This is a genomic window from Mycolicibacterium sp. CBM1 (genome assembly GCF_054073305.1).
Genome location: NZ_JBSXPP010000012.1, coordinates 1 through 56,312, shown reverse-complemented (window position 1 = coordinate 56,312; position 56,312 = coordinate 1). Strand labels below are relative to the sequence as shown.

Sequence of the window (56,312 nt, the reverse complement as noted above, 5' to 3'; positions counted from 1 at the left end):
ATCGCCGAGCAGTGGGGCTTCAGCCGCACCCAGCTCGACGAGTTCTCCCTGCGCTCGCACGAAAAGGCTGCTGCAGCACAGGATTCCGGCGCATTCAAGGATCAGATCGTCGGCATCAAGACCAAGGACGCCGACGGCAACGACACCGTGGTGCTCGAAGACGGCGGTATCCGCCGCGGTGGCACCGTCGAGTCGATGGCCAAGATCAAGCCCGCGTTCTCCGAGGACGGCGTGATCCACGCCGGCAACTCCAGCCAGATCTCGGACGGTTCGGCCGCGCTGCTGATCATGTCGGCGGAGAAGGCCAAGGACCTGGGCCTCAAGCCACTGGCCAAGGTGCACACCGCGGTGCTGGCCGGTGCCGATCCGGTCATCATGCTGACCGCGCCGATCCCGGCCACCCAGAAGGCCCTGAAGAAGTCGGGCCTGACCGTCGACGACATCGGCGCGTTCGAGGTCAACGAGGCCTTCGCTCCGGTTCCGCTGGCCTGGCTCAAGGACATCGGCGCCGACGAGAAGCGGCTCAATCCCAACGGTGGCGCGATCGCGCTCGGCCACCCGCTGGGCGGTTCGGGTGCGCGAATCCTGACAACGCTGCTGTACCACATGCGGGACAACAACATTCAGTACGGCCTGCAGACGATGTGTGAGGGCGGCGGCCAGGCCAACGCCACGATCCTCGAGCTGCTGTAGTGACCGACGTCGAGACCCCCGCCGCTCTCTACGAGCGGCGGGGCAACGTCGCCCTGATCACCATCAACCGCCCCGAGGCGCGCAACGCCATCAACGCGGCGGTCAGCCTGGCGCTCGGGGATGCGCTGCAACAAGCGCAGGACGACGCCGAGGTGTGGGCCGTCGTGGTCACCGGTGCAGGGGATAAGTCGTTCTGTGCCGGGGCCGATCTCAAGGCGATCTCCAGGCGGGAGAACATCTTTCACCCGCAACACCCCGAATGGGGTTTCGCGGGCTACGTTCGCCATTTCATCGACAAGCCCACCATCGCAGCGGTCAACGGCATCGCGCTCGGCGGCGGGACCGAACTGGCATTGGCCAGTGACCTGGTGGTCGCGCAGGAGAGCGCGAAGTTCGGGCTGCCCGAGGTCAAGCGCGGACTGGTGGCTGCGGCGGGCGGGGTGTTCCGCATCGTCGAGCAGCTGCCGCGCAAGGTGGCCATGCAGCTGCTGTTCACCGGCGAACCGATCACCGCGGACGAGGCGCTGCGGTGGGGACTGATCAACGACGTCGTGCCCGACGGCACCGTCGTCGATGCCGCACTGGCACTCGCCGAACGCATCACCGTCAACGCGCCACTGGCCGTGCAGGCGTCCAAGCGGGTCGCGGCCGGGGCCGACCCGGCTGACGGCGGTGCGATCATCAGCTCCGACGAGGCCGGCTGGACGCGCACCATGCGTGAGCTCGGACCACTGATGAAGTCCGAGGACGCCAAAGAAGGGCCGCTGGCCTTCGCCGAGAAGCGCCCGCCGGTCTGGAAGGCGCGCTAAGCGGGCTTGGGGGTCGTCGTCGGCGAGGCCGGGGGAGCCTCAGCCGGCGGCACCTCGGCCGACGTCGAGGTGGTCGGCGTCGTGCTCGTGGTCGGCGTCGTGCTCGTGGTCGTCGCCGTGTTGGGGGTCGGCGCATCATCCGGGGTGAGCACGGTGTCGATCATGTAGATGTAGGCGCCGGCGGCGGTGTAGCTGCACACCACCTTGGCGGTGTCGTTGACCTTGATGTCACCGCCCTTGCCGGTCACCGACACCAGGCTGCCCTGCTGGGTCGCCATCTTGCCGTGCAGGTCGTCGGGGCCGAGGTAGCCGAGCACCATGTGGTAGTACAGCGTCTTGGTCAGCGCGGCGGGGTCGCTCTTGAGCTGCGCCAGCGTCGCCTCGTCCAGCTTGGCGAACGCGTCGTTGGTCGGTGCGAACACCACATACGGCCCGCCGTCGAGCACGCTGACGATGTTGACCGCCGGGTCGAGCCCGCCGGAGATCGCCGCACTGAAGGTGCTCAGGTCGGGGTTGGCGGCGATGGCAGCCGACGCCACCTGGTTACCCATGGTCGTGAACGACCCGGCGCCGGTGGGGATCCGGTTCTTGTAGGCGTCGCAGCCGGGGCCTTGCGGGTCAGGGAGCTGGCTCATGCTCGGCACCGGAATCGCCGTGGTGGTGGGAGCCGCCGGGGTAGTGGTGCTCGGGGTCGGATCGGCGTAGGCCTGAACGGCCGTCGGGATCGCGACGGCGATAGCCGCCAGCGCCGCGGCCACGCCGAGGGACTTGGTACGAGTGCTCACTTCGGCTCCTTGAGTCTGCTCATGAGTCGGCACATTGCGGTCCCCGGCTACCGCCACGCCGGGGGGAATCGTATCGGCAGCAAAGCGCCGGTATCAAAACGGGCAGTGAACTGGCAGGTCAGGGCCTGTCAAGGGTCCTCAGCGGCGTCTGCCTACGATGGCGGCCATGCCCGAACCACTGATCATGTCCGTCCGCGGGCACACGCCTGAACTGCACGCCGAGTCCTGGGTCGCCCCCAACGCGGCGGTGATCGGCCGGGTGGTCCTCGGCGCACGCGCCAGTGTCTGGTACTCGGCGACTCTGCGCGCCGAGGCGGAGTCGATCGAGGTGGGCACCGGCAGCAACATCCAGGACGGCGCCACCGTACACGTCGACCCCGGATTCCCGGCCAGGATCGGCGCTGGGGTGACCGTCGGCCACAACGCCGTGTTGCACGGCTGCACCGTCGAGGACGGCTCGCTGGTCGGAATGGGGGCGATCGTGCTCAACGGCGCCGTGATCGGGGCCGGCTCGATCGTGGCAGCTGGTGCGGTGGTGCCCCAGGGCATGGTGGTGCCGGCCCGTTCGCTGGTCGCCGGTGTGCCAGCCAAGGTGCGCCGCGAACTCAGCGACGCCGAACTCGACGGGAACCGGGCCAACGCCGCGGTCTACGAGCACCTCATCGACCTGCACCGAGACCCCTCCTAAGCGGCGAGGGACCGATCTCACAGTGACGTCAGGTTTGCGTCACCCCCAGACTGCCGATATTTCCTAACGTGGAGTCGATGCGGATTCTGGTTACCGGTGCTACCGGCTACGTCGGCTCACGGCTGATCGCCGAGTTACTCGGCGACGGTCACGAGATCGTGGCCGCCACTCGCGACCCGGAAAAACTGGGTCGGTTCGGCTGGTGCGACGAGGTGAGCGCGGTGGTGTTCGACGCCGGTGACCGAACCTCGGTCGAGACGGCCTTTGCCGTGGCGGGTCCCATCGACGTCGTCTACTACCTTGTGCACGGCATCGGCGAGCACGGTTTTCGCGAGCGTGACAATGCCGCCGCCGCCATCGTGGCCGCCGCCGCGGCCGAAGCCGGAGTGCGGCGCATCGTTTACCTCGGCGGGTTCGTCCCCGAGGACGACACGTTGTCCGAGCACCTGGCCGGCCGCGCCGAGGTTGCCGGCGCTCTGAAGGTCGAGGGCGGCGCCGAGCTGGTGTGGCTGGGCGCGGCGGTCATCATCGGTGCGGGATCGACGTCCTTCGAGATGATCCGGTACGTCGGCGACCGGTTCTGGCTGATCCCGCTGCCGCCATGGTCGGAGAACGACATCGACCCGATCTCGATCCGCGACGTGCTCTACTACCTGACCGCCGCTGCCGACCCCGACCGGGTGCCGCCTGGCTCCTACGACATCGTCGGACCGACCAGGACCACCTACCGCGAACTGCTGTCGACTTACGTCGATGCCGCCGGTGAGTTCCGGGCCGGGCTGCCGGTCGACGACATCGTCCCGCGCCGCATCGTGGGCCGGGTGGCCGGCATGGCCGTGCCGGTGCCGAGTGGCCTGGCCGCCGATCTCATCGAATCGCTGGACCATCCGATGACGGCCTCCGACACTGTCTTACGTGATCATGTGCCGGACCCGCCCGACGGTCTCACCGAGATCGAGGACGCCGTCGCCGCGTCGGTGTCCAGTCCGCCGCCGCGGCCCGTCGATGAGCTTGCCGATCCGCACCACCTCGCCGACAGCGACCCGCTCTGGGCCGGCGGGGACGCTCTGCGGCTGCGCCGGCTGGCGGCGGCGGTGACCCCTGCTGTGGCGCGGCCCGCGCTGAGGCTGTTCGGCGCGGTACCCGGTCCCGTCGCGGGCGTGCTGCGGACTGGTGTCGATCTGTTCCTGGAGAAGGTCCGCGCCCTATGACGGTGCTCGCCGAGTTCCGAGCCGTCGCGGCCAAGGCTGCCGTGCCCTCCCAGGAATGGCCGTCGGTGGTGCGGCGCCGGCGCCGCGTCGTCTGCGTCGTGTCGGTCATCGGCGCAGTGCTGCTGGGCTTCTCGCTGACCCGTACGCCCGGGGACGCGACGTTCTACTGGCTGACGCTGACGCTGGCGGCGGTGTGGACAGCGGGTGCTCTGGCATCCGGTCCGGTGCACCTGGGCTGCATCCGATGGCGGGGGCGCAACCAGCGGCCGGTGGTCACCGGCCTGGCCGTCGGGCTGCTGCTCGGCGGTGTGTTCGTGGCCGGCGGTCTGGTGGCCCGCGAAATTCCGCCCGTCGCCGAGCGCATCACCCGGGTTCTGGAGTACGCCAACCACGGCAGCCTCACGCTCGTGGTGGCGATCACCCTGGTGAACGGATTCGCCGAGGAGCTGTTCTTCCGCGGCGCGCTCTACAGCGCGCTCGGCGCCTTCCACCCGGTGGTGATCTCCACGCTGCTGTACACGGCGGTGACCTCGGCCAGCGGAAACCCGATGCTGGGCTTCGCCGCGATCATCCTTGGCACGGTGTGCGCCTGGGAGCGCCGAGCCACCGGCGGCGTGTTGGCGCCGGTACTCACCCACGTGGTGTGGGGGCTGATCATGGTGCTGGGCCTGCCGCCGATGTTCGGGGTGTGGACCTAGCGCAGCGGATGGGCGAGCTCGTCGCGCGGCATGCGTGCCGCAGTGAGCGCGACCGCGGCCAGCACCACCGGCGCGATACCCGCCACGGCGAAGATGAGTTCGACCGGCACCACTTTCGACAGCGGACCGGCGGCGGCCATCGACAGCGGCATGAACGCCAGCGAGACGAAGAAGTCCAGGCTCGACACCCGGCCGAGCATGGCCGGTGGTACTCGCCGCTGCAGCAAGGTGCCCCAGATGACCATGCCCGCGCCGTCGGTGATGCCGACCACGAACAGGGCGACCAGCATCACTGGCAGCGACGATGTCGAACCGACGACGGCCAGCGGTAGCGAGCCCGCCCCCCACATCGTCATAATGACGGTCAGGTAGCGGCGGGGTAGTCGGCGCGAGGACACTGCCAGCGCGCCCAGCGCACTGCCCAGTCCGAACGCGGCCAGCATCACGCCGTACACCTGCTCGCCATGGGCGAATCGGTTGCGGGCGATGAACGGCAACAACACCTCGATCGGGCCGAGCGCCAGGAACACCCAGGTGCTGGCGAATAGCAATGTCCAGCGCAACCACGGGGTGCGCACCACGAAGCGCAGGCCGTCACGCAGATCGGTCAGCGCATGCGGTTGCTCCCGATCGACGGCCATCACGATGTGCGAGCCTTCGCCCGGGCGCATCGCGACCAGCAGGACGAGTCCGAGGGTGAACAGGGCTGCCACGGTCACGCTGCCCAGGGATGGGAAAGTCAGTCCGACCAGAACTCCCGCCGCGGCCGGCCCGATGGCCTGCTGCAGGGTGGGCCGGATCGCGCCCTCGACGCCGTTGGCGGCAAGCAGGTGGTCGGCGGGCAGGATGCGCGGCAGGTAGGCGCTGTAGGCGGGGAAGAAGAAAGCGGCGCCGACGCCGAGAACCGTTGCGGCGACGGCCATATGCCACAGCTGCAGCTCGCCGAGTAGGCCGAGGACCGCGACGGCGCCGGTCGCGGCGACGTTGGCCATCTCGACGGCGATGATGATGGCGCGTTGCGGCGCCCGGTCGGCCACGATGCCACCCACGAGGATGAAGGCCAGCATCCCGGCCCCGAGGCAGGCAGCGACCAGGGAGAGTGCCGCCGGGTCGTCGGCCAGGGCGATGACCTGAAGGGCCATCACCACGGTCCACATGCCCTCGGCGAACAGTGAGATCGACATCGCCGAGATGAGCAGCCGGAACTCGCGGTAGCGGAACGGTGCGAGTACGCGCCATCGACCGGCGGCGGTGCTCACCGGCTGGTCGCTGTCGTAGCGCACACCCATGGGCTTGATCGTCCCTGACGGATCAGGGCCGAGTCCAACGATTTTCGCCTCAGCCGAAGAGATCCTCGATTGAGGGCGCGGGGCGGCCGGCGAGTTTGTAACTGGCCCAGCGGTTCAACGAGATCCCCTGCTCGGCGGCCTCAACAGTCAGCCGTTGGTGCAGCACGGGAGCGGTGCGCACCATGAAGTTGCCGCTGTAGCGGCGGTCGGTCGATGACTCCGGTGGGTCCATGCCGAGTTCAGCCAGTTCTTCTAGTTCTCGCGTGATCAATTTCTCGACACGCTCAATGGCTTCATGTGCCGTGAGTGCCGTTGCGTAACGGCCTTTGAATTCCAGGCACAGTCCCAGGTACTGGCAGCAATTGTCCGACCACTCGGCCCGGTAGGTGTAGTTGGGCATGGGACCCATGATGGTGAGGGGTCCCGACATTTCCGAGTGCGTAGTCGAGGCCAGGTCACTGGGGGATGAGTGGCTTTTCCAGAACGCGATATCGCCGGTGATATCGCGTTCTGGAACAAAGTGGTGTCAGGGCAGAGGCCGGCTAGGAGTCGGTGAACTCCGGGGAGCGGTGCTCTTGGAAGGCCTTAGTTCCTTCGCGGAAGTCATTGGACGCCAACAACTTCAGCTGTCCCTCGCTCTCGCGCTCGATCGCGTCGTCCAGCTCGGTCAGCGTCGAGGCGTTGATGGCCAATTTGGTCCTGCCCAGCGCGAGGGCCGGCCCGGACACCAGGGTGTCGATCACCGCACCCGCAGCGGCCTCGAGCTCGTCGGCTGGGTGCACCGCGCTGACCAGACCGAACTCGTAGGCCTCGGCGGCCGAGATGCGCTCGGCCAGAAGTGCCATCCGCATTGCGCGGATCCGGCCGACCGCGGCGGCCACCAACGCCGACGCGCCGCCGTCGGGCATCAACCCGATCTTGGTGAAGGCCAGCAGGAAAAACGCCTTCTCCGAAGCCAATACGACGTCACAGCACAGGGCCAGTGACACACCGACGCCCGCGGCCGGACCCTGCACGACCGAGACCACCGGCTTGGGCAGAGCGACGATCGCGCGCACCGCACGGTTCGCCTGCTCCAGCACGTCGTCGCTGCCCGGCGCGCGGTTGGCCTGATCTTCGGCACTGATACCGGCACCGGAGCTGAACCCGCGTCCCGCCCCGCCCAGGCGCACCACCCGCACCGACGGGTCACCGGCCGCATGCTCGATCGCGTCGGCCAGTGCCCGCAGCATCGGAGCGGTCAGCGAATTCAGGCTGTCCGGGCGGTTCAACGTCACCGACAGCACCCCGCCGTCGAGCGACACAGTGAGCTCCGGAATGCCGGTGTAAGCGTCGATGGTCGTCATGGCTGCACCTTAGGCGTCGGCGGGGGCGCAGCCCGGGTCGGGGGAGCGCGGGTGTAAATAGTAGGGCGGGCGATCAATCAACTGGAGGGTAGGGAGCTATGCCGGGACCATTGCACGGTCTGCGCGTCATCGAATTGGCCGGAATCGGGCCCGGCCCGCACGCCGCGATGATCCTCGGTGACCTGGGCGCCGACGTGGTGCGCGTCGAGCGGCCGGGCAAGGTGCCGGGCATTCAAGCCCCCGCGAGCAACGACTATCTATTGCGCAACCGCCGGTCGGTGGCCGCCAACCTCAAGGATCCCGAGGACCGTGACTTGGTGCTGCGGTTGATCGCCAAGGCCGACGTGCTCATCGAGGGGTACCGCCCCGGCGTCACCGAACGTCTCGGCCTCGGTCCCGAGGACTGCGCCAAGGTCAACGAACGCCTCATCTACGGCCGGATGACCGGCTGGGGCCAGACCGGTCCGCGCAGTCAGCAGGCCGGCCACGACATCAACTACATCTCGCTCAACGGGGTGCTGCACGCCGTCGGGCGCGTCAACGAGCGCCCGGTACCGCCGCTCAACCTCGCCGGTGACTTCGGTGGTGGCTCGATGTTCCTGCTCGTCGGGATCCTGGCCGCGCTGTGGGAGCGGGAGCGCTCGGGTAAGGGCCAGGTGGTCGACGCCGCCATGGTCGACGGATCCAGCGTGCTGGCCACGATGATGTGGGCGTTTCGCCACATGGGCATGTGGAGCGACACCCGCGGGGTCAACATGCTCGACACCGGCGCGCCGTACTACGACACCTACGAATGTGCCGACGGGCGCTACGTGGCGGTTGGTTCGATCGAGCCGCAGTTCTACGCGGAGCTGCTGGACAAGCTCGGTCTGAACGCCGCGGACCTCCCCGGTCAGAACGACATGACCCGCTGGCCGGAGCTGCGTGCGATCCTCACCGAGAAGTTCGCCTCGCAGGACCGTGACCACTGGGCGAAGGTCTTCGCAGGCAGCGATGCCTGCGTCACCCCGGTGTTGTCGTTCGGCGAGGTGGAGTCCGAGGCACACAACGCCGAGCGCGGCACCTTCTACAGCGAGAACGGCTCGCTGTTCCCGGCGCCGGCGCCCCGCTTCTCCCGTACCGCGCCCGACGCGCCCATCGCGCCGGGCGTCCCCGGTGCCGACACCGATAGCGTTCTTCGGGACTGGGTATAGTCCCCAACCAACCAGTAGGTCGATCTATCGAAAGGAAAACTACACGTGGAGATCAAGGACGCCGTAGCCGTCGTCACCGGCGGCGCCTCCGGGCTCGGGCTGGCCACGACCAAGCGACTGCTCGACCGCGGCGCATCCGTCGTCGTCATCGACCTCAGGGGCGAAGAGGCCGTCGCCGAACTCGGCCCTCGGGCCCAGTTCGTTCAGGCCAACGTCACCGACCCCGAGGCCGTCGCCGCGGCGCTCGACGCCGCCGAGGAGATGGGCCCGGTGCGCATCAACGTCAACTGCGCCGGTATCGGCAACGCTATCAAGACGCTCGGCAAGGAGGGCCCCTTCCCGCTGGACGCCTTCCGCAAGGTCGTGGAGGTCAACCTGATCGGCACGTTCAACGTGCTGCGGCTGTCGGCCGAGCGGATCGCCAAGACCGAACCCATCAACGGCGAGCGCGGCGTCATCATCAACACCGCCTCGGTGGCCGCGTTCGACGGCCAGATCGGCCAAGCCGCCTACTCGGCATCCAAGGGTGGCGTTGTCGGCATGACCCTGCCGATCGCCCGCGACCTGTCCCGCGATCTGATCCGCGTCGTCACCATCGCCCCCGGCCTGTTCAAGACGCCGCTGCTGGGCTCGCTGCCGGAGGAGGCACAGGCCTCGCTTGGCAAGCAGGTTCCGCACCCGGCCCGTCTCGGTGACCCCGACGAGTACGGCGCGCTGGCCACCCACATCGTCGAGAACCCGATGCTCAACGGCGAGGTGATCCGCCTCGACGGCGCCATCCGCATGGCGCCGCGGTAGGCCCCGATGACACTCAAGACGAAGTTCACCGAGGCGTTCGGTGTCGAGCACCCCATCGCCCAGGGCGGTATGCAATGGGTCGGTCGCGCGGAACTCGTTGCGGCCGTGGCGAATGCGGGCGGTCTGGGCTTCATCACCGCGCTGACACAGCCCACGCCGGCCGATCTGGCGAACGAGATCGCCAAGACCCGCGATCTCACCGACAAGCCGTTCGGGGTCAACCTGACGATCCTGCCGTCGATCAATCCGCCACCGTACGACGAGTACCGCCAGGTGATCGTCGACTCCGGCGTCAAGATCGTCGAGACCGCGGGCTCCAACCCGGCGCCGCACCTGCCGATGTTCCACGACAACGGCATCAAGGTGCTGCACAAGTGCACCTCGGTGCGCCACGGCGTCAAGGCACAGAGCCTCGGTGTGGACGGCATCAGCATCGACGGCTTCGAATGCGCCGGCCATCCCGGTGAGGACGACGTGCCCGGCCTGGTGCTGATTCCGGCCGCCGCCAAGCAGATCGAGATCCCGATGATCGCCTCCGGCGGGTTCGCCGACGCCCGTGGCCTGGTGGCCGCGCTCGCGTTGGGTGCCGACGGCGTCAACATGGGCACCCGGTTCATGTGCACCGTCGAGTCGTGCATCCACCAGAACGTCAAGGAGGCGATCGTCGCCGGCAACGAGCTGGGCACCGAGCTGATCTTCCGCAGCCTGCACAACACCGCCCGGGTGGCCTCCAACGTGGTCTCCCGCGAGGTGGTGCAGATCCTCAAAGACGGCGGTCAGTTCGAGGATGTCAGGGATCTGGTCGCCGGGGTGCGCGGCCGCCGGGTGTTCGACGAGGGCGACCTCGACGCCGGCATCTGGACCGTCGGTACCGCGATGGGCCTGATCAACGACATCCCGACGGTCGGCGAGCTGGTCAGTCGCATGGTTTCCGAAGCCGAGGACATCATCGGCGGACGGCTGGCCGGGATGGTCACGTCGGACTAGGACAAGAAAGTGCCCGCCTGAACCCAGGCGGGCACTACCCACAGATCAACCTCGAATGGCGCCTCGCCGCACACCAGCGGCGCAGGCGCCTTTCGGCGCTGAAGTCAGCTGGCGTTGGCGAGCGGAGGGCGTTCCTCGAATTGCTCCGAAGTGTCGCCCTCGACAAGAACGTCGCCGTGATACAGCGCGTCGAAGTCGACTTTGATGACATCTGCACTGGTGTCGTCGATCCACATACCTAGGACTGTATGGGTCACCATTAAGGAATCTTTGAGTTACGTTTCGGAAAATGGTGGCAATTCTTACTCCCGAGTCAGGTCATTGTTGACGGTGGAGAAGTCACGCTTGCGTCACTGAATCCAATCGCCCCTGGCGGACGTCGGCGGGAAAAATGGCCTTGTGCTCCAGACCGTGGCTCACCTGGCGATTCGCGCGCCCAAACGGATAGTCGGCGTGGCGGTGCTGGTGATGATCGCTGCGGGGCTGTTCGGCATCCCGGTCGCCGGCACTCTGTCCGCGGGAGGGTTCGTCGACCCCACCTCGGAGTCCAGCCGCGCCTCCCGATTGCTCGACGAGAAGTTCGGCCAGAGCGACCAACAGCTGCTCATCACGGTCAGCGACCCGGCGGGAGCCACCAGCCCCGCCGCACAGGCGATCGGGACCGCGATCGTGGACCGGCTCAAGGCGTCGCCGCACGTGCTCGGCGTCAATTCGGCCTGGACCTCGCCCCCCGCCGCGGCGGGGGAGCTGCTGAGCAAGGACCGCACGATCGGTCTGATCGTCGCGATCATGGACGGCGGCGAGAACGACGCGCAGAAGTACGCCAAGGCGCTCGTCGAGGAACTGCCGCCGGAGCCGGCCGGCGTCACCGTGCGGGCCGGCGGGACCGCAATGATCTACTCGCAGATCACCGAGCAGACCCAACGCGACCTACTGAGGATGGAGTCGATCGCGGTCCCGCTCAGTTTCCTGGTCCTGGTGTGGGTGTTCGGCGGCCTGGTGGCCGCGTCGCTGCCGCTGGCGGTCGGGGTGATGGCGATCCTGGGCTCGATGGCGGTGCTGCGCCTGATCACGTTCTTCACCGATGTGTCGATCTTCGGGCTGAACCTGACGACCGCGCTGGGACTGGCGCTGGCCATCGACTACACCCTGCTCATCGTGAGCCGCTACCGCGACGAGATCACCGCCGGCGCTGATCGTGACTGCGCGCTGCGGCGCACCATGGCCACCGCCGGGCGCACGGTGCTGTTCTCGGCCACCACGGTGGCGTTGTCGATGTCGGCGATGATTCTGTTCCCGATGTACTTCCTGAAGTCGTTCGCGTACGCCGGCATCGCGACGGTGGCGTTCGCGGCGGCCGCGGCGGTGATCGTCAGTCCGGCCGCGATCGTCCTGCTGGGTGATCGGCTGGACTCCCTCGACATCCGCCGCCCGCTGCGCAGAATCTTGCACCGGCCGGAGCCGGCCGCCAAGACGCTGGATCAGTTGTTCTGGTACCGGTCGACCAAATTCGTGATGGGCCATGCTGTTCCGATCGGACTCGCGATCGTGGCGCTGTTGTTGTTGCTCGGCGCCCCGTTCCTGAGGGTGCAGTTCGGCAATCCCGACGACCGGGTGCTGCCGGCGAGCGCCTCGACGCATCAGGTGGGCGACCAGTTGCGCACCCAGTTCGCCAGTGACTTCAACACCGCTGTCGCCGTGGTGATCCCGAACGCCACCGGCATCACCCCGGTGGAATTGGAGCGCTACGCCGCCGACCTGTCCCGGGTACCCGACGTGTCGCTGGTGTCGGCGCCAGGGGCGACGTTCGCCGGCGGTCGCAACGTCGGCCCGTCGTCGGCGCCGGCCGGTGTCGACGACGGTAGCGCCTTCTTGACCGTGCGCAGCACCGCACCGTTGTTCTCGGAGGCGTCGAAGTCCCAACTGGATCGGTTGCACGCCGTGCCCACGCCCGCCGGGCGCGAGGTCCTCGTCGGCGGCGGCGCCCAGGCCAACCGCGACAGCGTGCAGGCGATCATGACGCGAATTCCGTTGGTGCTCGGGCTTATCGGTGTGATCACCTTCGCGCTGTTGTTCCTGCTGACCGGCAGTCTGGTGCTGCCACTGAAAGCGTTGGTGCTCAACGTGTTGTCGTTGTCGGCGGCGTTCGGCGCGTTGGTGTGGATCTTTCAGGAGGGTCACCTCGGCGCGTTCGGCACCACGGCGACCGGGACGATGGAAGCGAACATGCCGGTGCTGCTGTTCTGCATCGCGTTCGGGCTGTCGATGGACTACGAGGTGTTCCTGGTCGCCCGGATCCGGGAGTTCTGGCTGGCCTCCCCGCAGACCCGGGCCGACAACGACGAAAGCGTGGCGCTCGGGCTGGCGCACACCGGCCGGGTGGTCACCGCGGCCGCGCTGATCATGTCGATCGCGTTCGCCGCGCTGATCGCTGCGCAGGTGTCCTTCATGCGGCTGTTCGGAGTCGGGTTGACGCTGGCCGTGCTGGCCGACGCCACGCTGGTGCGAATGGCGTTGCTGCCGGCGTTCATGCACGTGATGGGCCGCTGGAACTGGTGGGCGCCCAAGCCGTTGGTCTGGCTGCATCAACGGATCGGATTCAGCGAAGGCCCCGCTGAACCGACCCGTGGGCGGCATCGCGCACGGTGTTGACTGCTCGGGAGTGCGGGTCGCTAAGCTGGCCTGGTAGCCCGGGAGGCCAAAACATGACGGCACAGACCTTCGATCACCCGTTCTTCGCCCGGCTCTGGACGGTGATGTCGGCCCACGAGTCGGGCGTGATGAAGAAGATGCGCACCGAGAACCTCGCCGGCCTGAGTGGGCGCGTGCTGGAGGTCGGTGCGGGCACCGGCACCAACTTCGCGTTCTATCCCGGCACCGTCACCGAAGTCGTCGCCCTCGAGCCGGAGGTGCGGCTGGCGCCACTGGCCCGCGAAGCCGCGTCGGCAGCGCCGGTACCGGTGACGGTGATCGAGTCGACCATCGAGGCGATGCCCGCCGGCGAACCATTCGACGCCGTGGTCTGCTCGTTGGTGTTGTGCTCAGTCGAAGACCCCGAGCATGTTCTGCGCCAACTCAGTTCAGTGCTCAAGCCCGGCGGGGAGCTGCGCTATTTCGAGCACGTCGCTACCGGTGGATGGCGGGGTGGCCTGCAGCGTTTGGCCGACGCCACGATCTGGCCCCGGATGGCCGGCAACTGCCACACGCATCGCGCGACGGAGCGCTCGATTGCGGCCGCCGGTTTCGAGATCGATGCGGCGCGCCGGGAGGCGACCTTCCCCGCGTGGGTGCCGCTTCCGGTTCAGGAAGTCGCCCTGGGCCGGGCCAGCAAAGCCAGCTAGTCGGCGAGTGGCCAGTTAGGACACGCAATCGAGCCCGAAACGGACATCAAGTGGCCGCTCGGCGCGGGGTGCTCAGCCACCCAGCAGCTCGGGCAACCGCTGTAGAAGTCGGGGCAGCGCTGTGCTCGCCGACTCCCGGAGCGAGATCGTCGCGGTGGCCGTCAGCGGGGTCTCCTCGGGGTTGACCTCCACCACGATGGCACCGCGAGCCCGGGCCACGTCGGGCAGTCCGGCGGCCGGATAGACGATGCCGGAGGTGCCGACGACCACCAGCACGTCGGCGGTGGCTGCCGCCTCGACGGCGGACTGCCACGGCTCGTCGGGCAGCTGCTCGCCGAACCAGACGATGCCGGGCCGGATCAGCCCTCCGCACTCGCAGGTGGGCGGCATCTTCTCGAGTTCCGGCTCGGGCATGTCGGGCAGCGGGCCGTGGTAGCGCGATCCGCATGTGTCACACCAGAATTCGGAGAGGCTGCCGTGCAGGTGGTGTACCGGCCTGCTGCCCGCGCGCTCGTGCAGGTTGTCGACGTTCTGGGTGATGACGGTGACGTCGGCGTGGTCCTGCCAGGCTGCCACGGCCAGGTGACCGTCGTTCGGTGTGGTCCGGCCGACCACGTGGTGGCGCCACAGATACCACGCCCACACTCGCTCGGGATGGCTTTGCCAGCCGTCGGTGCTGCTCAGCTCGTAAGGGTCGTACTTGGCCCACAGGCCGGTCGCGTCGTCGCGGAACGTGGGCACGCCGCTTTCGGCTGAGATCCCCGCTCCGCTGAGCACCGCGATACGCACATCCCCCAAAATAGCCGGTCTAAGAGATACTTAGCATTGTGTCGGAGTTGGGGGACTGGTTACGGGTGGACGCGGACGCGGCTCGGCCGCTGTTCGATCAGCTGAGAACGCAGATCATCGACGGGGTGCGCCAACAGCGCTTAGAGCCCGGAACACGATTGCCGACAGTGCGTGAGTTGGCTGGTCAGCTGGGATTGGCGGTGAACACCGTCGCGCGTGCGTACCGCGAGTTGGAGACGGCCGGTATCGTCGAGACGCGCGGGCGGTTCGGGACCTTCGTGGCCCGCGCCGATCCGGCGGATGCCGCGATGGCCGCGGCGGCCAACGCCTACGTCGAGGCCGCCCGGGCGCTGGGGTTGGAGAAACACGAGGCGCTGCGCTACCTCGACTCGGCGTTCGGCTAAGGCGTCAGCCGAACTCGAGGAGCGTGTAGGCGCCGCGCAGGTTCCTGGCGGGGCGGAACGCCCAGATCGCCGGAAACACCTTCTCGAAGAAGAAGCCGCGACCGCGTGGCATCGCGATGTCGTGCACGGCCTTCACGCCGGGCGTGGTGTGGACCAGCTCGGCCAGCTGATCGATGGTCAGACTGAACGGCATCGGTGGCACCCGGTATTGCCGCGAGGATCGAATTCCCTTGGGCGCGAGCTTCTTGACCAGCACCGGCGGTAGATCGAAGAACATCTGACCGCCGGGAAAACGCTTGGCGCACTGGGAAATCAGATCCATCGCCTCATGCGGCTGCAGATACATCAGCAGGCCTTCGGCGGTGATGAACACGCCGTCGGTGGCGTCCACCTGATCCATCCAGCTGTAGTCGAGCGCGGATTGGGCCAGATTGGTGATCCGCGGCGAGGAGGGCAGCAATCGCTCGCGCAGTTCGATGACCGGGGGCAGATCCACCGAGACCCAGCGGAACTGGGGGTCGGGCACGGCGTCGCTGAGCCGCCAGAAGCTGGTCTGGAACCCTTCGGCGAGTGCGACCACGGTGGCCTTCGGATGCTGGGCGAGATAGGCGCGGGCGCAGCCGTCGACAGCCAGGGAGCGCAGCGCCATCTCTTGGCCCTTGCGGCCGAACTTGTCGAAGTCGAAATCGATGGAATCACGAAGCCTGATGGCCACCGGGTCGTGCAGGATCGCACCCGGGAGTCCGGCTTGGTGGGCGCGGCCGTTGAGGGTCAACAACGCGGTTTCCGAGACGCCGCCCAGCGCGCTGGCGTCGATCTTGGGATCGGTCATTTCAGCACTTTCGTCAGGGTGCGCAGATTGCGGGTGGTGGTCGACGACTTGTAGCGCTTCTTGCCCATCGTCTTGCCGATGGTCGAGTCCAGGGTCGAGGCCTTGGGCACCTGCCAGTAGATGACGCCCTCGCCACGGGCGATCTTCTCGGTGGCCTCCGCCGCGCCCGCTAGGGCGGCCAATTCGTCGAGCACCCCGGGGTCGCTGACGAAGGTGACGTAGGAGTGGTGGCCCTCGACGTCGGCGGTGAAGGGGTAGCCGGCGGCGATCCTTGCGACGGTCTCCAGCTCGTAGACCAGTACCCAGGCGTCGTAACCGAAGGCGTCGCGCAGCGCCACCTCGGCCTCCGTGCGCACGCTGGCCGGCGATCCGGCGGCGTCGAGGACGACGTTGCCGCTGGCCAACACGGTGCGGACGTTCTCGAAGCCGGCCTCGGTCAGGGCCGCGGCCACGTCGGCCATCTTCAGGGTCACCCCACCGACGTTGACGCCGCGCAGGAAGGCGGCGTAGCGGGTCATGTTGACGATCCTAGAACCGGCCTCGGACACGTAGTCTCGGAAGCATGGCGCGTCAGGTGTTCGACGACAAACTGCTGGCGGTGATCGCGGGCAACTCGTTGGGGGTGCTGGCGACGATCAAACGCGACGGCCGTCCCCAGATGTCCAACGTGACCTACCACTTCGACCCGCGCACCGTGGTCATCCAGGTCTCGATGACTGAGCCGCGCGCTAAGACCCGCAACCTGCGCCGCGACCCCCGGGCTTCGATCCTGGTGTCCTCCGACGACGGTTGGTCGTACGCGGTCGCCGAGGGCAATGCCGTCCTGACCCCGCCCGCCGCCACGCCGCACGACGACACCGTGGAGGCATTGATCGCGCTCTACCGCAACGTCGCCGGGGAGCACCCGGACTGGGACGAGTACCGCGAGGCCATGGTCGCCGACCGCCGTGTGGTGCTGACGCTGCCCGTGTCGCACGTCTACGGGATGCCGCCGGGAATCCGCTGACCTCGGGCTGCCGAGTGCGGCGTCGTCGACGATCCGCGCAAGCTGCCGTTGCCGCTGGGCGAACAAGCTGACACATCGCCGAATACCCGGGGAACAGATGTTGGCGAGACCGCTGTGGGGTAGCTGCGAGGTGGCTGAGCCGCTTAGCGTTCGCCCCATACGCACCGCGGGTGTCGGCGGTGCTCGCTCGGGGAGGGCGTTGCCATGGGATACGGACAGTACGTCGGTCGAGTAGGCGGGCTTGCCGTCGCGCTGGGGGTGGGTGTCGCACTGGCGAACGCCTCGCCGGTGGCGCTGGCCGACGATTCGTCGTCGACCGGCTCGGCCGGCGCGCATTCCTCGGCCACCGGGCCGAGTCGGCCGCACAAACCTGCCGCAGGCAAGGCATCGTCCGCGAGGGCCAAGGGTAGCGCCCAGAAGGCCGTGACTCGCCCCGCGGCCAACTCGGCATCGCCGCGCACCAGGCAGTCGCGATCCGGTGACGAGAGTGCTGTCGGACAGACCGCGAACGGTATCGGCTCCGCGGAGACGACCCAGCGAACCGAAACCGCCAGTGGTTCCGCTGTCACACCCGTTGTCGGCGGTGCGACCGGCGCCGTCGTCGAGGAAGCTGCCACCGCGGTCACCGCAGCGATGGCCCGCTCAGTTGCACCCCGCGTCCCGATCGATTCCGCGACGCTCACCGCCGTGCTGGCGTGGGCACGCCGCGAACTCATCGGGCCCTTCTACAACCGGGCGCCCAAAGCCAATCCCCTGGAGATCGGAGAAAGCGTCGGAGGTGACGTGGTCGGTGTCGTCGGGGCCACCGATGCCGACGGAGATCCGTTGCGATACATCGTGACTGAGGGCCCGAAGTTCGGCACCGTGGTGGTCGATGCCGACGGCAGCTACACCTACACCCCCGGGGTCGCCCTGGCCCGCGACGGTGGCGGCGACACCTTCACCGTCGAGGTCCGAGACATCGGCAACCGTCTGCTGAGTCGCCCTGGCGTGATTTCAGTACCGGTGGAAGTGACCGTCGGAGGTGGCGATGCGGTCGGTCTCGGCGGCGCGCCCTACGGCGTGGCGATGAGCGTCGACGGCACGCGAGCCTATGTGACCGACACGGACAACAACCGGGTGTCGGTCATCGACATCGCGACCCGGGCTGCGGTCGGATCCATCCCGGTCGGGAAGTCCCCGTGGGGGATCGCCATCGCAGGCGACGGGCGCGGGTATGTGGTCAATTCGGCAGACGGGACGGTGTCGGTCATCGACACCACCACCAACACCGCACTGGGTGCGCTCTATGTCGGCAATTCCCCGACGAGTGTCGCGGTCACTACCGACGGCAGCCGGGTCTACGTGACCAACACAAACGACAACACGGTGGCGATCATCGACACCACCAGCTATCAACGCACTTTCGTCGATGTGGGGAACAATCCATTCGGGATTGCCGTCGCCGGCAACCGGGTGTTCGTCACCAACGAGTCCGACGACACCGTGTCCGTGATCGACACCACCACAAACACTGTGATTGCCACGATCGCCGTGGGCGATCACCCGACGGGCGTGGCTGTCGGCGGTGATCGGGTGGTGGTGGCCAACGCCGGCTCCTCATCGGTCGACGGCGACGGCACGGTGTCGGTGATCGACGCCGGCACGCTCGAGACCATCGGTGAGCAGATCGCTGTGGGTGACTTTCCGGCCAACGTGGTCGTCGATGCCGATGGCACCCGGGCCTACGTGTCGGACTTCAACCGCGGCACAGTGTCGGTGGTCGACCTGCAGAGCGGTGAGCTGACGGGCGCGCCCATCATCGTCAACAACGTCGCAGAAGGCGCGGCGGGACTTGCCATCGGGGCAGACGGCCGAATCTACGTCGCCGGGACGGTGGACGGCTCCGTCGACCCCGTCACCCTCGACGCTCCCGCTGTCGCGACGTTCGGACCGGTGACCACCGTTGCCGGATTCCCTTCGGCGGCAGCGCAGTCGGCGGCCATCGCCGCAGCCAACGCGACCCCCGCCGGCCCCAACTCCGGGGTGACGACCAAGACCTACAAGGTCTACAACCTGACCAGCAACTACGTCACTCTTGTCCGTTACGACGGTTCAGACCGACCACTCAACGGCTTCCCGCCGGCCGGGACCGTAATCCCGCCGGGCGGGTCGCTGGATGTCGTTGTGCCAGAACCAGGTTGGTTGGGGCAGAACAACATCAGGATGGTGCTGACCAACAACAAGGGAACCACCTGGACCGCGTTCCTTCGGTACGACCGGACCGTGACCACCGATTACCTGGTCAAAGGAGAGGTCAGCGGTCCCGGTGACATCACGCCGCAAGCCAAGTTTCTCGGGATCAGGCGGTACAGCGTCGGTGACCAGGTGACTCTGTTAGAGAGCCCCGGCACGAATTCCGTCATCACGTCGCCGACCAAAGACCAGACGACGTTGATGAACACCCTATGCACCAGCGGCGGAGTGTCCTGCCAGTTCACCGCCAAGGGCGAGCCCGTCCAGACGTGGACCGACTACCGGCCACCCCAGACCGCGCCGGGCGTATCGTCGGTGCTCAACAACGGCAGCAGCGTGGCACAGAAGCGGATCATCAAGTATTCGGTGACCGAGTCGACCAAGACCAGCACCGAGTTCAGTTCGAAGCTGAACATCACCTTCATCAAGGATGTGGTGGGGCTGGAACTGGCCTCGAAGTACGGCACCGAACTGACCGCGTCGAAGACCTGGGAAGACACCTACGAGCTCAATGCGGCGCCCTACAAACAGGTGTCGCTGTTGGTTAAGTCGCCGATCTGGCAGGTGACCGGTGACCTCGTCATCAGCTTCGGCAACACGACGATCACTATGAAGGACATCACCCTGAGTAACCCCGACCAGACCCGCAGCCCGGTGACTGACGTCCGGGAGGCCAACTGTTCCAACTGCACCATCCCACCTACGGTGTCGGTGCAGTCGCCGTCGGCGGTGCCGTCACCGTCGGCGGGGACCGTGCGGATCGAAGACCTCGTCTGATAATGCTCCCGGGGCCTTGGGGGGGTTACCCTGCAACCATGGCCAACGACGAGTCCGAGCCCCACGACGACGACACCAAGCGCAAGTTCCGTGAGGCACTTGAGCGCAAGAAGGCGAAGGCCGCGGGTAGCTCGACGCACCGCGACGGCAACACCAAGCAGCCGCGCGCTCACGGCCCGGTGGAGAACCGCCGGGAATTCCGCCGCAAGAGCGGCTAGGTCCACTTCGCGGGAGCCGTTGGCGCGCAACGATCCCGCGCTGCCAACGCCCGGCGGACCTCGGCGGGCGTCGGGAACGCCAGGTTCATGCAGGCGAATCTATCCCGCCTCGGCGTAGGTAGATCTACCAGATTTGGTGCGGGTTTCCTGCCACAGGATCGCCGTGAGGCACGCCAGGGCGAGCACGCCGACGGCGGTGGCGAACACCACGCCGGCGGTGCGCAGACCCCAGGCCTGGGCGGCGAATCCCTCGCCGATCACCGGGATGGAGATGGCGATGTAGGCCACCACGAAGTAGGTGGAGCTGACCTCGGCCCGGCGATCGGCCGGCGTCAGCTCGGCGACCGCGGCCAGTCCGCGGCTGAAGCTGATGCCCTGACCGACACCGGAGACCACCGCGGCCGCGACCAACCCGAACAGCGACGAATAGTGCAGTGCCAGTACCAGAATGCCCATACCCGCAGTGAGGATCGCGCAGCCTAGTGCCACCGCGCGGCGCGGATTGATCCGGGCACCGACGATCTGGGCGACGGCCGAGGCGCCGAAGATCGATCCGGCCATCAGGCCGGCCAGCGCATGGTTACCGATCCCGATGACGTTGGTCAACAACGACGGCGCCACCGAGGTGTACAAGCCGGTCACCGAGAAGCCGGCGAACGCCGCCAGCGCGGCGGGGATGAACACCGAGCGGACCTCCGGCGGCACCGAAAGGCGTTGCAGCCCCAGCCCTCCGGATCGGCTCGCGGTCTCGGGGACCAAGAGCACCGCCACGGTGGCCAACGCCACCAGCCCGATGTGCACGATGAACGTCAGCTCCAGCGGCGCGGGGGCGTATTGGGCCAGGATGCCGGCGAGTAGCGGGCCGGCACCCAGGCCGCCGATATTCGCGATCGTGGCCACCGCGGGCGCCCGGTCCCGCCAGCTCGGCGGCGCCGCCTCGATGACGGCCGCGGTGGCGGTGCCGGTGAAGAGGCCCGCCGACAGCCCGGACAGCACGCGTCCGACCAGCAGCAGCGGCACCGAGTCGGCGAACAAGAACACCACCGCGCTGGCCAATGCGCATGCGGCGCCGGCCAGCAGCACCGGCCGGCGGCCGATGACATCGGACCACCGCCCGAAGACCAGCAGCGCCACCAGCACCCCGCCGGCGTAGGTCGCATAAATGACAGTCGTCGTCAGGACGGAGAAGTGCATCCGTTCGGAGTACAGCGCGTAGAGCGGAGTGGGCAGCGTCGTGCCGACCATGATGGCGGCGAACGCGTACGCCAGCAGTGCGACGGCGAAACCTCGCCGGTTGCGGGTCATGTGGTCCGGCGGGCAGGAGCGTAGCGACGGGGGGTCATATGTGGGCTAACGTCATCAGCACGTATCCACCATTCCCGCAGCCGGCGAGATTCTCACCTCATTTAGGTGCGGCCCCTAGTGGTGGGTGGCCTTCTCGGCGCCGACGCCGGTCAGGGAGCGCACCTCCATCTCGGCATTGAGTTCCGGATCGCCGGTGTCCGAGGACGTCAGCGTTCCGATGACACCGAGGATGAAGGCCAGCGGGATCGACACGATGCCGGGGTTGGCCAGCGGGAACCAGTCGAAGTTGGCACCGGGGATCATCGCCGTCTTCGACCCGGATACCGCGGGGGAGAAGACGATGAGCACGATGCAACTGATCAGGCCGCCGTACATGCTCCACAGCGCGCCACGGGTGTTGAACCGCTTCCAGTACAGCGAGTAGACGATTGTCGGCAGATTCGCCGAGGCCGCCACCGCGAACGCCAGCGCCACCAGGAAGGCGACGTTCTGCCCGTTGGCCAGAATGCCCAACCCGATCGCCGCGATACCGAGCACCACCGCGGTGATCCGGGAGACCCGCACCTGCTCGTCCTCGGTGACCTTGTGGTTCTTGAGCACGCTGGCGTAGACGTCGTGGGCGAACGACGCCGACGCGGTGATCGTCAGGCCGGCCACCACCGCGAGGATCGTCGCGAAGGCCACCGCGGAGATGACGCCGAGCAGGATCACCCCGCCCAGTTCGAAGGCCAGCAGGGGCGCCGCGGAATTCTGCCCGCCCGGTGCCTTCAGAATTTTGTCGGGCCCGACCAGTGCCGCCGCGCCGTAGCCCAGCACCAGCGTGAACAGGTAGAAGGCGCCGATCAGTGCGATCGCCCACACCACCGAACGGCGGGCTTCCTTGGCGGTGGGAACGGTGTAGAAGCGCATCAGCACGTGCGGCAGACCCGCGGTGCCCAGCACCAGCGCCAGACCCAGCGACAGCAGGTTGATCTTCGAGGTGGTCGACGCCCCGTACTGCGCGCCGGGTGCCAGCACATCGCGGCCCGACACTCCCTTGGCGGTGGCCTGGTGCACCATGTTCTGCGCCGAGCCCAGGATTTCGGAGAAGTTCAGCCCGAACTTGGCCAGCACCATGACCGTCATGATCGCCGCCCCGGCGATCAGCAACACGGCCTTGATGATCTGCACCCAGGTGGTGCCCTTCATCCCGCCGACGAGGACGTAGACGATCATCAACACGCCGACCACGGCGATGACGAACGACTGCGCGGTGCGGCCCTGGATGTCGAGCAGCAGCGCCACCAGACCACCGGCGCCGGCCATCTGGGCCAGCAGATAGAACAGCGACACCGTCATCGTCGAGGTGGCCGCCGCCAGCCGGACCGGCCGCTGCTTGAGCCGGAAGCTCAGCACGTCGGCCATTGTGAATTTGCCGGTGTTGCGCAGCAATTCGGCCACCAGCAGCAGAGCCACCAGCCAGGCCACCAGGAAGCCGATCGAATACAGGAAGCCGTCGTAGCCGTAGACCGCGATCGCGCCCGCGATGCCCAGGAAGCTCGCCGCCGACAGGTAGTCGCCCGCGATCGCGATGCCGTTCTGCGGGCCGGAGAACGCATGGCCCGCGGTGAAGAACTCGGTGGCATTGGTGTTGGAGCGGCTGGCCCGGATCACGATGAACAACGTGATGATCACGAAGGCGACGAAGATGCTGATGTTGACGACCGGGTTGCCGATCTGGGTGCTCTCGGCCAGCAGGGTCACGTGGTTCACTGCTGGCTCCAATGCATTTCGTTGCGGATCTTCTCGGCGCGCGGGTCGAGCTCGCGGTTGGCGAAGCGGACGTAGAGGCCGGTGATGAGGAACGTCGTCAGGAACTGGCCCAGCCCGAGCAGCAGGCCGACGTTGACGTTGCCCCACACCTTGATCGCCATGAACTCGTAAGCGAAGGCGCCCAGCAGGACATAGCTGGCGTACCAGATGAGGAAGAAGACGGTCGTGGGGAACACGAAGCGGCGCAAGGTGCGGCGCAGCTCCTGGAACTCCGGACTGGCCTGCACGGCCAGATATTGCGCACCGCTGGGTTGGGTTTCCCGCGGCGGATTGTCGGTTGTGGGCACCGCCCGCTCCTAGCCTTCGGTGGATGTGAACTCCGATCGGTTCACAGCGTATTGAGAGCTGGATCACAGCCATAGGGATGCGAGGTGAAGAGTCGCAACCTGCGGTGAACGGTCGACGGAGGGCGTTGAACGGTTGCGGTTTGGCTCAGGTTGGCTCAGCCGGGCTCAGCCGCGCGGCACGCGTTCCACGCCCATGCCGAGCCGCTCGGGGACGTGCATCCGCGCGAAGATGCGGGCGATGTCGGTGGGGACGCCGGCCGGGGTCAGCCGGCTGACCACCACCATCGTCGCGAACGCCAATGGCACGGTGACGGCGGCGGGATAGCCGAGCACGGTGGACCCCCAGCCACCCAACGCGTCGTCGCCGACCCAGCCGGTCACTCCGACCAGCGTCGCCAGCCCCGATGTCAGTGCACCGGTCACCAGTCCGGCGATCGCCCCGGCGGCGGACAGCCCGCGCCACCAGATCCCGAGTACGAGCAGCGGGCACAGCGTGGATGCGGCGACGGCGAAGGCGAGTCCGACGCCGCGGGACAGCTCCAGGACGGGCGAGATCAGCGACAGCGGAATGGGGATCAGCCCAGCGACCAGTGCCACCAGCCGGAAGTCGCGAACCCGCCCGCGCAGCACGTCGGTGGACAGTGCACCGGCGATGCTGACCAGCAGCCCCGATGAGGTGGCCAGGAACGCCGCGATCGCACCCGCGGCCACGAGTGCGGCCAGCAACTGACCGGGTAGCCCGGCGATGGCTGCCGACGGCAGCAGCAGCACCGCGGCGTCGGCCTTGCCGGTGACGAGCAGTTGCGGAACGTAGAGCCGGGCGAGCACGCCCAGCACAGTGGGGAACAGGTAGAACAACGACAGCAGCGCGATCACTGCCAGGGCGGTGCGCCGCGCCGCCCGGCCGTCGGGGTTGGTGTAGAACCGCACCAGCACGTGTGGCAGCCCCATGGCGCCCAGGAACGTCGCCACCATGATCGAAAAGACTTGATACAGCGGGTGGTTACCGCCCAGCCCGCCGCCGGAGGCGATCCACGACGAACCGGCGGCCGGCGCCCCGACCACCACCGGGGTATGCGCGCCGGCGGCCAGCGTGAGGGTGCTGCCCCGGGGCAGCCGGTAGTCGCCCGGTGCGTGCAGTACACCGGGCTGTGACGGGCCGGTGATCGTCACCCCCGCGGGGTTGGTGACCGTCACGACCACGTCGGTGTCGATGTTCACCGTCGTCGTCTGGTTGACGGCGGGCGGTAGCGGTCCGCCGAAATCGGTCCGATGGGAACCGGACAGCGCCAGCAGCGCCAAGGCGGGCAGGGCGATCGCGGTCAGCTTCAGCCAGTACTGGAAGGCCTGCACGAACGTGATGGAGCGCATGCCGCCGCCGACGACGTTGACGATCACGATGGCGCCGACTGCCACAGGTCCGATCCAGACCGGCACGCCGAGAAGGGCTTTGAGCGCCAGGCCGGCCCCCTGGTACTGCGGAATCAGGTAGAAAACACAGATCGTGACGACCACCAGCATCGCCACCTGCCGCAGCCGCGGCGAACCCAGCCGGAATTCGGCGAAGTCCGGCACGGTGTAGGCGCCGGAGCGGCGCAGCGGTGCCGAGACGAACAGCAGCAGTCCCAGATAGCCGGCGGTGAAGCCCACGGGGTACCACAGTGCGTCGGCGCCGTACTTGGCGACCAGGCCGGCGACGCCGAGAAAGGAAGCGGCTGAGAGGTATTCGCCGGAGATGGCGGCCGCGTTCCACTGCGGACCGACGGTTCGGGAGGCGACCAGGAAGTCCGAGGTGGTGCGCGACATCCGGATGCCGTAAGCCCCGACCGCCACCGTGGCCACCGCCGAGACCAGCAGGCCGCCCGCCGTGAGCGCGGTGGCGGGGCTCATGGACGAGGCCCGTGCGCCGCTTGGCCGGCGACCTCGGGTGCTTCGTCGTCGACCACTCCCATGAAGTCACGCTCACCCTGTTCGGCCAGCCGGATGAACAGTCGCCCGACGCCGTACAGCACCGGGTAGATCAGCACGGCCAGGGTCAGCCAGTTCAGCCGCACCCCGAAGACGGTGGCCGCTGACAGCTCCGGGAACACCGCGTTGATCAGGGGTAGGGCCGCCATGGCGCCGGCCATCACCGCGGCCAGCCGCAACGCCAGCCCAAGCTGGGCGCGCACCAGGCCGCGCACCAGTGCATCACCGACCTCGGTCTGCTCCTGGATCTCCACGCGGGTGTGCACCGCGCGGGTGCCGCGGCGGTGGGCGAGGACGACCCGCTGGCGTTGGGGGCGTCCGGGCTTAGTCATTGCCGCCGCCCGGTTTGAAGGTGCGCATCGGATCGCGGATCAACCGGTCGCGCAGTTCGCGGGCCTGGCGGCGGCTGACCGGCAGTTCGACGGCCGGGGAGGCGCCGTTGGGGCGAAGGCGCACCATCGTCGAGGCACCGGAGGTCCGCAGTCCGGTGACCATGGTCAGCGCCACCAGATAGGACCGGTGCACGCGTTGGAAGCCGCGGCTGCGCCAGCGATCCTCCAACGTGTTCAACGGAATCCGCACCAGATGGGAACCGGAGGCGGCGTGCAGTCGCGCGTAGTCGCCCTCGGCCTCCACCCATCCAATGGTGTCGCAGCGCACCAGCTGGGTGACACCGCCGAGCTCGACGGGGATGGTGTCGGCCTGTGGTTCCTCGGCGTGGGTCACCTCGGTGGCGCGCGCGGCGACGACCCGGCGCACCGCCTCGTCGAGGCGCTCTTTGCGGATCGGCTTGAGCAGGTAGTCCAACGCGCCCACCTCGAACGCGGCCAGTGCCTTGTCGTCGTGCGCGGTGACGAACACGACCGCCGGTGGGTGTGCGAAATTGCCTAGTAGACTCGCCAATTCGAGTCCGGACAGGCCAGGCATGTTGATGTCGAGGAAGATTGCGTCGACGGTGCGCTCGTTGATGATGCGCAACGCCGAGGTCGCGTCACCGGCGCCGACCACCTCGGCGACATCGGGATGCTCGCCGAGCAGATAGGTCAACTCGTCGAGAGCGGGAGCTTCGTCGTCGACCGCCAGCACCCACAGCCGCGCCGTCATGCCACTCCCTTCCCGGACTCGTCTACGCCCGCACCCCGGTCCGGAACTTGGGTACCCGCATGATCACCTTGGTGCCCGCGTCCGGAGCGGTCTCGACCACCAGACCGTAATCGTTGCCGAACGCCGCCCGCAGTCGATGGTCGACATTGGTCAGCCCGACGTGGGCGGCCTGCTCGCCCTCGCCGAGAACGTCGCCGTGGCCGGCGCGCAGCGCCTGCGGATCCATGCCGACGCCGTCGTCCTCGACCGTGATGACACAGTCCGAACCCTCGTCGCGAGCGACGATTTCGATCGAGCCGCCCTGCCGGCCGGCCAGGCCGTGCCGCACCGCGTTCTCGACCAGCGGCTGTAGGGCGAGGAACGGCACCACCACCGTGAGCACTTCGGGGGCGATCTGCAGGGTCACCGACAGGTTGGGGCCGAACCGGGCGCGTTCGAGTGTGAGGTAGCGGTCGATGTTGCGCAGCTCGTCGGCCAGCACCGTGTAGGGGCCGGCGGAGCGAAACGAGTAGCGGGTGAAGTCGGCGAACTCCAGGATCAGGTCGCGCGCCCGGTCGGGGTCGGTGCGCACGAACGAGGCGATGGTGTTGAGCGCGTTGTAGATGAAGTGCGGGCTGATCTGGGCCCGCAGGGCGAGCACCTCGGCGCGGTCGAGACGGGCGCGCGAGGCGTCGAGTTCGGCCAGTTCCAGCTGTCCTGCCGCGTAGCGGGCGACCTCGGCGATGGCACCGAGCATGCCGGGCGACGGTTCGTCGGCGTTGACCACGACCAGCACGCCGATGACCGTGCCGTCGTCGTCGAGCAAGGGTTGGGCCACTACGGCGGGGGTCTGCTCACGGGCCAGCACCCGGCGCTGACCGGCGATGGACTCGCGTGCGGTGTCGTGGCAGATCTGCAGGGCGCCCGGTGTCCACACCGGGTCCTCGGGCGGATTCTCGGGCGGGTCGACGGCCAGCAGCATCGCCTCCCCGTCGTAGAGGGCGACGCCGTCGGAGCCGGTCAGTCGGCGCAGGTGCGGGGCGGCGCCGGCAGCCGAGCCGGCGTCGAGGCCCTTGCGCAGCGAGCGGGCGGCCTGCGCGGCGGTGTGCAGTGCGGCGTGCACGGTGCGCTCGGCCGGCGTCGTCACCCGCCGCCGGGTCGCGACGACGACGGTGCCCAGGATCAGCGCCACCGCGACGAGCGCAACCGCCAGCGCTACCGCACCCGACATGCTGTCTCCTGCTCGAGGCTCACCGGCTCATTGGACGGGGCAGGCGTACTTTCGGGCGACGTCGAAGACTCGCTCCTGCGCGCCGGGGCCGATCACCCCTTGGGCGGCCAGCTCCAGACCGATGTATCCCGGTATACCGCCGATACAGGCCTGGTGGGCGACGCGCCACGCGGTGTCCGCATTCAGGTTGTAGCCGTTGCGTTGCAGGCCCTGCATGTAGAGGTCGAACTCGGGAGTGCCCTGATCCGGTATCGCCTGCGCTGTGCCGGCCAGGGCGAGGGCGGTGAGGATCGCTGCGACAGCTGCTGCCAGCACCCGTCTCATGTCGGTCTCCTCGGGGCGTGTCCAGCGGGAATGGGCTCCACGATTCCACATCCCGGCACCCCGGAACTGACAAATCGATGGGCCCAGGTGGCCCGAGGCGCCCGGCGCGGCGTCCTAGACTGTCGGCCATGGCGCGTCTGCAGCTCACCGGTGATCCAGCGTCCGACGACTTGTTGAGTGAGGATCCGTTCGCCCTGCTGACGGGCATGCTGCTGGATCAGCAGATCCCGATGGAGACCGCGTTCGCCGGCCCGCGCAAGCTCGTCGAGCGGATCGGCGGCATCGACCCGCGGGTGATCGCCGACTACGACCCCGAGACCTTCACCGCTGAATTCGCCAAAACCCCTGCGGTGCATCGCTTCCCGGGCTCAATGGCCAAGCGGGTGCAGGATCTGGCCCGGGCGATCACCGACCAGTACGACGGCGACACTGCGCGGTTGTGGCTCGACGGCGACCCGGATGGCGCCGAGGTGCTGCGCCGGCTCAAGGCGTTGCCCGGCTTCGGTGAGCAGAAGGCCAAGATCTTCCTGGCGCTGCTGGGCAAGCAGTACGGCGTGACACCGGCCGGCTGGCGCGAAGCTGCCGGCGACTACGGCAAGCCGGGCACCCACATGTCCATCGCCGATGTGGTGGACAAGGGGTCGCTGGACGAGGTGCGGGCGTACAAGAAGAAGATGAAGGCAGCCGCGAAGGCGAAGGCCTGAGCCATAGACGGCGAAGGCGAAGGCCTGAGCCATAGACGGCGAAGGCGAACAAGTGACGGAGGCAGCATGAAGACTCACATCAATTGTCCGTGTGGCGAAGCGATCAGTGCGAAGGACGAGGACGAGCTGGTCGACCTCACCAAGGCGCACCTGGCCGAGGCGCACCCGGGCATGGACTACGGCCGCGACGAGATCCTCTTCATGGCCTACTGAGCCGGACGGCGTCCTCGAGTTCGGCCAGCGCCGCCTCGGTGAGCGGGATGAGGTCGTCGATGTCGGGGACCACGTCGGGGTCGGCCACGTAGCCGACCCCGATCCGGTCGGCGTACGAACATAGCGTCACGTTGAGCGCCATCCCGTCGTAGACCACCGACACGGGGTGGATCTCGTCGACCCGGGCGCCGTTGAAGTACATCTGCTCACTCGGGCCGGGCACGTTGGAGATCGGCAGGTTGCAACCGGGCCGCACCCATGAGGTGAACGGCAGCTGTGGCAACAGCACCGTCGGCCCGATCGCCGGCATCAACACCAGCAGCATCGCCCCCGGACCCTGCGCGGCGACCTGGTGTTTGACGTTGGCCATGGCGTGGTGGATCAGACTCAGCCGCTGCGCGGGGTCCTCGATGTGGGTGCCCAAGGGGCATAGCCCGAGCCCGAACTGGTTGCCGTGTCGGTCGGATCCGGCGGCATCGCGCTCGCGCAGTGTCACCGGGACGATGGCCACCAGTGACTGGTGTGGTAGCTCGTCCTGCTCGGCCAGCCATGCCCGCACTACCCCCGAGACCACGGCGGTGACGACATCGTTGCCGGTGACCCCGGCCGCCCGCTGGATGGCCCGAATACGGTTGTGCGCCAAGCTGGTTGCCGCCACTGCCCGGTGTGGGCCGAGCTTGGTGTTGAACCGGGTGTGTGGGGCGCCGAACGGCGGCGCGACGGCGGGGGTGGTGAGGCTGCCGACGATGTTGGCCAGCTCCCCGGCGACGACGTGGCGGGCCAGGTTCAGACCAGAGACCGCCAGACCCGCGGCGTCGCGCATCGCCGACAGTGGGTTGGGCAGCAGCCCGGAGCGGCTCGGTGCCGGCGGGACGGGCGGGGCGTCGGTGGCGTAGAACGGCCTCATCGAGCGGCGGGTGGGGTCGGTGGTCAGCGAATCGCCGATTATCTTCAACCCCGCCACGCCGTCGACGACGATGTGGTGGACCTTGATGTAGAGCGCGAACCGGCCGTCGGCGAGGCCGTCGATCAGGTACGCCATCCACAGTGGGGCCGAGCGGTCGAGTCGTTCGGCGTGCAGTTCGGAGACCAGCTGCCAGAGTTCTTCGGTGCCCGAACCCGGCGGCAGGGTGCGACGTTGGAGATGATGATCGACGTCGAGATCGTCGACATCACGCCACACCCACATCCCGGCGGTATCCACCCCGCGATAGGGACGCCGGCGCAGCCGAGGGTCGATGCTCTCGGTGGCGCTCAGCCTGTGCTCGTAGAACTCCTCGATGTATTGCCGGCTGGTCATGCCCTCCGGCGGGGTCATGGTGAGCACCACCGCGACGTGCATGGGGCTGGAGAGCAACTCTCCGGTGAGCATCAGCGCGTCGATCGGGTCCAGTGTCTCCATGTCGGACCGACCCTTCGTTGGGCGTGGGATCTTCCCAACCCTAACGGTTCTCGGGCGGACTAGGGCACGACTGTGGAACCGATCGTCGGCATGAAGGTGCACTGCTTGTCCAGCGTGGTCACCTGGCCGAAGATCGTCGACATGATGCTGCCGGACCCGGTGTCGGCGATGGCGGTCAGCGTGGTCGGACCGGCGGGGTTGATGTCGGGATTGGGCTTGAGCGTCACGCTGCCCGACCGGCCGGTGGTCAGGTTGACCCAGGTCACGTTCAGTGGCAGCTTCTGCTCGGCGGCCGGCGCTGGGGTGCCGACGGCGGTGAACACGTACGCCGTCTGGCCGGGTCCGGGGCCGGGGGTGGGGATCTTCGCCGGCCCGGCGACGGACAGGGCGGTCGCGATGACGTTGCCGCCGTCGGATGCGCAGCCGTTGCTGATCGACGGATACATGAAGTCCTGCGTCGGCGGCGTCGCCGGATCGTAGTTCGGGGCCGCTGCCGCCGCGGGCGCCGGTGCAGGGTTGGGGCTCGTCACCGAGTTGGCGACGGGAACGGCCGGGGCGGCCGGAGTCACCGGCGCGACCGGGGTCGGAACTTCGGGCAGGGCGTCGGGTGCCGGGCCCACGGCGTGCGCCGGGTCGATGCCGGTGGGCAAGTGCGCGTCGGCGCCCGGGATGGCGCCGGGAAGCACCCCGGCGGTCGGCAGATGCTCAGGCAGGGGGACGGGGCCGTTGCCGGGGCCGGGCGTCATCAACGGCGTGGTGCCGTGGGTGACACCGGACAAGCCCGCCGCGGCGGGGGGGACCGCGGCGGGAATTGCGGCCGACGGGCCGGCGGCCCCGCCCTCCTGCACGAACTTGGTGACCTGTTGAGCCAGCGCGGCCGAACCGGCCGGCGTGGTGGCGTTACCGGCCAACTGCGACGCGGCTGCCAGCAGCAGCGACTGCGCCGATGAGGGGTTCCCCGCCGCCTGCTGGATCACCGGGCTCAGGCTCTGCACGGCGTCGAGGCCGGGCAGCTGGCCCGGATCCAGCGGAATCGTCGGGTCGGCGAATGCAGTCGGGCTCAAGGCCAGGCTGCTCCCGGCCACGAGCGCGGCGGTGGTCAGCAGAAGAGCCAACTTGGCGATCTGCGGCACGGTGAACTCCCTCATCGGGTGGTGGGTGGGTGGATCAGGGCAGGGCGGACAGCGGCAGCAACTGGCCGAGGCCCGCACCGCCCGGGGTGGTCGGCGCGATCGCCGGGTTGCTGGCCGGCGGGACCCCGGCCGGCCCGGCCACCGGCGGGATCGCGCTGGGCGCCGCCGCCGGCGGGTTGCCGACGCTGAGGTTGTTACCGACCTGCACCGGGAAGGGCATGTCCGACGGGGTCAGGTTGGCCAGGTCGCCGGGCATGCCGAGCTGATTGAGCAGCGGGATGATCGGTCCGGCGAGTCCACCGCTGGCTGCGGGAGCGACGGGGGCGGTCGCCGGTGCGCCGGCAACCGGTGCGGTGGCCGGGGCGCCCGCGATCGGCGAGACGGGCATGGTGGCCGGGGCGCCCGCGAGCGACGACGCGCCGCCCAGCGCGGTTGCCGCGGTCTGCAGGAGCGCTGCGGCGCTTGCCGGGTTTGTGGCGAACTGCTGCAGCATGTTGAGCGCAGGCACGCCGGGAACGGCGGGGGCCACGAGCGGGTCGGCGGCCGCCGACGGGCTTAGGGCGAGTGCGGCCGAGCACAGCCCGGCAACCGCAATCGCGTTGGCGGCGAACAACTTTGTGATGCGTGACATGGTGATCCCAATCCCTCGAGTGCAGGTCTGAACCCGAAGGTAGTCCGTTACTAGAGTTACTCAAGTGACACGTGTGGTGGTTATTCAACCGTTACGGCAGTGATGGCCTACGGTGATGCGCCGCGCCCCGGCGCGTCACCGAACGGGGCGCGCTCACCAGCGCGAACTGCGCGAAGCCGCGCTACGTCGTGCGCGTCGCTACAGTCGCAGCGTGGACACGACGGCGCCGGCGGTGCGGCCGGCCAGGTCGGCCCGGCTGGCCCCGGTACTGCTCGTCGCCAGCATCGCCGCCCGGCTGGCCTGGACCTATCTGGTGCCCAACGGCGCCAACTTCGTCGACCTGCACGTCTACCTCGGCGGGGCCGGCGCGTTGGACCACCCCGGCACGCTGTACTCCTACGTCTACGCCGACCAGACGCCGGACTTCCCGCTGCCGTTCACCTATCCGCCGTTCGCGGCGCTGCTTTTCTACCCGCTGCACCTACTGCCGTTCGGGGTGGTGGCGTTCTGCTGGCAACTCGGCATCATCGGCGCGCTCTACGGCGTGGTCCGGATGAGCCAGCGGTTGCTCGGTGTTCCCGCCCACCGGGAGCGCCACATCGCGATGCTGTGGACCGCCGCCGCGATCTGGACCGAACCGCTGCGCAGCACCTTCGACTACGGGCAGGTCAACGTCATCCTGGTGCTCGGCGTGCTGTGCGCGGCCTACAGCAGCCGGTGGTGGGTGTCCGGTCTGCTGGTGGGGGTGGCCGGCGGGATCAAGCTCACCCCGGCCATCACCGGCTTGTACTTCCTGGGTATGCGCCGGTGGGGTGCGGCGATCTTCTCCGCGGTGGTCTTTTTCGCCACGGTGGCGCTGTCGATCGCGGTGATCGGGCAGCAGGCCCGCTACTACTTCACCGACCTACTCGGCGATGCCAGCCGGATCGGACCGATCGGCACCTCGTTCAACCAGTCCTGGCGCGGGGCGGTCTCGCGGATCCTCGGCCACGACGCCGGCTACGGCCCCGTCGTGCTGGCCGGCATTGCGGTGACGGCGCTGCTGGCGGTGCTGGCGTGGCGGGCACTGGGCGCCGGCGGCGACCGTGACCGACTCGGCGCCCTGCTGGTGGTGCAACTGTTCGGGCTGCTGGTCTCGCCGATCTCGTGGACCCATCACTGGGTCTGGTTGGTGCCCTTGATGATCTGGCTGATCCACGGGCCGTGGCGCGCCCGGCCGGGTGCGCGGTGGCTCGGCTGGGGGTGGCTGGTGCTGACCGTGATCGGCGTGCCCTGGATGCTGAGTTTCGCGCAGCCGACGATCTGGCAGATCAGCAGACCGTGGTATCTGGCATGGGCCGGGCTGGTCTACATCGTGGCCACGCTGGTGACGCTGGCCTGGATCGCGGTCAGTGGTCGCCGAGGAGCTCGTTGAGCTCTGCGGCCATCTGCACGTCCTTGTCGGTGATGCCGCCCGCGGAGTGTGTGACAAGTGTGAATATCACTGTCCGCCAACGGATATCGATATCCGGATGGTGGTCATGGCGTTCGGCGTGCTCGGCGACGAGGCGCACGGCCTCGATGCCGTCGAGGAATGATCCGAACGTCACCGACCGGCGCAGTGCGCCGTCGGCGTGCTCCCAGCCCGGCAGGTTTTTGACGGCAGCGGTAATATCGTTCTGGTTCAAAACAGTCATAACCCATTGTCCCCCTGCGCTTTCCTGGTCGTTTCCATACGCAAATAGCAAATTGGCGAAATGGTCGGTTTTCGTGGACACCGCACAGGGTCGGCCCTATGCTCCTGTTTCGATAGCACGGTCTGAGTAGCGCTGCAGCGAGGAGCTGCGGCATCGACGGGGGTTAAGCAATGGGTTCTGTCCGCATGTCCGCACACGGTTCTCGCCCGAGCGATTCCCCGGTCACCGTGATCGAGTTGCGTTCGCTGCCAGCCGAATTCGGCGGCATGTCGGATCTGCGCGTGAGCCCCTCCGGTCGTGTGCGGCTGGCTACCTGGGTGGGCGCGTCGGCGATCGCCCTCGGTATCGGCGCCGCGCTGGCGGCCACACCGGCGACGGCGTCGGCGGACGCCACGGGCTCGGCGGGCTCGGGCTCGGCTACCTCGAGTAGCGCCTCGACCAAAGCATCGGCAAAGTCAACGGGTAGCCACCGACCCAGCGCATCGCGACCGTCCGCAGCCGCCACCGCCGGGCCTGCCCGGGCAACCGGGAAAACCGGCGCCGGCAAGAGTTCGCGCGCATCGGTCAGCCGGGTGCAGGCCTCGGCCGCAGCCAGTGCGTCCGCGGCCGAGACCGACAGCCAGGTGACGAGTTCGGTCCAGACCTCGTCGGTCACGACGAAGAAGGTGACGACCGCGGCTTCGGTCGGCGCCGTTCCCAGCTTGGGCCCGATTCCCGACTTCGGCCCGCTGATCGGGTTCTTCATCAGCGACGGCACGGCTGCGCATCCCAATGGCGGCATCCTCATCGGCAACGGCTACTCGTGGACCGCCGAGACGTGCAATGCCGGTGCCGCGTGTAAGGGCGGCAACAGCGGGCTGCTCGGCAATGGCGGTGACGGCTTCAATGGCGGAAATGGCGGGGCCGCAGGCTGGTTCGGCAACGGCGGGTACGGCGGCGCCGGCCTGGTGACCGTCAACGGCGGCCGGGGCGGTAATGGCGGCCGTGGCGGCGTGTTCGTCGGCAGCGGCGGCGTCGGCGGTGACGGCGCGGCAGACCTCGGCAAGGGCGGCACCGGCGGCACCGGCGGTGCGGCCGGCCTATTCGGCAACGGCGGCGCCGGCGGAGCGGGTGGAGCCGCTGCCAACAGCCCCTTCCCCGCCGCGACCGGCGGCACCGGTGGCAGCGGCGGCACCGGCGGTCTGCTGGCCGGCAACGGCGGCGCCGGCGGCGCCGGCGGAGCGGCGATCCCCGAGGCCAGCACCGGCGGCACCGGTGGCCGCGGTGGCGATACCGGCTTGCTGTCCGTGATGGGCACCGGCGGTGCAGGCGGCATCGGCGGCGCCGCCGCGACCGGCGGCAGCGGCGGCAACGGCGGCAGTGGCGGAACGTTCTCGCTGTTCTCCAACGGCGGCAAAGGCGGCCTCGGTGGCGCCAGCCCCTATCAGGGATACGGCAGCTACCACGGTGGCCGTGGCGGCGACGGCGGCACGGGCGGACTCTGGGCCGGCAACGGCGGTGACGGCGGCGAGGGCGGCAGAGGAGGTGGCAACGGTGGCAACGGCGGCAACGTCGGGCTGTTGTCGTTGCTAGGCGCCGGCGGCAGTGGCGGTGACGGCGGTGTCGGGCAAACCGGCACCCCAGGTCCCAATGGCGTGCTGGGCCGCTTGGACGGGCTCGACGGGGAAGCCGGTGGGCAGGGTGGTTCCGGCGGCAACGGCGGCAACGGCAGCTTCGTCATCGGTGCCGGCGGCGGCGGCGGCAAGGGCGGCTACGGGGGAGACGGCGGTAGCGGCGGAAAGGGTTACAACAACAAGGAATCCGACACGACCGACATCGGCGACGGCCAACGCGGCGGCGACGGCGGCAACGGGGGCCGTGGCGGCGACGGTGGTGCGCTCGGCGGCAGTGGAGGCGTTGGACGCTACCTCTTCGTGATTTCCTCGAACGGAACGGCCGGGGCCGCTGGTTCGGGTGGCGCAGGCGGTGCCGGCGGCGTGGGCGGGGTCGGCGGTAAGTCCAACGACCCCTATGCGGTCGGTGGCGTGGGAGGCTCGGGCGGAAACGGCGGCGCCGGTGGTGACGGCGGATCCTCGACGAGCTCGGGTGCCCCCGGCGTGGGAGGACGCGGCGGCATCGGCGGTGCCGGGGCCTCGGGCGGAGCTGGAGTCGTGACCGGCGGTGCGGGTGGCACCGGCGGAGTCGGTGGCGACGGTGGTGCGGGTGGTGCCGGCAATTCCACCGATGACGGGGCCTACGGCGGCGCGGGCAGTGCCGGCGGCAACGGTGGTGGCGGTGGCGACTCCGATCCGGGCGGTAGCGGTGGAGTCGGTGGTGGCGGAGGCCGCGGCGGCAATGGCGGTGACGGCGGTGCCGACGGTGGCAGCGGAGGCGGACCGGGCGGCGTAGCCGGCGCCGGTGGCCAGGGCGCCTGGGGCGGCGTCGCCGGCCAGGGCGGTCCCCGGGCGGCCAGCGGGGACGATGGCGCCGACGGGATACCCGGCCAACGCGGCGCCGCCGCGTCGGCCGCCGCAACAGTCGCGGCCGCCGCATCGGTCTCGGCTGCGACGACGCCGAGGGCGCTGGCTTCAGCGTCGGCATACCTGACGGCGTTGCAGTCGATCTGGTCCGATCTCTCCGACCGGCTCGACTACATCTTCTTCAACGAGTCGCCCACTCTGTGGAACACGGTCAGTCCGCAGGACTCCGAAACCGGCGCGATCAGCGGGCAGCTGTACGGCGAGAGCCACAACGGCTACGAGATCACCTACTCCATCACCCGTGGGCCCAAGTACGGCACGATCGTGAACTTCGATCCGGCCACCGGCGCCTACACGTACGTCCCGAACTCACAATTGGTCAAACCCGGAGTGACCGACAGCTTCGTCATCACCGCGGACAACGGAACCGGCGCGCAGCTGCAGGGAGTGCCGGGACTGATTCAGCAATCACTGCACCAGCTGGCTATTCAATTGGGCCTGGCCAAATCTGACACCGCGGCGGAGACGTTCGTCGTCACGGTGACCGGAGACGGCCAGTACGGGCTGCAGAGCAACTCGCAGTACGCCATCGTCAATCAGAGCTACGAGAACTGCACTCTGAACGCGACGGGCGCAGCGGTGGCCCAGGCCACCGGTGGAGCCAGACGGCCGACGGAGCAAGACATGGTCGCACTCGCGCAGCGCAACAACAGTGTCGTGCGCCCCGGCGCGAAGATGTACCTCGACGAGAACACCTCCGACGGTGTTGCCGTTGCGGACGCCGTGGTGTTGATGGCGCGGGAGTTCGGCTTGACCGCGAACACCACGCACTACGACGACAGCCCGGACGCCATGGCGGATCTGCAGGCCAATCTGGCCTACGGCAACGCGACGATGGTGACGGTCTCGGCGGCGCTGATCTGGAATTCGGTTCCCGAGTCGGCGAAAGAAGACAACCCCAGCTATACCCAGCTCAATCATGAAATCGTCGTCATCGCAGTCGATCTGACAGCGGGCGATGTGTACGTCAACGACAGCTCGGCGGTCAATCCCGACTGGAAGGCCATCGGCGCCGGTATGAAAGTTCCGTTGGGAGCCTTCCTGTCAGCGTGGAAGACCAGCGCCTACGAGCTGACCGTCGTCGACAACGCGGTTACCACCTAGGCGCGAGACCGAGGCGGGGGTGAGCGGATACCGTTGCACCCTGTGCCCGCCCAGATCGTCGTCGCCGGAGCGCTGATCTCCGGCGCGACGGTCCTGGTGGCCCAGCGGCAACGCCCGGCGGAACTGGCCGGGCTCTGGGAGCTGCCGGGCGGCAAGGTCGCGGCGGGGGAGAGCGACGGCGAAGCGCTGGCGCGGGAACTGCGCGAAGAACTCGGGGTCGACGTCGATGTCGGCGAGCGGCTCGGCGCCGACGTCCCGCTCGGTGAGTCGATGCTCCTGCGCGCCTACCTCGTCACGCACACCGGCGGAACGCCGCACCCGCACGACCACCGCGCACTGCGGTGGGTGGGCCGCGGCGAGTTGGACACCCTGGACTGGGTGCCCGCCGACCGGGCCTGGCTGGCGGAGCTCTCAAAACACCTCGAGGGGTGAGCCCGCCTCCCTATGCTCTGGGACGTGCCCACGGACGTCACCGCCGACGTCGACCTCGCCGACGGCCGGTTCTATGCGAGCGGCGCCGCACGCGATGCCTACCGCTGGATGCGTGCCCACCAACCCGTCTTCCGCGACCGCAACGGACTGGCCGCCGCCGCCACCTACCGGGCAGTGATCGACGCCGAACGGCAACCCGAACTGTTCTCCAACGCCGGCGGCATCCGGCCCACCAGCCCACCGCTGCCGCACATGATCGACATGGATGATCCGGCGCACCTGCTGCGCCGCAAGCTCGTCAACTCCGGCTTCACCCGTAAGCGGGTCAGCGACAAAGCGAAATCCATTGAGCTGCTGTGCGATACGTTGATCGACGCGGTCTGCGAACGGGGTGAGTGCGACTTCGTCCGCGATCTGGCGGCTCCGCTTCCGATGGCGGTCATCGGCGACATGCTGGGCATCGCGCCACAGGACCGCGACACCCTGCTGGCCTGGTCCGACGACTTGGTGGTGGCGCTCAGTTCGACGGCATCGGAGCAGATCGTGGCCGCCTCGGTGGCAGCGCTGATGGCCTACAACGAGTTCATGGCGGCGACCATCGCGGCACGGCGCCGCGAGCCGGCCGACGACCTGGTCAGCGTGCTGATCGACGCCGAGGTCGACGGTGAGCAGCTCACCGACGAGCAGATCATCTCCGAGACCCTGCTGATTCTCATCGGCGGTGACGAGACCACCCGCCACACCCTGTCGGGCGGTACCGCCGAACTGAGCCGCCATCCTGCGCAGTGGCAGGCGCTGAGGGCCGACCCGAACCTGCTCGACGACGCGGTCGAAGAGATGCTGCGCTGGACGTCGCCGATCAAGAACATGTGCCGAACACTGACCTCCGACACCGACTTTCACGGAGCCCGGTTGCGGGCCGGGGAGAAGATACTGCTGCTGTTCGAGTCTGCCAACTTCGACGAGTCGGTCTTCGTCGACCCCGAGGTGTTCCGTATCGACCGCACCCCCAACCACCACCTCAGCTTTGGGTTCGGCACGCACTTCTGCCTCGGCAACCAGCTGGCCCGCCTCGAGCTGACGATCATGACGCGACGCGTGCTGACACGACTGCCCGATCTGCGGCTGGCCGACGGCGCGCAGCTCCCGCTGCGGCCAGCCAACTTCGTCAGCGGGCTGGAGGCCATGCCGGTCGAATTCACCCCGACCGCACCGCTGTTGCACTGACAACGGTCAGTAGCGCAGCCGGTCACGCTCCACGCGCACGTCGGTGAACTGACTCGGGTGGTGCACCGCGTGCACCGGATGCATGAGCACCGGGTGACGGCAGTGCAGACAGGACTGCGGCTGTGAGCGCGCGGATGACACCGTCAGATGCCGACATGCCGCGCATCGCACAACGTAGGCCCCGCCGATCCAGTTGAGCAGTCCGAGGTAAATGCCGGCAGTGGCGACGGTGCCCAGCACCACGATCAGCGCGATGGTCAGTACTTCATAAACCGTCATGACGAACCTCCGTAACCGACGGTGATGACTTGACGGTAGCTCCGCCGGGTTTGCCTCCGCTGTGGATCGGCTGCTGGAATGCCGGGTGTGTCCAGGCTTGCGACGTTGTCGCGGCAGTGTTGGCTGTTCGCCGTCGGGTCGTCATTCTTCGCCGCGGCGACCGTGCCGGGATTCTCGGCCGTCGCCGGTGCCGGCGCGGCCAACCTGCTGTGCTTCGTCGGCTCGTGGTTCTTCACCGCCGCCGCCGGGATGCAATTGGCGCTGAGCGGGCCGGCGCCGGCAGCGGAACGGTACTCCTCGGCGATCCAGTTCGCCGGCACTGTCTTGTTCAACATCAGCACCGGCGTCGCCGTGTGGGCGCACGCCACCGGGATCCGACGCCACTACGTGTGGACACCGGACGCACTGGGGTCGGTGGCGTTCCTGGTCAGCGCCGCGCTGGGGGTGGCCGCAGCCACGGCAGCGGCTGGGCTGGTGGCCTTTGGATCGCGCGACTGGCAGGCCGAATGGGTCAACATGATCGGCTCCGTGGCCTTCGGGATCTCCGCCGCGGGTGCGTTCGTACGGCGCACCGGGATCTCTGAGGACCAGCTGGCGGCCAACCTCGGCACCTTTTTCGGGGCGCTGTGTTTTCTCGGTGCAGCCCTGCTGGTCCTTCCTCGTTTTCGCAAACCGGCGCCGCGCTGCGAGAATCAGGCCCGTGAGTAACCAAGACTTCCGCAATGTCGCCATCGTGGCGCACGTCGACCATGGCAAGACCACGCTGGTGGACGCCATGTTGCGGCAGTCCGGTGCCCTGACCCACCGCGGTGACGACACCATCGAACGCCTGATGGACTCCGGTGACCTGGAGAAGGAAAAGGGCATCACGATCCTGGCGAAAAACACTGCCGTGCATCGTCATCACCCCGACGGCTCGATGACAGTGATCAACGTCATAGACACCCCCGGCCACGCCGACTTCGGTGGTGAGGTCGAACGCGGGCTGTCCATGGTCGACGGGGTGCTGCTGCTGGTCGACGCCTCCGAGGGCCCGTTGCCGCAGACCCGTTTCGTGCTGCGCAAGGCGCTGGCCGCGCACTTGCCGGTGATCTTGGTGGTGAACAAGACCGACCGGCCCGACGCGCGGATCGCCGAGGTTGTCGAAGAAAGCCACGACCTGCTGCTGGACGTGGCCTCCGATCTTGACGAGGAAGCCCAAGCCGCCGCCGAGAAGGCGCTCGATCTGCCCACGCTCTACGCCTCCGGGCGAGCCGGGATCGCCAGCACCACCCAGCCCGCCAACGGCGAGAACCCCGACGGCGAGAACCTGGACCCGCTGTTCGACGTCCTGCTCGAGCACATCCCGCCGCCGCAGGGCGATCCGGAAGCCCCGCTGCAGGCGCTGGTGACCAACCTCGACGCGTCGGCCTTCCTGGGCCGGTTGGCGCTCATCCGCATCTACAAGGGCCGCATCCGTAAAGGCCAGCAGGTCGCGTGGATGCGCGAGGTGGACGGCCACCCGGTCATCACCAACGCGAAGATCACCGAACTGCTGGTCACCGAAGGCGTCGAGCGCACGCCGACGGAGGAGGCGATCGCCGGTGACATCGTGGCCGTCGCCGGGATGCCCGACATCATGATCGGCGACACGCTGGCCGACACCGAGCACGCGCACGCGCTGCCGCGGATCACCGTCGACGAGCCGGCCATCTCGGTCACCGTCGGCACCAACACCTCACCGCTGGCCGGCAAGGTGTCCGGTCACAAGCTGACCGCCCGGATGGTCAAGTCGCGGCTGGACGCCGAACTCGTCGGCAACGTCTCCATCAAGGTCGTCGACATCGGTCGTCCCGACGCCTGGGAGGTGCAGGGCCGTGGCGAGCTGGCGCTGGCGGTGCTCGTCGAGCAGATGCGCCGCGAGGGCTTCGAGCTGACCGTGGGCAAGCCGCAGGTGGTCACCCGCACCGTCGACGGCAAGCTGCACGAGCCCTTCGAAGCGATGACGATCGACTGTCCCGACGAGTTCGTCGGGGCCATCACCCAGCTGATGGCCGCGCGCAAGGGCCGCATGGAGGAGATGACCAACCACGCCGCTGGATGGGTCCGGATGGACTTCATCGTGCCCAGCCGTGGCCTGATCGGTTTCCGCACCGATTTCCTGACCCTGACTCGCGGCACCGGAATCGCCAATGCCGTGTTCGACGGCTACCGGCCGTGGGCCGGCGAGATCCGGGCCCGCCACACCGGCTCGCTGGTCAGTGACCGCAGCGGCACCGTCACCCCGTTCGCGATGATCCAGCTCGCCGACCGCGGCCAGTTCTTCGTCGAGCCAGGCGACGACACCTACGAGGGCCAGGTGGTGGGCATCAACCCGCGGGCTGAGGACCTCGACATCAACGTCACCCGGGAGAAGAAGCTCACCAACATGCGCTCGTCGACGGCCGACGTGATGGAGACGTTGGCCCGTCCGCTCGAACTCGGACTGGAGCAGGCCATGGAGTTCTGCGCGGAGGACGAGTGCGTGGAAGTCACCCCGGAGATCGTCCGGGTGCGCAAGGTCGAACTCGACGCCACCATGCGGGCCCGCGCCAAGTCCCGGGCGAAGGCCGCCAACCGCGGCTGAGCCTGTGGCAGACGGTCCTATCGTTAGTCTGAGGGGCGTGCCGTCCGGACATCGCAGCCTGCAAGCCCTGGCTGCGGTACTGTCTGTGCTGGTCACGGCCTCGTGTACGGTCAGTCCGCCGCCGGCGCCGCAGAGCACGGAGACGACCGACCAGCCGGCACCGCTGCCGCCGAAGGCGACCCAGATCATCATGGGCATCGACTCGATCGGCCCCGGGTTCAACCCGCACCTGCTCTCCGATCAGTCCCCGGTCAACGCGGCCATCAGCGCGCTGGTGCTGCCCAGCGCGTTTCGTCCTGTTCCCGACCCGGCGACTGCGACCGGATCGCGCTGGGAGATGGACCCGACGTTGCTGGTCTCTGCGGAGGTGACCAACCAGAACCCCTTCACCGTCACCTACAAGATTCGGCCCGAAGCGTCCTGGACCGACAACGCCCCGATTGCCGCCGACGATTTCTGGTACCTGTGGCGACAGATGGTCAGCCAGCCCGGCGTCGTCGATCCCGCGGGCTACGACCTGATCACCGGTGTGCAGTCCATCGAGGGCGGCAAGACGGCGGTGGTGACGTTCTCCCAGCCCTACCCGGCCTGGCGGGAGCTGTTCAGCGATCTGCTGCCTGCCCACATCGTCAAGGACGTGCCCGGCGGTTTCCCGGCCGGCCTGGCCCGGGCGCTGCCCGTCACCGGCGGCCAGTTCCGGGTCGACAACATCGATCCGCAACGCGACGAGATTCTGCTCGCCCGCAACGATCGTTTCTGGGGGCCGCCCGCGCATCCCGACCAGCTTCTCTTCCGGCGGGCCGGAGCCCCGGCCGCACTGGCCGACTCGATTCGCAACGGCGATACCCAGGTCGCCCAAGTCCACGGCGGCGCAGCGGCTTTCGCGCAGCTCTCGGCCATCCCGGATGTGCGGACCGCCCGCATCGTCACGCCGAGGGTCATGAGCATGACGCTGCGAGCGCAAGAGGACAAGCTCGCCGATCCCGCGGTGCGTAAGGCCATCTTCGGGTTGCTCGACGTCGACCTGCTGGCCGCGGTCGGAGCGGGCAGCGACAACACCGTCACGCTGGCTCAGGCGCAGGTCCGCGCGCCCAGCGATCCGGGATACGTGCCCACCTCACCGCCGGCCCTCGGCAAGGAACGGTCGCTGGAACTGCTCGAGCAGGCCGGTTTCCAGGTCGACCGCACCCCGACCGAGGCGCCCGTGCAGCCGCCGCCGTCGGCCGGTTCACGCACCACCGTCGAGCAGCCCGGACCGCCGGAGATCACCCGCGGCCGCATCAGCAAGGACGGCGAGACGCTGTCGCTGGTGATCGGGGTGGCGGCCAACGATCCGACCGCGGTGGCCGTAGCCAACACCGCCGCGGATCAGTTGCGCAGCGTCGGCATCGCCGCGACGGTGCTGGCGCTGGACCCGCCGGTGCTCTACGGCGACGCGCTGGTGAACAACCGGATCGACGCGATCGTCGGCTGGCACGCCGCCGGGGGAGACCTGGCCACCCTGCTGGCCTCCCGCTTCGGCTGCCCGGCGCTGGAGGCGACCGCGGTGTCGACCGCCGCAACGACCTCCTCGACGTCGGCCGCGACGACCTCCGCGACGACCTCCGCGACGACCCCCGCGACCTCGGCCGCGACCTCATCGGCTCCGGCTTCCTCGAGGCCGGCGACTTCGCCGGCGTCCTCGACCCCGCCACCGGCACCCTCGCCGACCCCGACCCCGACCCCGACCACTGCGACACCTGCGCCGGAAAGCGGCGCGCTGGTGCAGGCGCCGTCGAATCTGACCGGCATCTGCGACCGCAGCATTCAGCCCAATATCGATGCCGCCCTTGATGGTTCGGCCAAGATCGACGACGTCATCGACCTCGTCGAGCCGCGGTTGTGGAACATGTCGACGGTCCTGCCGATCCTGCAGGACACCACTATCGTGGCGGTGGGCCCCAGCGTGCAAAACGTCAGCCTGAGCGGTGCGGTACCGGTCGGCATCGTCGGCGACGCCGGCCGGTGGGCCAAGGCCACCCCCTAGCTAGTCGTCCGAGTCGCCGCGATGTGGGCGTTTCGACCCGCCCAGGCCGCTGTGTTTCGCCGCCCGGGAGTGGGTTGCGCTGCCCGACTGCGCGGTGTCGCCGTTATCGGTGCCGTCGACTTGTTGGGCGGCCGCCGCCGTGGTGCCAGGAACTGCTTTCGTCGACTCGACCACCTTGGTGACCGGGCCGGCGGCGGCCGTGACGGCGTCGGCGGTCGCGGCGGGGACGGTCGGGATCGGCGAGGTGGTGATGTCGGGACCGGAGGTGAGGTCGTCGTAGACCTTGGCCCGGCTGGTGTCGATCTTGAAGGTCAGATCGTTGAGGGCCGCGGTGACCGACTCCTGGATCGGTGCCCGCCCGGCGTTGAGCGCGGTGATGACGTCACCGGTCTGGGCGAGCGTCCCGGCGAACGCCGTCGCCCCGGCCACCACACCACCGGCGACGGTCACCGGGCCGGTGATCAGGGCCTGGGCGACGATGTCGAAGCCGCCGACCAGCGCGTCGCGGGAGGCGGTGAGCAGCCGCTCGAGGGTGGCCTGCAGGCCGAACCCGCCGTAGGGGACCCGGGACGAGATCAACAGAGCGACCGTGTTGGTGATCGGAACCTGGATGTCGAGCAGCGCTGCGCCGAGCGCTTGACCGACATCCTTGCCCGCCTGCAGCGCGGAGACGAGCGCGACCGGGCTGGTTATTAGTCCCTTGGCCAGACCGACGAGACCCCAGCCCGTGAACGGGGCGTAGCGGGCATCGGGGGCCGGGGTGTTCGGCCCGAGGCACACCGTGCACTGCTGCGTGCTGCCGATCAGGATGGGTGCGACCGCCAGGATGTCCCCGAGTGCGTTGATGCCGATCTGGTAGGGGATCGCGCCCAGCGCGGGGATCGTCAGGTCGGTGAGCTGGACATCCGGCAGGTGCACGCTCCGCAGCGGGGCGTCCTGGGCGGGGATCAGTGGTGCCGCGGCGATGGCCGCAGCCCCGGCGAGCGCGACGGTCGTGGTGCGAAATGAGCGGGCAGCAGGCATTTCAGGCTCCTTCGCCGTGAGGTACCGACGATCAAAACTACCTGAGAGCAAGCTGAGAATCGGCGAATCGACGCGACCGCAAACTGGATCGTTGAACCGACAAGGACTCGCCCCGGGGATCAGTCGGCGGTTGCGCGGGGAGCGCGTCCGGACGCGGCGAGTGTCAGCCGGCCTGCGACGAGGTTTTGGCGGCCTTGTGCGCGCGGGCCGACCCGGCCGCCGGCTTGCCGCTGGCACCGGTCGACGGCGCCGCGGCGGGGGCGGGGGTGGTGTCCGACCCCGAGGAGCTCGGCTTCTCCGTCGTCGGGGTGGCGGCTGCGCTGCTCGGGCGAGCGCTGCCCGGTGCTGTGGCGCTCAGTCGGGTGCGCAGCGAGGTACCGCTGCCGCTGCGGCTCGGCGCCGACGGGCGTGGCTTCGCCGCGTCGGCTGGCTCGGTGGCGGTGGCGGTGGTGGCGGTGGTGGAGGTACCCGATTGCTCGGCGTCGGCACTCGTGCCGCTGTCCTGCTCGACGGTCGCGGCGGCGGGGACGGCGGCGGCCACCAGGGGCGGCAGCTTCTTCAGCACGTCCAAGATCCCGCCGATGATGATCAGCCCTGGGCCGAAGAAATCGGTGACGACGGATCTGACGGTGTCCAACGCCCCGCTGAGATTGCCGTTGAGCAGGGCGACGACCGCGACGAGGATGGATTGCGGCACGCGGATGATGACGTCGACCGCCGCGAATGCCGCCTCGACGACCTTTCCGCCCAGATAGGACGTGTCCGCGACGAGCCCGGAGAGGGCCTCCTCTACGCCGGTGCTGACAATCGAGGGGCCGAAGCCCGTCGCCGACGAGACGACCGTGGTGTTGGCCGTGTCTACGGCCGGAGGGGCGAGCGGTTCCGGGTGATACCCGGACTGTTCGGGAAGCGCGGCCACCGCAGCGCCGTCGGGCGCCACCTCCAGGTTGACCTCGCGGCCGATGCGGTCCGCATCCGCGGCCAGCGCGGCCAGGATCTGTGCCAGCGCGGGGCCGATGCCGTCTATGGCGGTCTGCGGCGTCATCGCGTTGAGCAGCGACTTGTCGAACGGAGTGAGTAACCCGGGGCTCGTCGACAATTGGGTGGTCGAGATCTGCATGTCCCTGGAGGCGGGCGTGACGGGGTTGGCGACGACGACAGCCGCCGCCACGAGTGCCACTCCTGTGGTCAGGAATGGCGCCAAAGCCCGTCGCATGCCGTCTCCCTTCGCCGCCGTTGGCGGCACCGGCTAATTGGACGATACCTGAGAGCAGCCTGATAAGTGTAAAGACTCTTCCTGAGAATTCCTCGCGCCGGCAACTGTGCTTCGGCTGACGGTCGGACAGAAGTCGTTGTGGGCCAACCCAACCCACAGGAAGGGCGTCCTTATGGTCTTCTTAGTGACGCCAAGGTTCGATGACGGCTAAGCGCAGCGTGGTGGTTGCGGCCGTCGGCGTGGGTGTATAACCGGCGCTGCACGTGGGTATATCCGCAGGGCGGCCCGGATTCTGCGCAATCGAACGCCATCTCTAGCAAACAAATTGGTGCCCCGTTTCCGGCTCGGCCGGTCAGCCAGTCGCGGGTTTGCTCACCTGCTCCGATTTCTGGTCCACGAGCTCGCGCATCCTGATCGGCCGGTCGTCGTGAGCTACGTCGAACGCGTCCGCCCGACTGACCCACTCGGGGTACCAGCTGGTGGGTGCCCAGGTGCCGGCCGGCAAATTCGCCGTGCCGTAGTCGTGGATCGACGGGTCGGACACCACCTCGGAGAGCGTGATCAGCCGGTAGTCACTCAAGTCGTCCGACGTTGCCGGGGTGGCACGCCGCAGCACCCGCACGGGTGGTTCGCCGCTCGCCGCCCAGCCGCCGGGCCATGGCGCGCCGCAGCGGCAATTCGCTGACGAATCGGTCTGCAGTCGGGTGCCGCTCTGGGTTCGAAATATATTGCGGCCATTTAATTTTCGTCGGGGAAACCTGTGATGTGCCTGAAAACCGCAGTGTGCGCCGATAGAGTTCCAGTCATGCCCGATCCCGCGCGCGACATCTCCGCTGCCTCTCCGGTGATCGATCCAGCGCCGACGCCGGGGCAGCGACTCGCTCGGTGGGCGGCACCGCTGGCCGTGCTGCTCGGGGTCGTTGCCGTGGGTTTGTCCATCTGGGCGCTGATGTCCGTGTCGTCGAAGTCCACGGATTCGGTTGCGCTGCCGGGTGATCCGAAGACGCGGGTATGTAGCGCATTTGACACGGTGGTCGGTGCAGTGGCCCTCCAGACGCACAAAGACCTGGGTACCGAACCGGTCGCGCAGGCCGCCGTGGCCGGCAACGCTCGGCTGGCGCTAGTGGGCGGCGGTGAATATCTGTTGCACCAGCTGGACGGCCGGACCCCGGCAGATCTGGCCGACGCCGTGCGTTCGTTCAGTCGTGACCTGCAGGACATCGGGATCAATGCGCTGGCCGGTGTCCAGAACGCCGATGCGCGGCAGGCCGCCCGGCTGGCCGACGGTGACGCCTCCCGTAAACAGGTCGCCGACCTCTGCAAATGACCTCAGCCGCTTGCCGGCCGGCCGTCGCGTGTGCCGCTGCGTTGCCGCACCAGACTGTCGAGCAGGTTCGCCGCGGCCGCGGCCACCCCGAAGACGACCAGCAGCCACAGCGGCGGGTGGGCCAACTCCCATACGAACAACGCCGCCCACAGGGGTGCGCCCTGGGTGATCGACAGGACACCGGCGGCACAGGCGAGCGACACGGCCGGAACGTTGACCTGCACCGGAGTCCACGCGTTCACCGCCAGCGCCACCGCTGAACCCAGTGCCGCCCCGGTGGCCAGCCCCGGTGTCAGCATGCCGCCGACCGCCCCGGCGCGCAGGAATAGCGCCGTCAGCAACGGCTTGAGCAGCAGAATCACCAGAGCCGAGGCCAGCGTCAGTCCGCTGCCGACGCTCACGGTCAGCACGCTTTTGCCGTTGCCCGGCAACTCGGGCCACCAGTGCGAGCAGACACCGACGGCGAGTCCGGCCGCGGCGATCGCCGGAATCAGCAGCCAGGAGTCGGCCACCGCGTGGGCTCTGGCGTAGGCCATCAGCCGGTTGAACGCCGTGCCCACCGCCAGTGCCAGCGGCGCGAGCAGCACGGCCAGGCCGGTCAGCAGATACGACAGGTCCGGGTTGGGCCAGTGCAGGGCGACCTCGAGGCGGGTGACCGGCGCGGCCACCGCGACGGCCAGGCTCGAGGTGATTAGCGCCGTCCCGACTGTGCGCAGGCTCCAGCTGCGCAGCACCACCTGGATCGCGAAGAGGGCACCGCCGAGGGGGACGCTGTACACCGCGGCCAGCCCCGCGCCGGCAGCACAGCCGAGCAGCATCCGTCGATCCGCGGGTGTCATGGCCGACGTCCACCGCCAGGTGCCCAGGTCGCCCAGCGCGGCGGCGAGTTGGCGGGGGGCGCCCTCGCGGCCCAGCGATGCGCCGGTGCCGACGAGCAGCACCTGCAGCCCGGCGTCGAGTGAGAGCGCCAGCCGCGGCAACGGTCCCGGCTGCTCGATCGCGTCGGTCAGCGCGGGCACCCGGCCGCGACCGCGACCGCGCAGCAGCCACCAGCCCAGGCCGGCCAGCGCGCCGCCGACCATCGGACCCACCGCGCGTCGGGCCGGGCTGGAGCCGGTGACGCCGTCGAGGAGAGTGCCGAAGCTGTAGTGGTAGGTGAGATGTTCGACGGCGTGCAGCACCACCGTCGTCGCCGCACCGGCGAGACCGGCCAGCAGGCCGATGGCCAGGACGGCGCAGCCGAACTGCACCTCGCGCCGGTTCACGGGGAGAATGTATGCCAGCGCCGACTCCGGTGACGGAGAACCCGAACCGCGCCGATCGGTAGGGTGAGCACGTGCCTTCGCAGGAGACCCCGCGGTTGTTGTTCGTGCACGCCCATCCCGACGACGAGACGATCAACAACGGCGTCACCATCGCCCGCTACACCCAGCAGGGGGCCGACGTCACCGTCGTGACGTGCACCCTCGGTGAAGAGGGCGAGATCATCGCCGACGAATGGGTGCGGCTGGGTGTCGACGACGCCGACCAACTCGGCGGCTACCGCATCGGCGAGCTCACCACCGCGCTGCGCGAACTCGGTCTGCAGCGGCCGCGGTTCCTCGGCGGTGCCGGACGCTGGCGGGACTCGGGCATGCCCGGCACGCCCCCGCGCCGCCACACCAAGTTCGTCGACGCCGACTTCGACGAGGCCGTCGCCCTGTTGGCCGACGTCATCGACGAACTTCGCCCGCACGTCGTGGCCACCTACGACCCGAACGGTGGCTACGGCCACCCCGACCACATCCAGACCCACCGAGTAACTGCCGCCGCCCTCGCCGCCTGCACCTGGTCGGTGCCGAAGTTCTACTGGGCGGTCATGGGCGCCAGCGCATTTCGCGACGGACTCGCCGCCCTCGGCGACGACGACGTGCTGCCGGACTGGATCTGGCCGCCCGCCGACATCGAATTCGGCTTCACCGACGACCAGATCACCGCGGTGGTGGAGGCGCCCGAACACGTGCCGGCCAAGATCGGCGCAATCGCCGCGCACGCCACCCAGATGTTCCTCGGGCCGACGGGGCGCGCGTTCACCCTGTCCAACAAATTGATCCTGCCGGTACTGGCCGCCGAACACTACGTACTCGTCGAAGGCACCCCGGGTCCGCTCGACGAACGTGGTTGGGAGACCGATCTGTTGGCCGGTCTCGAGTTCGGGCCGGCCACCTGACCGCGACGGAACGGCGCGCTCGGTCCGGCCCGCCCGCCGAGGACCCCGCCGCGAGCGACCGCGCCATCCGCACGGTCGTCCTCGCGCTGCTCGCCGTCGACGGTGTCCTGTCCGCGGTGGCCGGCGCGCTGTTCCTGCCGGTGTACTTCGGTGCAGTCCCGTTTCCCGTCAGTGCGCTGGTCAGCGGGCTGGTCAATCTGGCCCTGGTGTGGGCGGCGTCCTACTGGACCGAGTCCGGCCGGCTGACGGCGCTGCCGCTGATCACCTGGCTGGTCACGGCGGCCGTCCTGAGCCTGGGTGGGCCCGGCGGTGACATCGTCTTCGGCGGCCCGGGAGTGATGGGCTACTCGGTGCTGGTGTTCCTGGTCGTCGGCGCTCTGCCGCCGGCGTTGTTGCTCTGGCACCGCGACCGCGTGGGCTGACTCAGTCGCCGGCGCTCTTGGCCGTCTTCTGGGCGTGCGCGCGCGCGGAGCCGGCCGTCGAGCGGGTCTTGGTGGTGGTGTCGCGGGCCGGCTTGGCGGTCGAACCGGCCGGCGAACTGCTGTCGGCGTCCTGAGTTGATTTCCGGCCGGCCGATTTTTGGCCGGGTGTGCCCGAGTCCTGCGTCGCCGGCGTGCTGTCGGCGGAGGTGACCGCCTCGGCGGAGGTGACCGTAGAGCTCTGGGTGGCGGCGGGGCGGGGGCGCGCCGAGTGCCCGGTGCCGGAGGTGACAGCGGGCGTGGCCGGCTCGTCGGCGGCGGTCGCGGGGGTGGCGCTGGCGCTGGTGGCTGCGGCCGCGGTGGTGGCGGCGGCGGACGGCAGCGGCGGGAAGGGCAGCGGCGGCAGCGGCGGCAGGATCCAGCCGATGAAGTAATTGAACTCCGCCACCGCGGTGTTCACCGTCGCGGCCACGATCGTCTGGGCGACGACGGTCAGCCCGGCCGACCAGACTGCCGGGTTCAGCGGGTCGTTGAGGACCGGGGCGATCAGGCCGTACACCGTCGCGTCGCCGATCGGCGAGCCGAAATTGTCCCAGAGGATGGGGGCCTGGTCGCCGATGAGGCTGAGCGGCCAGACCCAGCCCAGCACGTATTGGGTGAGCTCGGCGCCGTAGCTGATCCAGTAGTCCGCCCAGTTCCATGCGCTGATGACCCAGTCGCTGGCGGCATTGTTGGCCGACGCGGCGGCCACCGCCGTCTGCGACGAGGCGGTGTCGGAGGCAGCCGAAGGGACGGTCGAGGAGGCCGCCGGACTGGGCGCCCCCAGCAATGCCGCGGCGGCGGTGACCGGGCTGATCAGCGGCTGCACCGCGGCGCTGAGCCGGACGGAGTCGACGCGCGACGGCGCGGGCGAGGAGGCCTGGACCGGCGCGATCACGATTGCGCTCGCGGTCAGTGCCGCGACACCTGCAGTCAGGTAGGAACGAGCGGACACGATCATGGCGGGGACCCCCTGTGGTATTCAGCTAACAACGACAATTTACGTTGTCGTCAGCCCAGTGTTACAACTGCGCGTCCCGTGTCGCGCTGGGTGTTGAACTGTCTGACGGGCTGGGCGGCGTCGCCAGCAGCGGGGACTAATGTGTCGATCATGTCAGGCGCACGAGTTTCAGATTGTGAGACGCGCGGATGATTTCTCAGCTGCCGACGGTTACCCGGGAGTGGCCCTGAACTCGCAGCCCAGTAGTCCGCTACCCATTCCGGCCGTTCCGCCGCGGACTGACGCTTCGTCACCTGCCGCGATGAGACGCGTTCTGCGCCGGGCCCGCGACGGTGTTGCGCTCAACGTCGACGAGGCGGCGATCGCAATGACCGCGCGCGGCGACGACCTCGCCGACCTGTGTGCCAGTGCCGCGCGGGTGCGCGATGCCGGTCTGGAATCCGCGGGCCGGCGCGGCCCCGGTGGCCGGCTGCCGGTGACGTATTCGCGCAAGGTGTTCATCCCGGTGACCCACCTGTGCCGCGACACCTGCCACTACTGCACGTTCGTCACGGTGCCCGGCAAGTTGCGCGCCGCAGGCCAGGGCATGTTCCTGGAGCCCGACGAGATCCTGGACATCGCCCGCAGGGGCGCGCAGCTGGGCTGCAAAGAGGCACTGTTCACCCTCGGCGACCGCCCCGAGGCGCGGTGGCCGGAGGCTCGGCAGTGGCTCGACGAGCGGGGCTACTCCTCGACGCTGGCCTACGTGCGGGCCATGGCGATCCGGGTGCTGGAGGAGACCGGACTGTTGCCGCACCTCAATCCCGGAGTCATGAGCTGGTCCGAGCTCTCGCTGCTCAAGCCGGTCGCCCCGTCGATGGGCATGATGCTGGAGACCACCTCGCGGCGGCTGTTCGAGACCAAGGGCCTGGCGCACTACGGCAGCCCGGACAAGGACCCCGAGGTTCGGTTGCGGACACTGACCGACGCGGGCCGGCTCTCGGTGCCCTTCACCACCGGTCTGCTGGTGGGCATCGGGGAGAACCTGGCCGAGCGGGCCGACACGCTGCACGCGATTCGCAAGTTGCACAAGGAGTTCGGCCACATCCAGGAAGTGATCGTGCAGAACTTCCGGGCCAAGGACCACACCGCGATGGCCGGCGCACCCGATGCCGCCTTCGACGACTTCGTGGCGACGGTGGCCACGGCCCGGCTGGTGCTGGGCCCCGGGATGCGAATCCAGGCGCCGCCGAACCTGGTGTCGCGGGCCGAGTGCCTGGCGCTGATCGGTGCGGGTGTCGACGACTGGGGTGGGGTGTCGCCGCTGACCCCGGACCACGTCAACCCGGAGCGGCCGTGGCCTGCGCTCGACGAGCTGGCGGCGGTGACCGCCGAGGCCGGTTTCGACCTCGTGCAACGCCTGACCGCACAGCCGCGGTATGTCCAGGCGGGCGCGGCGTGGATCGACCCGCGGGTGGCCGGACATGTGGCGGCGCTGGCCGATCCGGAGTCGGGATTCGCGCTCGACGTCAACCCGGTCGGGCGGCCGTGGCAGGAACCCGACGAGGCCAGCGAGTCGCTGGGCCGCACCGACCTGCACTCCGCGATCGACTCCGAGGGCCGGCGCACCGAGACGCGCAGCGACCTCGACAGCGCCTTCGGCGACTGGCAGTCCATCCGGGACCGGGTCGAGGAGATGGCCGCCCGCGCCCCCGAACGCATCGACACCGACGTGCTGGCGGCGCTGCGCTCGGCCGAGCGCAACCCAGGTGGGTGCACCGACGACGAGTATCTGGCGCTGGCCACCGCCGACGGTCCTGCCTTGGATGCCGTTACCGCCCTTGCCGATTCGCTACGACGCGACGTCGTGGGCGACGATGTGACGTTCGTGGTGAACCGCAACATCAACTTCACCAACATCTGCTACACCGGCTGCCGGTTCTGCGCGTTCGCCCAGCGCAAGGGTGACGCCGATGCGTTCTCGCTTTCGACGCAGGAGGTGGCTGACCGGGCGTGGGAGGCGCACGTCGCCGGCGCCACCGAGGTCTGCATGCAGGGCGGTATCGACCCCGAGTTGCCGGTCACCGGCTACGCCGATCTGGTCCGCGCCGTCAAATCGCGGGTGCCCTCGATGCATGTCCACGCGTTCTCGCCGATGGAGATCGCCAACGGCGTGACCAAGAGTGGGCTCAGCGCGCGCGAGTGGCTGATCAGCCTGCGCGAGGCCGGGCTCGACACCATCCCGGGCACGGCTGCCGAAATCCTCGACGACGAGGTGCGCTGGGTGCTGACCAAAGGCAAACTGCCCACCTCGATGTGGATCGACATCGTCAGCACCGCCCACGAGGTGGGGCTGAAGTCGAGTTCGACGATGATGTACGGCCACGTCGATACGCCGCAACACTGGGTCGGGCATCTCAACGTGCTGCGCGCGATCCAGGACCGGACCGGCGGCTTCACCGAGTTCGTCCCGCTGCCGTTCGTGCACCAGTCCTCGCCGCTGTACCTGGCCGGAGCATCCCGGCCCGGACCCACCCACCGCGACAACCGTGCCGTCCACGCACTAGCACGAATCATGTTGCACGGCAGGATCTCCCAGATTCAGACCAGCTGGGTCAAACTCGGAGTGGAACGCACCCAGGTGATGCTCAACGGCGGGGCCAACGACCTCGGCGGCACGCTGATGGAGGAGACCATTTCCCGGATGGCCGGCTCGGAGAACGGCTCGGCCAAGACAGTGGCCGAACTGGTCGCCATCGCCGAGGGCATCGGCCGCCCGGCCCGGCAGCGCACCACGACCTACGCCGAACGCGCGGCCTGACGCGGCTTTGCGTGGCTGGTTAATGTACGCAACGTCTAGTATCAGTAACCACCTGAAATGCTTGGATTACCAGGTATGGGGAAGACCAGAAGTTAGGGCACACTGAGTCGGCTATCCCGTAGCCGGCATCGGATACTTGGCTTTCTCTGTAACCACTTACCTGTACCGCGCGAGACCTACAGCCCCACCGAACAGCAGACCGAGGAGAACCTTCGTGACGTACACGATTGCCGAACCCTGCGTCGACATCAAAGACAAGGCATGTATCGAGGAGTGCCCCGTCGACTGCATCTACGAGGGCGCACGCATGTTGTACATCCACCCCGACGAGTGCGTCGACTGCGGCGCCTGCGAACCGGTCTGCCCCGTCGAGGCGATCTACTACGAGGACGACGTCCCGGATCAGTGGTCGTCCTACACCCAGATCAATGCCGACTTCTTCGCCGAGCTGGGTTCGCCGGGCGGCGCGTCGAAGGTCGGCCAGACCGATAACGACCCGCAGGTCATCAAGGACCTTCCGCCCAAGGAAGAAGACTGACGGCTCCCATCCCGTTGCGGATACACCGCAGCCCGCTCTCCGCGCGGCTGCCGGTGTTCCCGTGGGACACCCTCGCTGATGTGACGGCCACCGCCCGGGCCCATCCGGGCGGGATCGTCGACCTGTCGGTCGGCACCCCCGTAGATGACGTTGCCGAGGTCATCCGGGCCGCACTCGCCGCAGCCAGTTCGGCGCCCGGTTATCCGACCACAGCGGGCACCTCGGCACTGCGCGCGGCGGCCGTCGCAGCGTTGCTCCGGCGCTACGGCATCACCGGGTTGGCGGACAGCGCTGTGCTGCCGGTGATCGGCACCAAGGAGCTGATCGCCTGGCTGCCCACCCTGCTGGGGTTGGGTGCCGACGACGTGGTGGTGGTGCCCGAGCTCGCCTACCCGACCTACGAAGTGGGTGCGCGGCTGGCGGGTGCTCAGGTGATCCCGGCCGACTCGGTGACCCAGCTCGGGCCGGAATCGCCCGCGGTGCTGTTCATCAACTCGCCGAGCAATCCGACCGGCAAGGTGTTGGGCCGCGACCATCTGCGCAAGGTGGTCGAGTGGGCCCGCGAGCGCGGAACGCTGGTGGTGTCCGACGAGTGCTATCTCGGTTTGGCGTGGGAGGAAGAGCCGACCTCGGTGCTGCACCCCTCGGTCAGCGGCGGCGAGCACACCGGTGTGCTTGCGGTGCACTCGCTGTCGAAGAGTTCGTCGCTGGCCGGGTATCGGGCCGGCTTCGTCGCCGGTGATCCCGCCGTGGTCGCCGAACTGCTGGCCGTGCGCAAGCACGCCGGGATGATGGTGCCGACGCCGGTGCAGGCCGCGATGGTGGCCGCACTGGACGACGACGCCCACGAACTCGAGCAGCGGGGGCGCTATGCACGCCGCCGCGACGTTCTGCTGGCCGCGTTCCGGTCGGCGGGCTTCACCGTCGACCATTCCGAGGCGGGACTGTATCTGTGGGCAACCCGCGGCGAGCCGTGCCGGACGACGCTGTCCTGGCTGGCCGAGCGTGGCATCCTGGTCGCCCCCGGGGAGTTCTACGGGCCCCGCGGTGCGCAGCACGTTCGGGTGGCTCTGACCGCAACCGACGAGCGAATCGCCGCTGCGGTGGAGCGGCTGAGCTAGCGGATCAGCTCGAGCCGCCCCACCAAGCGGGGGTCGGATTCGCCTTGGGTCAATAAACCTGGGTCAGTTCATGTTCCAGGGGTCGCCGTAGGTGGTGACGCTGTCGCCGGCCTTGGAGATCAGCCGGGCGAACGGGCGCAGCAGCACGCCGCCGGCCGCACCGGTCACGGTGCCGTGGGCGTTGGCCACTGCCACCGAGCCGTTGGGGCCTTCGACGTCGACGGAGAAGGTGGCGACTTCCTGGATGCCGGGGCCGTTGCCCAGGTCGGCGCTGATCGACACACCCGGGAACAGGTTCGGGGTGATGACCGAGCCCAGCGGGTTGAAGCCCGTCGGGGAGATGTCGGCGTCGTCGAGCAGGATGTTGGGGGTGGTGTAGCTGAAGTTGATGCCCACACCCAGCGACCACGGGAAGCCGACCTGGTAGCCCAGCTCCAACGTGCCCGCGAACTCGTCGGCACCCGGGCCGACGACGCTGTAGACGGCCTTGCCGGAGTGGAACCACTCGCGAGTCAGCCGGTTGCGGTCCAGCGGGAACACCCCGTTGAGGAAGGTGTCCCACTGCTGAATCGTCATCGTGCGGCCACCGCCGTCGACCA

At 68.7% G+C, this 56,312-nt stretch carries 57 protein-coding genes (1 of these 57 running past the window's edge); 29 read left to right on the top strand and 28 right to left on the bottom strand.

Features of this window, described 5'->3' with window-relative positions:
* On the top strand, positions 1–693 hold the 3' portion of the coding sequence (locus tag ACXDF8_RS16770; RefSeq protein WP_457224404.1) for a thiolase family protein. 465 nt of this gene lie to the left of the window's left edge; only the last 693 of its 1,158 coding nucleotides appear in the window; its start codon lies off the left edge, out of view; it ends in the stop codon at positions 691–693.
* The gene (locus ACXDF8_RS16765; protein ID WP_457224403.1) at positions 693–1,502 is read left to right on the top strand and encodes a crotonase/enoyl-CoA hydratase family protein; all 810 of its coding nucleotides are present in this window, start codon (positions 693–695) and stop codon (positions 1,500–1,502) included. The genes ACXDF8_RS16770 and ACXDF8_RS16765 overlap by 1 nt, the downstream gene beginning before the upstream one ends.
* On the opposite strand, the gene ACXDF8_RS16760 is transcribed toward ACXDF8_RS16765, so the two are convergent.
* A complete protein-coding gene (locus ACXDF8_RS16760; RefSeq protein WP_457224402.1) occupies positions 1,499–2,287 on the bottom strand; it encodes a fasciclin domain-containing protein in 789 nt (262 codons plus the stop codon). The two genes, ACXDF8_RS16765 and ACXDF8_RS16760, sit on opposite strands and share 4 nt — an antisense overlap.
* 166 nt (positions 2,288–2,453) lie before the next feature.
* On the opposite strand from ACXDF8_RS16760, the gene ACXDF8_RS16755 reads away from it, so the two are divergent.
* The 3 genes from ACXDF8_RS16755 to ACXDF8_RS16745 all read left to right on the top strand — a co-directional run bounded on the left by ACXDF8_RS16755 (position 2,454) and on the right by ACXDF8_RS16745 (position 4,884).
* Positions 2,454–2,975 (top strand): gamma carbonic anhydrase family protein, encoded by a 522-nt coding sequence (locus ACXDF8_RS16755; protein WP_457224401.1) that lies wholly within the window; start codon positions 2,454–2,456, stop codon positions 2,973–2,975.
* Positions 2,976–3,043: 68 nt separating this feature from the next.
* Positions 3,044–4,186 carry an NAD(P)H-binding protein gene (locus tag ACXDF8_RS16750; RefSeq protein WP_457224400.1) on the top strand — a complete coding sequence of 381 codons (1,143 nt, stop codon included), beginning with the start codon at positions 3,044–3,046 and terminating at the stop codon, positions 4,184–4,186.
* Positions 4,183–4,884 (top strand): CPBP family intramembrane glutamic endopeptidase, encoded by a 702-nt coding sequence (locus ACXDF8_RS16745; protein ID WP_457224399.1) that lies wholly within the window; start codon positions 4,183–4,185, stop codon positions 4,882–4,884. The genes ACXDF8_RS16750 and ACXDF8_RS16745 overlap by 4 nt, the downstream gene beginning before the upstream one ends.
* Here the strand turns inward: ACXDF8_RS16745 and tet(V) are convergent.
* The 3 genes from tet(V) to ACXDF8_RS16730 all read right to left on the bottom strand — a co-directional run bounded on the left by tet(V) (position 4,881) and on the right by ACXDF8_RS16730 (position 7,519).
* The gene (gene tet(V), locus ACXDF8_RS16740) at positions 4,881–6,173 is read right to left on the bottom strand and encodes a tetracycline efflux MFS transporter Tet(V) (protein WP_457224398.1); all 1,293 of its coding nucleotides are present in this window, start codon (positions 6,171–6,173) and stop codon (positions 4,881–4,883) included. The genes ACXDF8_RS16745 and tet(V) overlap by 4 nt on opposite strands.
* Positions 6,174–6,222: 49 nt before the next feature.
* Positions 6,223–6,573, bottom strand: coding sequence for a type II toxin-antitoxin system HicB family antitoxin (locus tag ACXDF8_RS16735; protein WP_457224397.1), 351 nt, complete (start codon positions 6,571–6,573; stop codon positions 6,223–6,225).
* Between the two features lie 142 nt (positions 6,574–6,715).
* Positions 6,716–7,519, bottom strand: coding sequence for an enoyl-CoA hydratase (locus ACXDF8_RS16730; protein WP_457224396.1), 804 nt, complete (start codon positions 7,517–7,519; stop codon positions 6,716–6,718).
* A gap of 98 nt (positions 7,520–7,617) precedes the next feature.
* On the opposite strand from ACXDF8_RS16730, the gene ACXDF8_RS16725 reads away from it, so the two are divergent.
* Genes ACXDF8_RS16725 through ACXDF8_RS16715 form a run of 3 tightly spaced genes read left to right on the top strand, consistent with a single transcriptional unit; the run spans position 7,618 to position 10,497 of the window.
* Complete coding sequence (locus ACXDF8_RS16725) at positions 7,618–8,712, top strand: CaiB/BaiF CoA transferase family protein (protein ID WP_457224395.1); 1,095 nt, start codon at positions 7,618–7,620, stop codon at positions 8,710–8,712.
* 45 nt (positions 8,713–8,757) lie between these two features.
* Entirely contained in the window at positions 8,758–9,510 is a 753-nt protein-coding gene (locus ACXDF8_RS16720; protein ID WP_457224394.1) for a 3-hydroxyacyl-CoA dehydrogenase, read from the top strand.
* A gap of 6 nt (positions 9,511–9,516) precedes the next feature.
* On the top strand, positions 9,517–10,497 hold the full coding sequence (locus ACXDF8_RS16715) for an NAD(P)H-dependent flavin oxidoreductase (protein WP_457224393.1): 981 nt from the start codon (positions 9,517–9,519) through the stop codon (positions 10,495–10,497).
* A 104-nt stretch (positions 10,498–10,601) separates the two neighbouring features.
* Here the strand turns inward: ACXDF8_RS16715 and ACXDF8_RS16710 are convergent, their stop codons facing one another.
* The gene (locus ACXDF8_RS16710; protein ID WP_457224553.1) at positions 10,602–10,733 is read right to left on the bottom strand and encodes a hypothetical protein; all 132 of its coding nucleotides are present in this window, start codon (positions 10,731–10,733) and stop codon (positions 10,602–10,604) included.
* Between the two features lie 163 nt (positions 10,734–10,896).
* On the opposite strand from ACXDF8_RS16710, the gene ACXDF8_RS16705 reads away from it, so the two are divergent.
* Together ACXDF8_RS16705 and ACXDF8_RS16700 are read left to right on the top strand one after the other, a co-directional pair.
* Positions 10,897–13,149 carry an MMPL family transporter gene (locus ACXDF8_RS16705; RefSeq protein ID WP_457224392.1) on the top strand — a complete coding sequence of 751 codons (2,253 nt, stop codon included), beginning with the start codon at positions 10,897–10,899 and terminating at the stop codon, positions 13,147–13,149.
* A gap of 53 nt (positions 13,150–13,202) precedes the next feature.
* Positions 13,203–13,838, top strand: a complete 636-nt coding sequence (locus tag ACXDF8_RS16700; protein WP_457224391.1) for a class I SAM-dependent methyltransferase — start codon at positions 13,203–13,205, stop codon at positions 13,836–13,838.
* A 72-nt stretch (positions 13,839–13,910) separates the two neighbouring features.
* On the opposite strand, the gene ACXDF8_RS16695 is transcribed toward ACXDF8_RS16700, so the two are convergent.
* Entirely contained in the window at positions 13,911–14,627 is a 717-nt protein-coding gene (locus ACXDF8_RS16695; protein WP_457224390.1) for an NAD-dependent deacylase, read from the bottom strand.
* A gap of 38 nt (positions 14,628–14,665) precedes the next feature.
* Between ACXDF8_RS16695 and ACXDF8_RS16690 the strand changes: the two genes are divergently transcribed.
* Complete coding sequence (locus ACXDF8_RS16690) at positions 14,666–15,031, top strand: Rv1152 family transcriptional regulator (RefSeq protein WP_457224389.1); 366 nt, start codon at positions 14,666–14,668, stop codon at positions 15,029–15,031.
* Between the two features lie 4 nt (positions 15,032–15,035).
* Here ACXDF8_RS16690 and ACXDF8_RS16685 read toward each other — a convergent pair whose 3' ends face one another.
* Positions 15,036–15,863 carry a class I SAM-dependent methyltransferase gene (locus ACXDF8_RS16685; RefSeq protein WP_457224388.1) on the bottom strand — a complete coding sequence of 276 codons (828 nt, stop codon included), beginning with the start codon at positions 15,861–15,863 and terminating at the stop codon, positions 15,036–15,038.
* Entirely contained in the window at positions 15,860–16,381 is a 522-nt protein-coding gene (locus ACXDF8_RS16680; protein ID WP_457224387.1) for a DUF1697 domain-containing protein, read from the bottom strand. Before ACXDF8_RS16680 ends, ACXDF8_RS16685 begins: the two co-directional genes overlap by 4 nt.
* Before the next feature lie 44 nt (positions 16,382–16,425).
* On the opposite strand from ACXDF8_RS16680, the gene ACXDF8_RS16675 reads away from it, so the two are divergent.
* The 3 genes from ACXDF8_RS16675 (at position 16,426) to ACXDF8_RS16665 (ending at position 20,099) form a co-directional block, all read left to right on the top strand.
* Entirely contained in the window at positions 16,426–16,869 is a 444-nt protein-coding gene (locus ACXDF8_RS16675) for a PPOX class F420-dependent oxidoreductase (protein ID WP_457224386.1), read from the top strand.
* 204 nt (positions 16,870–17,073) lie between these two features.
* A complete protein-coding gene (locus ACXDF8_RS16670) occupies positions 17,074–19,881 on the top strand; it encodes an Ig-like domain-containing protein (protein WP_457224385.1) in 2,808 nt (935 codons plus the stop codon).
* 38 nt (positions 19,882–19,919) lie between these two features.
* Complete coding sequence (locus tag ACXDF8_RS16665) at positions 19,920–20,099, top strand: DUF5302 domain-containing protein (protein ID WP_457224384.1); 180 nt, start codon at positions 19,920–19,922, stop codon at positions 20,097–20,099.
* Positions 20,100–20,198: 99 nt separating this feature from the next.
* Here ACXDF8_RS16665 and ACXDF8_RS16660 read toward each other — a convergent pair whose 3' ends face one another.
* From ACXDF8_RS16660 to ACXDF8_RS16625, 8 genes are all read right to left on the bottom strand, one after another.
* Entirely contained in the window at positions 20,199–21,404 is a 1,206-nt protein-coding gene (locus tag ACXDF8_RS16660; RefSeq protein ID WP_457224383.1) for an MFS transporter, read from the bottom strand.
* A gap of 114 nt (positions 21,405–21,518) precedes the next feature.
* Positions 21,519–23,156: a monocarboxylic acid transporter gene (locus ACXDF8_RS16655; protein ID WP_457224382.1), complete on the bottom strand. Its 1,638-nt coding sequence runs from the start codon at positions 23,154–23,156 to the stop codon at positions 21,519–21,521.
* Positions 23,153–23,503 carry a DUF485 domain-containing protein gene (locus ACXDF8_RS16650; RefSeq protein WP_457224381.1) on the bottom strand — a complete coding sequence of 117 codons (351 nt, stop codon included), beginning with the start codon at positions 23,501–23,503 and terminating at the stop codon, positions 23,153–23,155. Before ACXDF8_RS16650 ends, ACXDF8_RS16655 begins: the two co-directional genes overlap by 4 nt.
* Before the next feature lie 165 nt (positions 23,504–23,668).
* Positions 23,669–25,393, bottom strand: coding sequence for a sodium/solute symporter (locus ACXDF8_RS16645; RefSeq protein ID WP_457224380.1), 1,725 nt, complete (start codon positions 25,391–25,393; stop codon positions 23,669–23,671).
* Positions 25,390–25,803, bottom strand: a complete 414-nt coding sequence (locus ACXDF8_RS16640) for a hypothetical protein (RefSeq protein ID WP_457224379.1) — start codon at positions 25,801–25,803, stop codon at positions 25,390–25,392. Before ACXDF8_RS16640 ends, ACXDF8_RS16645 begins: the two co-directional genes overlap by 4 nt.
* Positions 25,796–26,575, bottom strand: coding sequence for a LytR/AlgR family response regulator transcription factor (locus ACXDF8_RS16635; protein WP_457224378.1), 780 nt, complete (start codon positions 26,573–26,575; stop codon positions 25,796–25,798). Before ACXDF8_RS16635 ends, ACXDF8_RS16640 begins: the two co-directional genes overlap by 8 nt.
* 22 nt (positions 26,576–26,597) lie before the next feature.
* A complete protein-coding gene (locus ACXDF8_RS16630; protein WP_457224377.1) occupies positions 26,598–27,785 on the bottom strand; it encodes a sensor histidine kinase in 1,188 nt (395 codons plus the stop codon).
* Between the two features lie 27 nt (positions 27,786–27,812).
* Positions 27,813–28,109, bottom strand: coding sequence for a DUF732 domain-containing protein (locus ACXDF8_RS16625; RefSeq protein WP_457224376.1), 297 nt, complete (start codon positions 28,107–28,109; stop codon positions 27,813–27,815).
* A 128-nt stretch (positions 28,110–28,237) separates the two neighbouring features.
* Between ACXDF8_RS16625 and ACXDF8_RS16620 the strand changes: the two genes are divergently transcribed.
* Together ACXDF8_RS16620 and ACXDF8_RS16615 are read left to right on the top strand one after the other, a co-directional pair.
* Positions 28,238–28,813, top strand: coding sequence for an HhH-GPD-type base excision DNA repair protein (locus tag ACXDF8_RS16620; protein WP_457224375.1), 576 nt, complete (start codon positions 28,238–28,240; stop codon positions 28,811–28,813).
* A 66-nt stretch (positions 28,814–28,879) separates the two neighbouring features.
* Entirely contained in the window at positions 28,880–29,026 is a 147-nt protein-coding gene (locus ACXDF8_RS16615; protein ID WP_457224374.1) for a DUF1059 domain-containing protein, read from the top strand.
* Here the strand turns inward: ACXDF8_RS16615 and ACXDF8_RS16610 are convergent.
* From ACXDF8_RS16610 to ACXDF8_RS16600, 3 genes are read right to left on the bottom strand one after another with little or no spacing between them, the layout of a single operon-like run.
* On the bottom strand, positions 29,013–30,428 hold the full coding sequence (locus ACXDF8_RS16610) for a wax ester/triacylglycerol synthase family O-acyltransferase (RefSeq protein ID WP_457224373.1): 1,416 nt from the start codon (positions 30,426–30,428) through the stop codon (positions 29,013–29,015). The genes ACXDF8_RS16615 and ACXDF8_RS16610 overlap by 14 nt on opposite strands.
* Before the next feature lie 59 nt (positions 30,429–30,487).
* Complete coding sequence (locus ACXDF8_RS16605; RefSeq protein ID WP_457224372.1) at positions 30,488–31,576, bottom strand: Rv1157c family protein; 1,089 nt, start codon at positions 31,574–31,576, stop codon at positions 30,488–30,490.
* A 19-nt stretch (positions 31,577–31,595) separates the two neighbouring features.
* Positions 31,596–32,192, bottom strand: coding sequence for a hypothetical protein (locus tag ACXDF8_RS16600; RefSeq protein WP_457224371.1), 597 nt, complete (start codon positions 32,190–32,192; stop codon positions 31,596–31,598).
* Between the two features lie 211 nt (positions 32,193–32,403).
* Between ACXDF8_RS16600 and ACXDF8_RS16595 the strand changes: the two genes are divergently transcribed.
* Positions 32,404–33,606: a mannosyltransferase gene (locus ACXDF8_RS16595; RefSeq protein ID WP_457224370.1), complete on the top strand. Its 1,203-nt coding sequence runs from the start codon at positions 32,404–32,406 to the stop codon at positions 33,604–33,606.
* On the opposite strand, the gene ACXDF8_RS16590 is transcribed toward ACXDF8_RS16595, so the two are convergent.
* Both ACXDF8_RS16590 and ACXDF8_RS16585 read right to left on the bottom strand, forming a co-directional pair.
* Positions 33,581–33,868 (bottom strand): 4a-hydroxytetrahydrobiopterin dehydratase, encoded by a 288-nt coding sequence (locus tag ACXDF8_RS16590; RefSeq protein WP_457224544.1) that lies wholly within the window; start codon positions 33,866–33,868, stop codon positions 33,581–33,583. The two genes, ACXDF8_RS16595 and ACXDF8_RS16590, sit on opposite strands and share 26 nt — an antisense overlap.
* 163 nt (positions 33,869–34,031) lie before the next feature.
* The gene (locus tag ACXDF8_RS16585) at positions 34,032–34,523 is read right to left on the bottom strand and encodes a hypothetical protein (RefSeq protein ID WP_457224369.1); all 492 of its coding nucleotides are present in this window, start codon (positions 34,521–34,523) and stop codon (positions 34,032–34,034) included.
* Here ACXDF8_RS16585 and ACXDF8_RS16580 point away from each other — a divergent pair.
* Genes ACXDF8_RS16580 through ACXDF8_RS16570 form a run of 3 tightly spaced genes read left to right on the top strand, consistent with a single transcriptional unit; the run spans position 34,492 to position 39,150 of the window.
* A complete protein-coding gene (locus tag ACXDF8_RS16580; RefSeq protein WP_457224368.1) occupies positions 34,492–37,491 on the top strand; it encodes a hypothetical protein in 3,000 nt (999 codons plus the stop codon). The two genes, ACXDF8_RS16585 and ACXDF8_RS16580, sit on opposite strands and share 32 nt — an antisense overlap.
* A 42-nt stretch (positions 37,492–37,533) precedes the next feature.
* A complete protein-coding gene (locus ACXDF8_RS16575) occupies positions 37,534–37,923 on the top strand; it encodes a (deoxy)nucleoside triphosphate pyrophosphohydrolase (RefSeq protein WP_457224367.1) in 390 nt (129 codons plus the stop codon).
* A gap of 12 nt (positions 37,924–37,935) precedes the next feature.
* Positions 37,936–39,150, top strand: coding sequence for a cytochrome P450 (locus ACXDF8_RS16570; RefSeq protein ID WP_457224366.1), 1,215 nt, complete (start codon positions 37,936–37,938; stop codon positions 39,148–39,150).
* Positions 39,151–39,156: 6 nt separating this feature from the next.
* Here the strand turns inward: ACXDF8_RS16570 and ACXDF8_RS16565 are convergent, their stop codons facing one another.
* Positions 39,157–39,429 (bottom strand): hypothetical protein, encoded by a 273-nt coding sequence (locus ACXDF8_RS16565; RefSeq protein WP_457224365.1) that lies wholly within the window; start codon positions 39,427–39,429, stop codon positions 39,157–39,159.
* 87 nt (positions 39,430–39,516) lie between these two features.
* Here ACXDF8_RS16565 and ACXDF8_RS16560 point away from each other — a divergent pair, with 87 nt between their 5' ends.
* From ACXDF8_RS16560 to ACXDF8_RS16550, 3 genes are read left to right on the top strand one after another with little or no spacing between them, the layout of a single operon-like run.
* A complete protein-coding gene (locus ACXDF8_RS16560; protein ID WP_457224364.1) occupies positions 39,517–40,137 on the top strand; it encodes a hypothetical protein in 621 nt (206 codons plus the stop codon).
* Complete coding sequence (gene typA, locus ACXDF8_RS16555; protein ID WP_457224363.1) at positions 40,130–42,034, top strand: translational GTPase TypA; 1,905 nt, start codon at positions 40,130–40,132, stop codon at positions 42,032–42,034. The genes ACXDF8_RS16560 and typA overlap by 8 nt, the downstream gene beginning before the upstream one ends.
* Positions 42,035–42,062: 28 nt before the next feature.
* Positions 42,063–44,060 carry an ABC transporter family substrate-binding protein gene (locus ACXDF8_RS16550; RefSeq protein WP_457224543.1) on the top strand — a complete coding sequence of 666 codons (1,998 nt, stop codon included), beginning with the start codon at positions 42,063–42,065 and terminating at the stop codon, positions 44,058–44,060.
* Here the strand turns inward: ACXDF8_RS16550 and ACXDF8_RS16545 are convergent, their stop codons facing one another.
* From ACXDF8_RS16545 to ACXDF8_RS16535, 3 genes are all read right to left on the bottom strand, one after another.
* The gene (locus ACXDF8_RS16545) at positions 44,061–45,083 is read right to left on the bottom strand and encodes a hypothetical protein (RefSeq protein WP_457224362.1); all 1,023 of its coding nucleotides are present in this window, start codon (positions 45,081–45,083) and stop codon (positions 44,061–44,063) included. It lies immediately after the preceding gene.
* A gap of 163 nt (positions 45,084–45,246) precedes the next feature.
* A complete protein-coding gene (locus ACXDF8_RS16540; protein WP_457224361.1) occupies positions 45,247–46,299 on the bottom strand; it encodes a hypothetical protein in 1,053 nt (350 codons plus the stop codon).
* A gap of 352 nt (positions 46,300–46,651) precedes the next feature.
* Complete coding sequence (locus ACXDF8_RS16535; RefSeq protein ID WP_457224360.1) at positions 46,652–46,879, bottom strand: hypothetical protein; 228 nt, start codon at positions 46,877–46,879, stop codon at positions 46,652–46,654.
* Positions 46,880–47,104: 225 nt separating this feature from the next.
* Here ACXDF8_RS16535 and ACXDF8_RS16530 point away from each other — a divergent pair, with 225 nt between their 5' ends.
* Positions 47,105–47,626, top strand: coding sequence for a hypothetical protein (locus ACXDF8_RS16530; protein ID WP_457224359.1), 522 nt, complete (start codon positions 47,105–47,107; stop codon positions 47,624–47,626).
* Between the two features lie 2 nt (positions 47,627–47,628).
* Here the strand turns inward: ACXDF8_RS16530 and ACXDF8_RS16525 are convergent, their stop codons facing one another.
* Positions 47,629–48,891, bottom strand: a complete 1,263-nt coding sequence (locus ACXDF8_RS16525; protein ID WP_457224358.1) for a chloride channel protein — start codon at positions 48,889–48,891, stop codon at positions 47,629–47,631.
* Between the two features lie 71 nt (positions 48,892–48,962).
* Here ACXDF8_RS16525 and mshB point away from each other — a divergent pair, with 71 nt between their 5' ends.
* Entirely contained in the window at positions 48,963–49,835 is an 873-nt protein-coding gene (gene mshB, locus ACXDF8_RS16520) for an N-acetyl-1-D-myo-inositol-2-amino-2-deoxy-alpha-D-glucopyranoside deacetylase (protein WP_457224357.1), read from the top strand.
* Positions 49,832–50,257: a hypothetical protein gene (locus tag ACXDF8_RS16515; protein ID WP_457224542.1), complete on the top strand. Its 426-nt coding sequence runs from the start codon at positions 49,832–49,834 to the stop codon at positions 50,255–50,257. Before mshB ends, ACXDF8_RS16515 begins: the two co-directional genes overlap by 4 nt.
* Before the next feature lies 1 nt (position 50,258).
* Here the strand turns inward: ACXDF8_RS16515 and ACXDF8_RS16510 are convergent, their stop codons facing one another.
* Positions 50,259–51,254, bottom strand: coding sequence for a hypothetical protein (locus tag ACXDF8_RS16510; protein WP_457224356.1), 996 nt, complete (start codon positions 51,252–51,254; stop codon positions 50,259–50,261).
* 139 nt (positions 51,255–51,393) lie between these two features.
* On the opposite strand from ACXDF8_RS16510, the gene ACXDF8_RS16505 reads away from it, so the two are divergent.
* The 3 genes from ACXDF8_RS16505 to dapC all read left to right on the top strand — a co-directional run bounded on the left by ACXDF8_RS16505 (position 51,394) and on the right by dapC (position 55,713).
* On the top strand, positions 51,394–54,054 hold the full coding sequence (locus ACXDF8_RS16505; protein ID WP_457224355.1) for a bifunctional FO biosynthesis protein CofGH: 2,661 nt from the start codon (positions 51,394–51,396) through the stop codon (positions 54,052–54,054).
* A 214-nt stretch (positions 54,055–54,268) separates the two neighbouring features.
* On the top strand, positions 54,269–54,592 hold the full coding sequence (gene fdxA / locus ACXDF8_RS16500) for a ferredoxin (RefSeq protein ID WP_457224354.1): 324 nt from the start codon (positions 54,269–54,271) through the stop codon (positions 54,590–54,592).
* A 20-nt stretch (positions 54,593–54,612) separates the two neighbouring features.
* On the top strand, positions 54,613–55,713 hold the full coding sequence (gene dapC / locus ACXDF8_RS16495) for a succinyldiaminopimelate transaminase (protein ID WP_457224541.1): 1,101 nt from the start codon (positions 54,613–54,615) through the stop codon (positions 55,711–55,713).
* Positions 55,714–55,776: 63 nt separating this feature from the next.
* Here the strand turns inward: dapC and ACXDF8_RS16490 are convergent.
* Positions 55,777–56,312, bottom strand: a 536-nt coding sequence (locus ACXDF8_RS16490; protein WP_457224353.1) for a porin MspA, incomplete at its 5' end; no start/stop codon positions are given.

Coding starts and splice junctions, on each gene's coding strand:
- ACXDF8_RS16710 (WP_457224553.1), bottom strand. CDS start 10,733: ATGTGGATCGACGACACCAGTGCAGATGTCATCAAAGTCGACTTCGAC.
- ACXDF8_RS16605 (WP_457224372.1), bottom strand. CDS start 31,576: ATGAGGGAGTTCACCGTGCCGCAGATCGCCAAGTTGGCTCTTCTGCTG.
- ACXDF8_RS16725 (WP_457224395.1), top strand. CDS start 7,618: ATGCCGGGACCATTGCACGGTCTGCGCGTCATCGAATTGGCCGGAATC.
- ACXDF8_RS16600 (WP_457224371.1), bottom strand. CDS start 32,192: ATGTCACGCATCACAAAGTTGTTCGCCGCCAACGCGATTGCGGTTGCC.
- ACXDF8_RS16530 (WP_457224359.1), top strand. CDS start 47,105: ATGCCCGATCCCGCGCGCGACATCTCCGCTGCCTCTCCGGTGATCGAT.
- ACXDF8_RS16745 (WP_457224399.1), top strand. CDS start 4,183: ATGACGGTGCTCGCCGAGTTCCGAGCCGTCGCGGCCAAGGCTGCCGTG.
- ACXDF8_RS16660 (WP_457224383.1), bottom strand. CDS start 21,404: ATGACCCGCAACCGGCGAGGTTTCGCCGTCGCACTGCTGGCGTACGCG.
- ACXDF8_RS16640 (WP_457224379.1), bottom strand. CDS start 25,803: ATGACTAAGCCCGGACGCCCCCAACGCCAGCGGGTCGTCCTCGCCCAC.
- ACXDF8_RS16665 (WP_457224384.1), top strand. CDS start 19,920: ATGGCCAACGACGAGTCCGAGCCCCACGACGACGACACCAAGCGCAAG.
- ACXDF8_RS16700 (WP_457224391.1), top strand. CDS start 13,203: ATGACGGCACAGACCTTCGATCACCCGTTCTTCGCCCGGCTCTGGACG.
- ACXDF8_RS16540 (WP_457224361.1), bottom strand. CDS start 46,299: ATGCGACGGGCTTTGGCGCCATTCCTGACCACAGGAGTGGCACTCGTG.
- ACXDF8_RS16610 (WP_457224373.1), bottom strand. CDS start 30,428: ATGGAGACACTGGACCCGATCGACGCGCTGATGCTCACCGGAGAGTTG.
- ACXDF8_RS16630 (WP_457224377.1), bottom strand. CDS start 27,785: ATGTCGGGTGCGGTAGCGCTGGCGGTTGCGCTCGTCGCGGTGGCGCTG.
- ACXDF8_RS16625 (WP_457224376.1), bottom strand. CDS start 28,109: ATGAGACGGGTGCTGGCAGCAGCTGTCGCAGCGATCCTCACCGCCCTC.
- ACXDF8_RS16505 (WP_457224355.1), top strand. CDS start 51,394: ATGTGTCGATCATGTCAGGCGCACGAGTTTCAGATTGTGAGACGCGCG.
- ACXDF8_RS16670 (WP_457224385.1), top strand. CDS start 17,074: ATGGGATACGGACAGTACGTCGGTCGAGTAGGCGGGCTTGCCGTCGCG.
- ACXDF8_RS16755 (WP_457224401.1), top strand. CDS start 2,454: ATGCCCGAACCACTGATCATGTCCGTCCGCGGGCACACGCCTGAACTG.
- ACXDF8_RS16590 (WP_457224544.1), bottom strand. CDS start 33,868: ATGACTGTTTTGAACCAGAACGATATTACCGCTGCCGTCAAAAACCTG.
- ACXDF8_RS16715 (WP_457224393.1), top strand. CDS start 9,517: ATGACACTCAAGACGAAGTTCACCGAGGCGTTCGGTGTCGAGCACCCC.
- ACXDF8_RS16570 (WP_457224366.1), top strand. CDS start 37,936: ATGCTCTGGGACGTGCCCACGGACGTCACCGCCGACGTCGACCTCGCC.
- ACXDF8_RS16680 (WP_457224387.1), bottom strand. CDS start 16,381: ATGACCCGCTACGCCGCCTTCCTGCGCGGCGTCAACGTCGGTGGGGTG.
- ACXDF8_RS16635 (WP_457224378.1), bottom strand. CDS start 26,575: ATGACGGCGCGGCTGTGGGTGCTGGCGGTCGACGACGAAGCTCCCGCT.
- ACXDF8_RS16645 (WP_457224380.1), bottom strand. CDS start 25,393: ATGAGCCCCGCCACCGCGCTCACGGCGGGCGGCCTGCTGGTCTCGGCG.
- ACXDF8_RS16615 (WP_457224374.1), top strand. CDS start 28,880: ATGAAGACTCACATCAATTGTCCGTGTGGCGAAGCGATCAGTGCGAAG.
- ACXDF8_RS16675 (WP_457224386.1), top strand. CDS start 16,426: ATGGCGCGTCAGGTGTTCGACGACAAACTGCTGGCGGTGATCGCGGGC.
- ACXDF8_RS16620 (WP_457224375.1), top strand. CDS start 28,238: ATGGCGCGTCTGCAGCTCACCGGTGATCCAGCGTCCGACGACTTGTTG.
- ACXDF8_RS16685 (WP_457224388.1), bottom strand. CDS start 15,863: ATGACCGATCCCAAGATCGACGCCAGCGCGCTGGGCGGCGTCTCGGAA.
- ACXDF8_RS16510 (WP_457224356.1), bottom strand. CDS start 51,254: ATGATCGTGTCCGCTCGTTCCTACCTGACTGCAGGTGTCGCGGCACTG.
- ACXDF8_RS16730 (WP_457224396.1), bottom strand. CDS start 7,519: ATGACGACCATCGACGCTTACACCGGCATTCCGGAGCTCACTGTGTCG.
- ACXDF8_RS16565 (WP_457224365.1), bottom strand. CDS start 39,429: ATGACGGTTTATGAAGTACTGACCATCGCGCTGATCGTGGTGCTGGGC.
- ACXDF8_RS16735 (WP_457224397.1), bottom strand. CDS start 6,573: ATGCCCAACTACACCTACCGGGCCGAGTGGTCGGACAATTGCTGCCAG.
- ACXDF8_RS16545 (WP_457224362.1), bottom strand. CDS start 45,083: ATGCCTGCTGCCCGCTCATTTCGCACCACGACCGTCGCGCTCGCCGGG.